The 57,671-nt window shown below is 39.8% G+C and carries 56 protein-coding genes (1 of these 56 only partly in view); 33 read left to right on the forward strand and 23 right to left on the reverse strand.

Features of this window, described 5'->3' with window-relative positions:
• Window positions 1-17 precede the first annotated feature (17 nt).
• The 6 genes from LCL91_RS00720 (at window position 18) to LCL91_RS00745 (ending at window position 7,336) form a co-directional block, all read left to right on the forward strand.
• Window positions 18-1,571, forward strand: a complete 1,554-nt coding sequence (locus tag LCL91_RS00720; RefSeq protein ID WP_224879105.1) for a fatty acid--CoA ligase — start codon at window positions 18-20, stop codon at window positions 1,569-1,571.
• A 174-nt stretch (window positions 1,572-1,745) separates the two neighbouring features.
• Window positions 1,746-2,990, forward strand: coding sequence for a DHH family phosphoesterase (locus LCL91_RS00725; RefSeq protein ID WP_224879107.1), 1,245 nt, complete (start codon window positions 1,746-1,748; stop codon window positions 2,988-2,990).
• Window positions 2,991-3,657: 667 nt separating this feature from the next.
• Complete coding sequence (locus LCL91_RS00730; protein ID WP_224879110.1) at window positions 3,658-4,338, forward strand: Yip1 family protein; 681 nt, start codon at window positions 3,658-3,660, stop codon at window positions 4,336-4,338.
• A 3-nt stretch (window positions 4,339-4,341) separates the two neighbouring features.
• Window positions 4,342-5,463, forward strand: a complete 1,122-nt coding sequence (locus LCL91_RS00735) for an efflux RND transporter periplasmic adaptor subunit (protein ID WP_224879112.1) — start codon at window positions 4,342-4,344, stop codon at window positions 5,461-5,463.
• Window positions 5,460-6,152 carry an ABC transporter ATP-binding protein gene (locus LCL91_RS00740; RefSeq protein ID WP_224879114.1) on the forward strand — a complete coding sequence of 231 codons (693 nt, stop codon included), beginning with the start codon at window positions 5,460-5,462 and terminating at the stop codon, window positions 6,150-6,152. The genes LCL91_RS00735 and LCL91_RS00740 overlap by 4 nt, the downstream gene beginning before the upstream one ends.
• Complete coding sequence (locus LCL91_RS00745) at window positions 6,149-7,336, forward strand: ABC transporter permease (RefSeq protein ID WP_224879116.1); 1,188 nt, start codon at window positions 6,149-6,151, stop codon at window positions 7,334-7,336. The genes LCL91_RS00740 and LCL91_RS00745 overlap by 4 nt, the downstream gene beginning before the upstream one ends.
• 37 nt (window positions 7,337-7,373) lie before the next feature.
• Here the strand turns inward: LCL91_RS00745 and recQ are convergent, their stop codons facing one another.
• Complete coding sequence (gene recQ, locus LCL91_RS00750) at window positions 7,374-9,461, reverse strand: DNA helicase RecQ (protein ID WP_224879118.1); 2,088 nt, start codon at window positions 9,459-9,461, stop codon at window positions 7,374-7,376.
• A gap of 193 nt (window positions 9,462-9,654) precedes the next feature.
• Here recQ and LCL91_RS00755 point away from each other — a divergent pair, with 193 nt between their 5' ends.
• The 3 genes from LCL91_RS00755 to LCL91_RS00765 all read left to right on the forward strand — a co-directional run bounded on the left by LCL91_RS00755 (window position 9,655) and on the right by LCL91_RS00765 (window position 10,930).
• A complete protein-coding gene (locus LCL91_RS00755; RefSeq protein WP_224879120.1) occupies window positions 9,655-10,353 on the forward strand; it encodes a DUF421 domain-containing protein in 699 nt (232 codons plus the stop codon).
• Window positions 10,354-10,370: 17 nt separating this feature from the next.
• Window positions 10,371-10,550 carry a Fur-regulated basic protein FbpA gene (fbpA, locus tag LCL91_RS00760; protein WP_224879122.1) on the forward strand — a complete coding sequence of 60 codons (180 nt, stop codon included), beginning with the start codon at window positions 10,371-10,373 and terminating at the stop codon, window positions 10,548-10,550.
• A 257-nt stretch (window positions 10,551-10,807) separates the two neighbouring features.
• A complete protein-coding gene (locus tag LCL91_RS00765) occupies window positions 10,808-10,930 on the forward strand; it encodes an aspartyl-phosphate phosphatase Spo0E family protein (protein ID WP_098445703.1) in 123 nt (40 codons plus the stop codon).
• On the opposite strand, the gene LCL91_RS00770 is transcribed toward LCL91_RS00765, so the two are convergent.
• Window positions 10,883-11,050: a hypothetical protein gene (locus LCL91_RS00770; protein ID WP_165994974.1), complete on the reverse strand. Its 168-nt coding sequence runs from the start codon at window positions 11,048-11,050 to the stop codon at window positions 10,883-10,885. The two genes, LCL91_RS00765 and LCL91_RS00770, sit on opposite strands and share 48 nt — an antisense overlap.
• A 337-nt stretch (window positions 11,051-11,387) precedes the next feature.
• On the opposite strand from LCL91_RS00770, the gene LCL91_RS00775 reads away from it, so the two are divergent.
• The gene (locus LCL91_RS00775) at window positions 11,388-11,630 is read left to right on the forward strand and encodes a type B 50S ribosomal protein L31 (RefSeq protein ID WP_048310190.1); all 243 of its coding nucleotides are present in this window, start codon (window positions 11,388-11,390) and stop codon (window positions 11,628-11,630) included.
• Window positions 11,631-11,668: 38 nt separating this feature from the next.
• On the opposite strand, the gene LCL91_RS00780 is transcribed toward LCL91_RS00775, so the two are convergent.
• Both LCL91_RS00780 and LCL91_RS00785 read right to left on the reverse strand, forming a co-directional pair.
• Window positions 11,669-12,145, reverse strand: a complete 477-nt coding sequence (locus LCL91_RS00780; protein WP_224879124.1) for a sigma-70 family RNA polymerase sigma factor — start codon at window positions 12,143-12,145, stop codon at window positions 11,669-11,671.
• A 392-nt stretch (window positions 12,146-12,537) separates the two neighbouring features.
• Window positions 12,538-13,422: a TetR/AcrR family transcriptional regulator gene (locus LCL91_RS00785; protein WP_224879126.1), complete on the reverse strand. Its 885-nt coding sequence runs from the start codon at window positions 13,420-13,422 to the stop codon at window positions 12,538-12,540.
• 220 nt (window positions 13,423-13,642) lie between these two features.
• On the opposite strand from LCL91_RS00785, the gene LCL91_RS00790 reads away from it, so the two are divergent.
• Window positions 13,643-16,801 carry an efflux RND transporter permease subunit gene (locus LCL91_RS00790; protein ID WP_224879127.1) on the forward strand — a complete coding sequence of 1,053 codons (3,159 nt, stop codon included), beginning with the start codon at window positions 13,643-13,645 and terminating at the stop codon, window positions 16,799-16,801.
• Between the two features lie 140 nt (window positions 16,802-16,941).
• The gene (locus LCL91_RS00795; RefSeq protein ID WP_224879129.1) at window positions 16,942-17,784 is read left to right on the forward strand and encodes an STAS domain-containing protein; all 843 of its coding nucleotides are present in this window, start codon (window positions 16,942-16,944) and stop codon (window positions 17,782-17,784) included.
• Window positions 17,785-17,821: 37 nt separating this feature from the next.
• Here the strand turns inward: LCL91_RS00795 and LCL91_RS00800 are convergent, their stop codons facing one another.
• Both LCL91_RS00800 and LCL91_RS00805 read right to left on the reverse strand, forming a co-directional pair.
• Window positions 17,822-18,157 (reverse strand): hypothetical protein, encoded by a 336-nt coding sequence (locus LCL91_RS00800; RefSeq protein WP_224879131.1) that lies wholly within the window; start codon window positions 18,155-18,157, stop codon window positions 17,822-17,824.
• Window positions 18,158-18,402: 245 nt separating this feature from the next.
• The gene (locus LCL91_RS00805; protein WP_425589645.1) at window positions 18,403-19,080 is read right to left on the reverse strand and encodes a haloacid dehalogenase type II; all 678 of its coding nucleotides are present in this window, start codon (window positions 19,078-19,080) and stop codon (window positions 18,403-18,405) included.
• Between the two features lie 203 nt (window positions 19,081-19,283).
• Here LCL91_RS00805 and lepB point away from each other — a divergent pair, with 203 nt between their 5' ends.
• Both lepB and LCL91_RS00815 read left to right on the forward strand, forming a co-directional pair.
• Complete coding sequence (gene lepB, locus LCL91_RS00810; RefSeq protein WP_224879135.1) at window positions 19,284-19,838, forward strand: signal peptidase I; 555 nt, start codon at window positions 19,284-19,286, stop codon at window positions 19,836-19,838.
• A gap of 306 nt (window positions 19,839-20,144) precedes the next feature.
• Window positions 20,145-20,972: a CAP domain-containing protein gene (locus tag LCL91_RS00815; protein WP_224879137.1), complete on the forward strand. Its 828-nt coding sequence runs from the start codon at window positions 20,145-20,147 to the stop codon at window positions 20,970-20,972.
• A gap of 38 nt (window positions 20,973-21,010) precedes the next feature.
• On the opposite strand, the gene LCL91_RS00820 is transcribed toward LCL91_RS00815, so the two are convergent.
• The 4 genes from LCL91_RS00820 to LCL91_RS00835 form a co-directional block, all read right to left on the reverse strand.
• On the reverse strand, window positions 21,011-21,697 hold the full coding sequence (locus LCL91_RS00820; RefSeq protein ID WP_224879139.1) for a DNA alkylation repair protein: 687 nt from the start codon (window positions 21,695-21,697) through the stop codon (window positions 21,011-21,013).
• A gap of 296 nt (window positions 21,698-21,993) precedes the next feature.
• On the reverse strand, window positions 21,994-22,839 hold the full coding sequence (locus tag LCL91_RS22145; RefSeq protein ID WP_224879141.1) for an STAS domain-containing protein: 846 nt from the start codon (window positions 22,837-22,839) through the stop codon (window positions 21,994-21,996).
• A 171-nt stretch (window positions 22,840-23,010) separates the two neighbouring features.
• A complete protein-coding gene (locus tag LCL91_RS00830; RefSeq protein WP_224879143.1) occupies window positions 23,011-24,039 on the reverse strand; it encodes an SEC-C metal-binding domain-containing protein in 1,029 nt (342 codons plus the stop codon).
• A 128-nt stretch (window positions 24,040-24,167) separates the two neighbouring features.
• On the reverse strand, window positions 24,168-25,823 hold the full coding sequence (locus LCL91_RS00835; RefSeq protein WP_224879145.1) for a PAS domain S-box protein: 1,656 nt from the start codon (window positions 25,821-25,823) through the stop codon (window positions 24,168-24,170).
• Window positions 25,824-26,075: 252 nt separating this feature from the next.
• On the opposite strand from LCL91_RS00835, the gene LCL91_RS00840 reads away from it, so the two are divergent.
• On the forward strand, window positions 26,076-27,110 hold the full coding sequence (locus LCL91_RS00840) for an LCP family protein (RefSeq protein ID WP_224879147.1): 1,035 nt from the start codon (window positions 26,076-26,078) through the stop codon (window positions 27,108-27,110).
• 121 nt (window positions 27,111-27,231) lie between these two features.
• Complete coding sequence (locus tag LCL91_RS00845) at window positions 27,232-28,083, forward strand: YihY/virulence factor BrkB family protein (protein ID WP_224880150.1); 852 nt, start codon at window positions 27,232-27,234, stop codon at window positions 28,081-28,083.
• Here the strand turns inward: LCL91_RS00845 and LCL91_RS00850 are convergent.
• The 5 genes from LCL91_RS00850 to LCL91_RS00870 all read right to left on the reverse strand — a co-directional run bounded on the left by LCL91_RS00850 (window position 28,080) and on the right by LCL91_RS00870 (window position 31,709).
• Window positions 28,080-28,871, reverse strand: a complete 792-nt coding sequence (locus tag LCL91_RS00850; RefSeq protein ID WP_224879149.1) for a two-component system sensor histidine kinase NtrB — start codon at window positions 28,869-28,871, stop codon at window positions 28,080-28,082. The genes LCL91_RS00845 and LCL91_RS00850 overlap by 4 nt on opposite strands.
• Window positions 28,872-29,035: 164 nt before the next feature.
• Window positions 29,036-29,242: a heavy-metal-associated domain-containing protein gene (locus LCL91_RS00855; protein WP_224879151.1), complete on the reverse strand. Its 207-nt coding sequence runs from the start codon at window positions 29,240-29,242 to the stop codon at window positions 29,036-29,038.
• A 70-nt stretch (window positions 29,243-29,312) separates the two neighbouring features.
• Window positions 29,313-29,432, reverse strand: coding sequence for a DUF6254 family protein (locus LCL91_RS00860; RefSeq protein WP_224879153.1), 120 nt, complete (start codon window positions 29,430-29,432; stop codon window positions 29,313-29,315).
• Window positions 29,433-29,492: 60 nt separating this feature from the next.
• Window positions 29,493-30,335 carry a polysaccharide deacetylase family protein gene (locus LCL91_RS00865; RefSeq protein ID WP_224879155.1) on the reverse strand — a complete coding sequence of 281 codons (843 nt, stop codon included), beginning with the start codon at window positions 30,333-30,335 and terminating at the stop codon, window positions 29,493-29,495.
• Between the two features lie 99 nt (window positions 30,336-30,434).
• Window positions 30,435-31,709, reverse strand: a complete 1,275-nt coding sequence (locus tag LCL91_RS00870) for an NCS2 family permease (protein WP_224879157.1) — start codon at window positions 31,707-31,709, stop codon at window positions 30,435-30,437.
• 185 nt (window positions 31,710-31,894) lie between these two features.
• On the opposite strand from LCL91_RS00870, the gene LCL91_RS00875 reads away from it, so the two are divergent.
• Window positions 31,895-33,169, forward strand: coding sequence for a purine/pyrimidine permease (locus LCL91_RS00875; protein ID WP_224879159.1), 1,275 nt, complete (start codon window positions 31,895-31,897; stop codon window positions 33,167-33,169).
• 83 nt (window positions 33,170-33,252) lie between these two features.
• Window positions 33,253-33,687, forward strand: a complete 435-nt coding sequence (locus tag LCL91_RS00880; RefSeq protein WP_224879161.1) for a universal stress protein — start codon at window positions 33,253-33,255, stop codon at window positions 33,685-33,687.
• 34 nt (window positions 33,688-33,721) lie between these two features.
• On the opposite strand, the gene rpiA is transcribed toward LCL91_RS00880, so the two are convergent.
• Window positions 33,722-34,387, reverse strand: a complete 666-nt coding sequence (gene rpiA / locus LCL91_RS00885; protein ID WP_224879163.1) for a ribose-5-phosphate isomerase RpiA — start codon at window positions 34,385-34,387, stop codon at window positions 33,722-33,724.
• Window positions 34,388-34,727: 340 nt separating this feature from the next.
• Here rpiA and gndA point away from each other — a divergent pair, with 340 nt between their 5' ends.
• Window positions 34,728-36,137, forward strand: coding sequence for an NADP-dependent phosphogluconate dehydrogenase (gene gndA, locus LCL91_RS00890; RefSeq protein ID WP_224879165.1), 1,410 nt, complete (start codon window positions 34,728-34,730; stop codon window positions 36,135-36,137).
• A gap of 235 nt (window positions 36,138-36,372) precedes the next feature.
• Here the strand turns inward: gndA and LCL91_RS00895 are convergent, their stop codons facing one another.
• The 3 genes from LCL91_RS00895 to zwf all read right to left on the reverse strand — a co-directional run bounded on the left by LCL91_RS00895 (window position 36,373) and on the right by zwf (window position 39,364).
• The gene (locus tag LCL91_RS00895) at window positions 36,373-36,945 is read right to left on the reverse strand and encodes a hypothetical protein (RefSeq protein WP_224879167.1); all 573 of its coding nucleotides are present in this window, start codon (window positions 36,943-36,945) and stop codon (window positions 36,373-36,375) included.
• A 77-nt stretch (window positions 36,946-37,022) separates the two neighbouring features.
• The gene (locus LCL91_RS00900; RefSeq protein ID WP_224879169.1) at window positions 37,023-37,646 is read right to left on the reverse strand and encodes a cyclase family protein; all 624 of its coding nucleotides are present in this window, start codon (window positions 37,644-37,646) and stop codon (window positions 37,023-37,025) included.
• Window positions 37,647-37,870: 224 nt separating this feature from the next.
• Complete coding sequence (gene zwf / locus LCL91_RS00905; RefSeq protein ID WP_224879171.1) at window positions 37,871-39,364, reverse strand: glucose-6-phosphate dehydrogenase; 1,494 nt, start codon at window positions 39,362-39,364, stop codon at window positions 37,871-37,873.
• A 390-nt stretch (window positions 39,365-39,754) separates the two neighbouring features.
• On the opposite strand from zwf, the gene LCL91_RS00910 reads away from it, so the two are divergent.
• From LCL91_RS00910 to LCL91_RS00935, 6 genes are all read left to right on the forward strand, one after another.
• On the forward strand, window positions 39,755-40,369 hold the full coding sequence (locus tag LCL91_RS00910; protein WP_224879173.1) for a hypothetical protein: 615 nt from the start codon (window positions 39,755-39,757) through the stop codon (window positions 40,367-40,369).
• 121 nt (window positions 40,370-40,490) lie between these two features.
• Window positions 40,491-41,021, forward strand: coding sequence for a DUF420 domain-containing protein (locus tag LCL91_RS00915; protein ID WP_224879175.1), 531 nt, complete (start codon window positions 40,491-40,493; stop codon window positions 41,019-41,021).
• A gap of 162 nt (window positions 41,022-41,183) precedes the next feature.
• The gene (gene deoD, locus LCL91_RS00920) at window positions 41,184-41,894 is read left to right on the forward strand and encodes a purine-nucleoside phosphorylase (protein WP_098443007.1); all 711 of its coding nucleotides are present in this window, start codon (window positions 41,184-41,186) and stop codon (window positions 41,892-41,894) included.
• Window positions 41,895-42,013: 119 nt separating this feature from the next.
• Window positions 42,014-43,480 (forward strand): spore germination protein, encoded by a 1,467-nt coding sequence (locus LCL91_RS00925; protein WP_224879176.1) that lies wholly within the window; start codon window positions 42,014-42,016, stop codon window positions 43,478-43,480.
• Between the two features lie 27 nt (window positions 43,481-43,507).
• The gene (locus LCL91_RS00930; protein WP_224879178.1) at window positions 43,508-44,584 is read left to right on the forward strand and encodes a GerAB/ArcD/ProY family transporter; all 1,077 of its coding nucleotides are present in this window, start codon (window positions 43,508-43,510) and stop codon (window positions 44,582-44,584) included.
• On the forward strand, window positions 44,577-45,674 hold the full coding sequence (locus tag LCL91_RS00935; RefSeq protein ID WP_224879180.1) for a Ger(x)C family spore germination protein: 1,098 nt from the start codon (window positions 44,577-44,579) through the stop codon (window positions 45,672-45,674). The genes LCL91_RS00930 and LCL91_RS00935 overlap by 8 nt, the downstream gene beginning before the upstream one ends.
• Here LCL91_RS00935 and LCL91_RS00940 read toward each other — a convergent pair whose 3' ends face one another.
• Window positions 45,675-46,292: an NAD(P)-dependent oxidoreductase gene (locus LCL91_RS00940; protein ID WP_224879182.1), complete on the reverse strand. Its 618-nt coding sequence runs from the start codon at window positions 46,290-46,292 to the stop codon at window positions 45,675-45,677.
• A gap of 235 nt (window positions 46,293-46,527) precedes the next feature.
• On the opposite strand from LCL91_RS00940, the gene LCL91_RS00945 reads away from it, so the two are divergent.
• Both LCL91_RS00945 and LCL91_RS00950 read left to right on the forward strand, forming a co-directional pair.
• Window positions 46,528-47,733 (forward strand): M20 family metallopeptidase, encoded by a 1,206-nt coding sequence (locus tag LCL91_RS00945; RefSeq protein ID WP_224879184.1) that lies wholly within the window; start codon window positions 46,528-46,530, stop codon window positions 47,731-47,733.
• 21 nt (window positions 47,734-47,754) lie between these two features.
• A complete protein-coding gene (locus tag LCL91_RS00950; protein ID WP_224879186.1) occupies window positions 47,755-49,593 on the forward strand; it encodes a helix-turn-helix domain-containing protein in 1,839 nt (612 codons plus the stop codon).
• Between the two features lies 1 nt (window position 49,594).
• Here the strand turns inward: LCL91_RS00950 and LCL91_RS00955 are convergent, their stop codons facing one another.
• Complete coding sequence (locus tag LCL91_RS00955; protein WP_224879188.1) at window positions 49,595-49,879, reverse strand: hypothetical protein; 285 nt, start codon at window positions 49,877-49,879, stop codon at window positions 49,595-49,597.
• 159 nt (window positions 49,880-50,038) lie between these two features.
• Here LCL91_RS00955 and LCL91_RS00960 point away from each other — a divergent pair, with 159 nt between their 5' ends.
• Complete coding sequence (locus LCL91_RS00960) at window positions 50,039-51,889, forward strand: ATP-binding protein (RefSeq protein WP_224879190.1); 1,851 nt, start codon at window positions 50,039-50,041, stop codon at window positions 51,887-51,889.
• A gap of 42 nt (window positions 51,890-51,931) precedes the next feature.
• On the opposite strand, the gene LCL91_RS00965 is transcribed toward LCL91_RS00960, so the two are convergent.
• Window positions 51,932-52,165 carry a helix-turn-helix domain-containing protein gene (locus tag LCL91_RS00965; RefSeq protein WP_224879192.1) on the reverse strand — a complete coding sequence of 78 codons (234 nt, stop codon included), beginning with the start codon at window positions 52,163-52,165 and terminating at the stop codon, window positions 51,932-51,934.
• Window positions 52,140-52,628, reverse strand: coding sequence for a universal stress protein (locus LCL91_RS00970; protein WP_224879194.1), 489 nt, complete (start codon window positions 52,626-52,628; stop codon window positions 52,140-52,142). The genes LCL91_RS00965 and LCL91_RS00970 overlap by 26 nt, the downstream gene beginning before the upstream one ends.
• A gap of 394 nt (window positions 52,629-53,022) precedes the next feature.
• On the opposite strand from LCL91_RS00970, the gene LCL91_RS00975 reads away from it, so the two are divergent.
• From LCL91_RS00975 to LCL91_RS00995, 5 genes are all read left to right on the forward strand, one after another.
• Complete coding sequence (locus LCL91_RS00975; protein WP_224879196.1) at window positions 53,023-53,949, forward strand: metal ABC transporter solute-binding protein, Zn/Mn family; 927 nt, start codon at window positions 53,023-53,025, stop codon at window positions 53,947-53,949.
• Window positions 53,950-53,969: 20 nt separating this feature from the next.
• Entirely contained in the window at window positions 53,970-54,725 is a 756-nt protein-coding gene (locus LCL91_RS00980) for a metal ABC transporter ATP-binding protein (protein ID WP_224879198.1), read from the forward strand.
• 12 nt (window positions 54,726-54,737) lie between these two features.
• Entirely contained in the window at window positions 54,738-56,102 is a 1,365-nt protein-coding gene (locus LCL91_RS00985; protein WP_224879200.1) for a metal ABC transporter permease, read from the forward strand.
• Entirely contained in the window at window positions 56,099-56,977 is an 879-nt protein-coding gene (locus tag LCL91_RS00990; protein WP_224879201.1) for a metal ABC transporter permease, read from the forward strand. The genes LCL91_RS00985 and LCL91_RS00990 overlap by 4 nt, the downstream gene beginning before the upstream one ends.
• A gap of 293 nt (window positions 56,978-57,270) precedes the next feature.
• Window positions 57,271-57,671, forward strand: partial view of a DUF1206 domain-containing protein gene (locus LCL91_RS00995; protein WP_224879202.1) — the beginning only. 439 nt of this gene lie beyond the right edge of the window; 401 of the gene's 840 nt are visible here — the first part of the coding sequence; it begins with the start codon at window positions 57,271-57,273; its stop codon lies beyond the right edge, outside the window.

The raw sequence follows: 57,671 nt of genomic DNA on the forward strand, positions 1-57,671 counted from the left end.
AAAATGGAGGGTTTTACATGTATAGTACGATCGGTTCTTTATTTCTTCAAACGGTAAAAAAGTATGGAAAAGAAGAAGCGCTTGTGGATGTCGACCGGGACATCAGATGGTCTTATGATGAATGGAACGTAGAAGTAAACCGGCTTTCAAACGCCCTCATCGATGCTGGAGTAAAAAAGGGCGATCGCGTATCCACTTTTTTATTTAATACGATCGAATTAGCGACCTTATTTTTCTCATGTGCAAAAATAGGGGCCGTATTAAATCCAATTAATTTCCGCTTAAAGTCAAATGAAATCGCTTACATTATTGAAGATGCTAAACCGAGTATTTTCGTATTTGAGCCTGCTCTTGCACCGGTCGTTGCAGAAGTTCAAGAACGATATCCCGATGTATCGTTCTGGTCAACAGAGGCGGCACCGGACTTTGCAGATAGCTACAGTGAACACGTTCGTCTTTCACATAGTGGTGAACCTACGATTGAAGTAGATGAAAATGATACGTATGCGATCATGTACACAAGTGGTACCACTGGGCGACCTAAAGGAGTGCTGCATCGCCATCGAAACATGCTTGAACAGAGTATTCTTTGTGGCGCTTCTCTTAACTTGAAACAAGTGGATCGAGGACTTGTCGCTGCACCGATGTTTCATTGTGCAGAGCTTCATTGCAACTTTTTACCGAGGGTACATTTTGGAGCTACGAATGTTATTATTCATCATTTTGAACCAAGGAAAGTGCTTCAGGTTATTGAACGAGAAAAAATATCGGTGTTGTTTGCTGCACCTACAATGTGGAATATGATTTTACAAGAAGATTATGCAGCATTTGATCGAAGCAGCTTACGAGTAGGTCTGTATGGTGCTGCACCTATGGCTCCATCACTTGTTGTTGCGGTCAAAGAAAAGCTGGGTATTAATCTCATTCAGGCATATGGGATGACGGAAATGGGACCTGCCGTGACATTTCTTGATGAGCATGAGCAATTAACTAAAGTGGGATCTGCAGGAAGAGCGGCGCTGAACCATGAGGTCAGAATCGTTAGACCGAATGAAAATGGACCGTCTGAGCCTGATGATGAGCTACCAGCTGGCGAAGTTGGTGAAATTATTGTGAAAGGACCATGTATGATGATCGGTTATTTTAATCGACCAGAAGCAACAAAGGACGCGATGTATAAAGGTTGGTACCATTCAGGTGATCTTGGTTATATGGATGAAGACCGCTATGTCTATGTTTCTGATCGTGTCGATGATATGATCATTTCTGGTGGAGAAAACGTTTATCCAAGAGAAGTAGAAGATGTTCTCCATGCACATGCAGGGGTGCTTGACGTCGCGGTACTTGGCGAACCTGATGAAAAGTGGGGAGAAATCGTTACAGCCATTATAGTGAAGAAACAAGATTCACTAACTGAAGCTGACTTAGATCGTTACTGCAAAGAGAGTCCAAACCTTGCTACTTATAAACGACCGCGAAAGTATTTGTTCGTAGAAGAGCTACCTCGGAATGCCAGTGGTAAAATCCAAAAGTTTCGACTTCGTGAACAATTTCAGGTTAAGTCAAACTAACAGTAGGTGAGGTCTAGGAATGAACATTTGGATACAGTAGACATGAACGGGTTTTGGACGGTATAATTAAAAATTGCAAGAAAAAGCGGGCGTTCGCTCGCTTTTTTTCAGTAGTATGATTTTCATGAATTTTAAATTGACGTACATACTACTAGTGAAAAGGAGGAATGCCGAATGATTAAATTATTTACTGATAGCGATCTTGATGGAACGGCCTGCGCGATCATAGCAGAACTTGCTTTTGACAAAGAAGCGGACGTGACCCATTGTACATATCGGAATTTAGATGACCGCGTCGAAGGATTTCTACAACAAAATAATGAAGATCCAATCTTCATTACTGATTTATCTGTGAACCAACACGTAGAAAAACTTTTGGATGAACGTTTTCGTGAAGGATCTCACGTTCAAATGATTGATCACCACGCAACAGCCATGCACTTTAATGAGTATAAATGGGGATTTGTTGATCCCGGTGAGAATCAAAAAACCTGTGCTGCAACTCTTTTTTATGATTTTCTATTGGAGAAAGAAAAAATTGAACGCTTAGAAAGTCTTGAGACGTTTCTTGAACTTGTTCGAAAATATGATACGTGGGAATGGGAAGAAGAAAATGAAGTGGATGCGAAACGATTAAATGATCTCTTCTCAATAATGGGGAGAGAAACGTTCAAATCTGAGATGATCAGGCGTTTAACGCGGGAAACTGATTCTTTTAAGTTTAATGATTCTGAGGAAATGATTCTTGATCTGGAAGAACGAAAGATTGAACGGTACATTCATCAGAAGAATCGTCAGCTTGTACAAATGTTTGTTGATGAGTATTGTATCGGCCTTGTTCATGCAGAATCGTATCATTCTGAACTTGGTAACGAGTTGAATAAGCGAAATCCTCATCTAGATTTCATTACAATTATTAATGCGGGTAGCAAGCGCCTAGGGTTTCGTACAATTCATGACGAAGCGGATGTTTCAGAGTTTGCCTCCCGTTTTGGTGGGGGAGGGCATCCAAAAGCGGCAGGTTGTGAACTAAACGAAGATACGTTCCGAATTTTTGTGGAACCTTCTTTTGCGCTTAAACCAGTTCGAAAAGATCCCGAACGAAATAAGCTGAATGAGCGTAACAGTGAAAGCGGCTCTTTCTATGAAAACCATGAGGAGAAGATCATCTATATTCGTCCTCGTCGAGAAGGTGAGTGGGAAGTGATGTGTCGAGGGAAAGTGGAAAGTAGTGTGTTTCACGAGTTTGAAGAGGCGGAACGCCATGTGAAACGAACTTACCATGCGTGGCTTCGTTCGGATAAAGCGGTTGTCGAAGATTTTGTGAGAGTTCTCCCGTTAACAAAAGAGCAGATCATGGATCGGTACCATACGATGATTAAAGCGATGCTTTATCAAGAAGAAGACGTTCTTAGTTGAACGTCTTCTTCTTGCATTTCTTTGTTTTATTCGTTCGGTATGCTTGAAGCCAAGAGAGGGCGGACCTGATCGTGTGTCTAAAGGTAAGATGGATGGAAAAAAGAATCGTGGTTGTTTGCTAAGCTGTTTCCTTTTTCAATTACATGGGTATAGTCTTATACATGCCCATGGCACTCAACCATAGCGTTGCGAGCATGCATTATGGGTGTGAAAGGAGAAAACAGTGAAGCGAATCATGTTTAACAATCGCTACTCGCAAGTCCTTTACCAGACACAGAAAGCCAGGGCACGATGCATAAAGTTAGAGAAGAGACCGTACATCAGGACGATCGCGACTGCAACTGGATTCTCGGAGGAAGAGATCTTAGAATCTCTCGAATTTGGTGATGTCGATTACATCATGAAGCTGCGTTTGCACTATAGCTAGACGCGACGTTATGCGTTGTAGCGCCATTAGGGCATGCCTCCTCTTTGTTGAATCATATTCAAAAAGAGAGCAGCTACTCATCAATAAAGTTGGAAGCTGATTATTTAGATAATCGGCTTTTTTTAATGAATAAAAAGTGAATGCTATCAAAATATATTAACTTTTTTTCAAAAACATGGAACTTTCGATTTACGAGAGTCGTAGAAAGAGGTGACATTATTTTGAAAGGTTGTGTACATAATGAACGAAACGTTTGAAGAAACAGGTAAAGCAGAGAAACCATCGATATTTGGGATGATTTGGAGTCCGGGAGAACAGTTTGCCACCATACGCTCCAATCCGAAAATATGGGTACCCCTTATCATTGTAACTTTACTTTCATTAATTGGAGGCTGGCTAATGGTGATTGGTCCAGGCTTTGAAGAGCAATTTGCGAGAGCGGAGTTAGAGGGAGAAAACATGGACGGAATTATCTTATTTTCAAAGATTTCAACCGTTGTTTTTTCTGCGCTCGGTCCGATTTTTGGTATTCTCTTTTCAAGCTTTATTTTTTGGTTAATTAATAAAGCAACAAGCTCTGAGACTACATTTAAACAATTTTTTTCTATGAATACGTATATCAGCTTTATTAGTGCGATTGGCCTAGTGTTAAATGGTCTTCTTCTTGCGCTATTAGGAGGATCACCGGGTGAGCTTTATACGAGTCTTGGCGCGCTCGCTGGTTCAGAAGGATCAGTTGGTGCTTTTCTTAACGGGATTGAAATCTTCGGTATCTGGACGATTGTTTTAACAGGGATTGGACTTCGCATAACGGCTAAGTGGCCTAAGGGACTTGCCTGGACGATCGCCATTATCTTTCTTGTCTTTACAGTTGGTGCTGCAGCGGTTGGTGGTATGATGAATACCATGTCAGGAATGTAAGGTATGAAGAAAAAGATTTGGATTACCATTGTGGTAGTGATTATACTCACTCTCGTTGTAGGGGTAAATATTTATCGAACCTATGCCGATAGTACAGCTGATGTAAAGACAGAAACAGCTAAATTCGAAGAGATTAACTCCACTGTTATGACGCCTGGAACATTGGCGATGGCTAATGAAAGCACACTTTATCAGGATTCTAGCAAAGGTGAGCTGAAAGAAATTCTTGTTAATGAAGGAGACTCTGTAAAAAAAGGAGATCCAGTGGTTCGCTATGAGAACAAGGATTTAGAAATGGAGAAAGAACAAAACGAGATCAACATTGAGTCGCTTTATCTTCGGATCAATTCACTTGATAAACAAGAGAAGCGTCTGAGAGAGAAGAAAAACGATTTAGCAGATGATGTTGGAGTAGATGAAGCAGAGGAAACAATGGAAGCTGAAATCGAACAGGTGAAAATGGATAAGCGAATGGCAAATCTTGATTTGCGTCAGGCATTATTACAGCGAGATCGATTAAAGCAGAAGTTAAGTGACCTTGAAGAAAAAAGTGATATCAGCGGAGTTGTACTAGAAGCAAATGATTCAAGTGCCCCTCAGTCAACTCAGATGGAGAAACCGATCTTGCGGATTGGAAGCATGGAAAATCTCATCATAGAAGGAACGCTTTCCGAATACGACACGCTGAATATTGAAGCAGGTCAACAAGTAACGATTACAACAGATGTGCTCCCTGACGAAAAGTGGGAAGCAGAAGTAATGGAAGTAGGCTATTTACCCCAAGCCTCTTCACCTGAGGCTAATACGTCGGCCGTGCAATATCCCGTTTCTGTTAAATTTAACAACCCAGAAGACGTTCCATTAAAACCTGGATTTCAAATGATTATTGAGATTGAAACAGAGTCACATGAAGCTTTAACCGTACCTTTAGAAGCGGTGCAACAGGATGGAGAAGAATCCTTTGTATTTGTCGTAGAAGATGGGAAGGCAGTTAAACGTCAAATTGAAACAGCTTCTTCCACTACAAAACGAATTGAAGTAACAAAGGGTTTATCTGAGAAAGCTCAAGTTGTGGTGGAAGCTCCGGATCATTTGAAGGATAAGATGGAAGTGACCATGCAATGATCCAACTTGAGGAGATAACAAAAAGCTATACACTAGGTAAGGAAGCAGTCAACGTGCTGAGAGGAATAAGTCTTCAAATTAAAAGCGGCGAATTTGTAGCGATTATGGGTCCGTCAGGGTCGGGGAAATCAACCTTAATGAATATTATTGGTTGTCTTGATCGGCCGACTACAGGTTCCTACTTTTTAAATGAAGAAGATGTTTCTCAACATAAAGATCATGAATTAGCTAAAGTTCGAAATCAATCGATTGGATTTGTGTTTCAACAGTTTCAACTGTTACCAAGGTTAACTGCGCTTAAGAATGTGGAGCTTCCTATGGTTTATGCTGGGGCCTCTAAACAAGAGCGTGAAGAACGTGCGCGCGATGCTTTAGCAAAAGTTGGCTTACAGGATCGAGTGGGACACCTTCCAAATGAGCTTTCAGGTGGTCAAAAGCAACGAGTTGCGATTGCGAGGGCCCTTGTGAATGATCCATCGCTTATTCTTGCTGACGAGCCCACTGGTGCCCTAGATACCGCAACAAGCGTAGCGATTATGGATTTATTTGTTCAACTTAATCAGGAGGGGACAACAATCGTTGTGGTCACGCACGAGCCGGAAGTTGCGGAATATGCGAGTCGGGTCATATATGTGCGAGATGGATTATTAGGACAAAACCCTCTTGAGAAAGGGGGGCAAACGAGTTGAGTCTTTGGGAAAATATCAAAATGGCTCTCATGTCAGTGAAAGCCCACAAGATGCGATCGATTCTAACGATGCTTGGGATTATCATTGGTGTCGCAGCTGTCATCGTTGTTGTTGCGATCGGTCAAGGTGGAGAAGCGATGCTGAAATCCCAAATTGCTGGAGATGGCAATACGATCGAAGTCTTTTACCAGCCATCTGAAGAAGAAATGCAGCAGGGGAAATGGGAGGAGAATCCATTCACCCAAGAAGACATTCGACAGTTAGAGGGAATCGAAAAAGTTTCAAATGTGGTTGCCTCTTCCTCGGAATTTTCAACAGCCAGACTCCGTGAAGAAGAAACAGAAACGTCTATTACAGGGATTAATGAAGCGTATTTGGACGTGAATCAACTTAAAGTAGAGAAAGGTCGCTCCTTTACGAGCGCTGATTTTCTAGGCGGTCGTAGGGTAGCAATTGTCAGCGCAGCGATGCAGGAAGAGTTATTTGAAGGGAAGTCACCGATTGGAGAAATTATCCGCATTGGTGTTCAGCCTGTGGAAGTGATCGGTGTTCTAGAGAAGCCAACAGGTCTCTTCGCATTTGGTTCCGTGGAAACATATATTCCGTGGACGGCAATGCGAAACATGCTTGGTACGAGTAACTACAGTCAGGTTACGCTTCAAGTGGAAAATGCAGATGACATTCAGCCAATAGGAGAGCGTGCAACGACGGTCTTAAATCAACTTCACGACACAGACGATTCTTATCAGGTCATTAATATGGAAGAAATCGCTCAAGGAATTGGGCAGGTAACCACAATCATGACAACGATTATCGGCAGCATTGCTGGTATTTCACTGCTAGTTGGGGGCATAGGTGTGATGAACATTATGCTCGTCTCTGTTACAGAACGAACGCGTGAAATTGGGATCCGAAAGTCACTAGGGGCGACGAGACAGCAAATACTTCTTCAGTTTCTTGTTGAATCGATCATACTTACCTTAATTGGTGGGATTATCGGTATTATACTTGGAGCAGGGACGGCGTATCTTGTGTCGTTCTTTGCGGACTGGCCATCTTTGATTTCGTGGCAGGTAGTTCTTGGCGCCGTTTTATTTTCAATGCTTATCGGGGTTGCCTTTGGACTCTTACCAGCGAATAAAGCTTCAAGACTGGATCCAATTGATTCGCTTCGCTATGAATAAACAAAAAAAGAGGATGACCCATCCTCTTTTTTTGTTGTTATTTTTTTGTAGCTGAACGATTTTTTGTTAAAGCGACTTTTATTTGAAAGTAAGTGAATGATTCAGGCAGAGCTTCTTTTATTGGTTTTAATTTATCAAATCCAACTGATTTCGCTTTTTCCAAAATCACATTTTCAGTTTCTTCATCAAGCAGTCGAGATGTGTCTTGAAACAATCCTTCCTCCAAGCCTTTCAGCAAGTGGCTTTCTACTGTAGTAGGGCTTAACGATCGAGCAGCAGCAACGTTTAAAATGTCTTTGCCTTCCTCAAATAACTTAAGTGAAGCTCTATGACTGGCATCTTCAGAGGAAGCTTGCGTAGTTTTAGCGGAAAGCAAAAGTTCTAAAAAGGCCTCGCCGTATTTATCAAACTTCATCTCTCCCACACCTTTAATTTGAAGCATTTCTTCACGGGAAGAGGGCATGTTCGCACTCATTTCTCGCAATGTGCTGTCGGCAAACACAACGTATGGCGGAACGTTATCTCGATCCGCAATCTGCTTTCGCAAAGTTCTTAGCTGTGTAAAGAGCTGATCATCTTCCTCGATTGAAACAGGCTTACGGGCCACTTTCTTGAAGATCGTTTCTTGTCCTTTTAAAACAGGTAGCGTTTTTTCTTGGAGAATTAACGTTGGGTATTTGCTTTCTGTTAAAAGGAGGTACTGTTCTGCTGTTAGAAAGTCAATCATATCAACTATTTCTTGTTGTGTAAGGTGCTTTAATAAACCAAACGTGGAAACGCTGTTTAGGTTGAGCTCATTTATTCGCTTAGACTTTGATCCTTTTAGGATTTGGGCGATCATCGTTTTGCCAAATCGTTCGTTCACTCGTTTAATGGTAGAAAAAATCATTTGTGCTTCACGTGTAATTTCGACAGCTTCTCGATCATCAATACAATTGCTACATTTGCCACATCTGTAGCCTGGCCGGTCATCACCAAAATAATGAAGAATCGTTCCTTGAAGGCATTTTTCAGTATGACAATAATCAACCATAGCTTTTAATTTGGAGAGATCAGCTGATTTTCTTTCTGGTTCATGCTGATTTTGCTCAATTAGAAATTTCTGAACATGAATATCGCCAGGTGAAAAGAGAACAAAACAATCACTTTCTTCTCCATCACGACCGGCACGGCCAGCTTCCTGATAGTAAGATTCCATATTCTTAGGGAGATTATGATGAATCACAAATCGAACGTTGGATTTATCAATTCCCATTCCAAATGCATTGGTCGCTACCATAACCGATAGATTATCGAACAAAAACGCTTCCTGAGCGGCTTTGCGCTCGTTCTCTGTCATCCCCGCATGATACTTACCTACTTTAATTCCTTGTTTTAGAAGCGAATTGTATAGCTGGTCCGCTTCTTTTCGGGTCGCCGTGTAGATAATTCCGGACTCCGCACTGTTTTGACTAAGGTATTTGTCGATAAAAGACTTTTTCTTTTCCCCTTTAATAACGGAGAAATGTAAGTTTTCTCGTGCAAAACCAGAAATAAACGTTTGTTCTGGAGCGATCGTTAGAAGTCTCTGAATATCTTGAATGACTTCAGGTGTCGCTGTAGCCGTTAAAGCAATAACTGGCGGCTGATCTTCAAATCGATGGATCATTTGACTTATTTTCATATAGCTAGGTCTGAAATCATGTCCCCATTGAGAGATACAGTGTGCCTCATCGACTGCTATGAGAGAAATGGTTGTTCGCTGTAATAAACGTTGAAAAGTAGGTGCTTCTAGACGTTCCGGAGCAACATAAAGTAACGTTAATTCTCCATTTTCTGCTTCCACCATTCGTTCTCTTATTTCGGTTTCTGTTAGAGAGCTGTTAATATAAGCGGCTTCGATACCGTAACTTGCAAGTGCATCCACCTGATCTTTCATTAATGAAATAAGCGGAGAGATAACGATCGTTAGTCCCTCTGATAGAAGAGCCGGAAGCTGATAGCAGATTGATTTACCACCGCCAGTAGGCATAATACCTAGCGTGTTATTTTGAGATAGAACACTCGAAATGATCTCTTCCTGACCACCTCGAAATTCATCGTAGCCAAAATGGTGTTTCAGCTGTTCTTTTGCTTTAACAAGCATCGTATCTTCCTTTCTAATTCGCCAGTTCGTTTGCTTTTTTCATCTTACCGTATCTATGGAATTGTGTATAGATCACGAGTTTACGAATGAAGTTGCAAGCGTAATAAAAAGGATAAACATTTAGAAAACGGGCAAACTACTACAATATGGAAAAAATAAGTGGTTTTACGTCAAGTAAAAGGGGAATACGAATATGGTGGACTGGATAGAAGTTATTCTTAGATCGCTGTTCATATTAATTGGGCTATTTATCATTACAAAACTTCTTGGAAAAAAACAATTATCAAAGCTATCTTATTTTGAATATATTGTAGGCATTATTATTGGTGATATAGCAGGCAGTTTATCAATGGATGTGGAAGTGAGCTTACTTCACGGTGTAACAAGCATTCTCATTTGGACACTTATTTCTGTATTCTTAAGCTATATTTCAATGAAAAATAAAAAAGTGAGAGATTTTGTAGAGGGAAAAGCGAGAGTATTTATTAAGGATGGGAAGATCCTTGAGGAGAACTTGAAAAAAGAGAGATTTACAACAGATGAATTGCTAGAAATGCTTCGTAAAAAAAGTGTTTTTAAGGCAAGTGAAGTCGAATTTGCGCTACTTGAAGCAGATGGAGAGCTTAGCGTTTTACTAAAACGTGACTACCGAGCGATTAAGCCTGCTGAACTTTGGCTACACCTCCCTCGTGATAAAGAACCAAAAACGATTATCATGGATGGCGAATTAATAAAAGAAGTACTAACAGAAGTAGGCCATAATGAAGCGTGGCTAAAAAAAATTCTAGCAGATAAGCACGTAAACATAGATGATGTATTTCTTGCACAGCTACACTCTGATGGCAAGTTAACGCTAGATTATTACGAAGATGGCATGTCAGAAGTTGAATAGAGTCATGGAGGAAAATCATGAAAAAAGAAATTTTTTATCGATCCAAGGATGAACTCATTGTTCTTCTTTTAGATCGAGGGATATACAAAGTAAAGAGTAAACAGTTATATGAATGTTCGCAAACGGAATTGTTTTATTATTACCTTTCCATTACAAGGGAATCGTTGCAGCAGGTAAAAACGAAGGTTAGTTCTTAACAGCTTCTTACAAGAAGCTGTTATTTTTTTAGGTGAATGGACTTATAATAAGGGAATGTTCGAATACTGTAAAGAACGCTTTAAGAAAGATAAGCAATGATTTTGTCTAGTTTTGCCGAAAGCCTTCACAAGGCACAGAATAGTTTGGATAATAGAGCTTGTACTTATAAGTAGGGGAGGGGTGGCGAGCCTTGTTATATGTAAAACAGGATGCAAAAGAAGAATTGCTCCATTGGATTAAGCGTAAGCAAGAGGAAATGATCGAGATTGGCACTGCAAAAGGCATTTCACATAAAGAAACATTACAGTGTAGTCAAGAGTTAGATGATTTACTAACTTCTTATCAACGTTTGACCTCCGTCAACCAGTTGAGAAGTTAGCGTCTGAATCGAATGGAAAAGGGCTTCCTTGACGACTGGTGGATAATCGTTTTGGAATTCAGAAATACAATCACGGATCTGTTGAATTAGTAGGATCTCCTCATGACTCGCATCGTTCATCTCAACATCCTCCTCAAAATTCGATTTATACACCAATCATGACAAATTATACTCGTTTTCGTCAATGCTTTTTCCTAAAAATCGTTCAAATGTTGTTTAAAATTTCTTTATTTTCTGTAAAATAAGGACTTTTCACCTACTATCTGTGCATGTTATACATAATGAGCATTAAATTTCTAAAAAAACTTTCATACAATGTTTGAACAAATGGCACAAAAATTATATACTAGAAAGGACGGGTTTTGGTGCCCAAAGATTTGTGGGTCCAAACCTCTGTTTATTTCTATACCATTCATTTAACGTAAATGATGATTTGATTGATAAAGGAGGTCTAGCAATGAAGGAAGGAATCCATCCAAAATACCAGCAAGTTGTATTTTTAGACGTTAGTACTGGTTTTAAGTTTCTAACTGGTTCTACAATGGGATCTAACGAAACAATTGAGTGGGAAGACGGTAGCGAATATCCACTAATCAAAGTTGATATTAGTTCTGAATCTCATCCATTCTACACTGGTCAGCAGCGCTTTAACGATGCTGGTGGTCGTGTTGAAAAGTTCAAAAAGAAATACAACCGCTAATAAAAGTAGAAAACACTCTGAGGAGTGTTTTCTTTTTTTTAGGTATTCAATTGTTTCCGTAATTTCGTTATGGCACTTTTTCTCCACGATTTCACTGCTTCTACACTGACACCTTCAGTAGTTGCAACACTTTTAATTGATTTTCCCTCTATGATAACCTGTTCAACCCATTTTCTTTGTTTCGTTGTAAGGCTACTTAAGTCAATATTAAGCGTTACGCTACGCTGAGGCGTAAAGAACGTTTCTTCATAGTCACTCCAATTAGCATTCGATGCTAGGTTAGACGCGCGTAATTCTTTTCTTCTTTCATCAAGTAATTTACCGCGCACTTTTAAATAAGCATATGCGGAAAAGCTTCCTTTTGAATCCTGATAATTCTGAACGCATTCCCATAGCGCAATCATTGCCGCTTGTTCATAGATGGGATTGTGCATTGGAAGATTTAATTTATAGATTTGACTCTTCACAAGTGGTGAGTAATCTTCAACTATTTTTTCGAATGAGATATCTTGCACAAAACGAGTCTCCCAAGAGAGGGTGCACCCTCGTATATTCCGTCGGTAAAGATGACGATACGGGAAAGGAAGGAAAGTGTCATATTCGTGATTTGCAAGTATGGCAATACGGACGGATAGGATACGTGTTACACCATTCAAGGAGATTATAAGTTTAGTAGGGTTAAATGACGCTTAACTGTTGATAGGGTTCCAATTATTATCCCGCTCTGAATCAGAACAAAATAAAAAACGATCTAAAGTAAGATCGTTTTTGCGGAAGAAGACTTATGCTTTTCGGTAGCAAAGCTGTGCATTAATTCCTTTTAATTGAAGTTCGCGTACAATGCGTCTTAACTCTTCTTTTGTCAGGAGCGGCTCTTTCACAATCTTCCACCTCCACTAGTTTCTAATTACTGATCAAGGTTCAGTGAGTTAACGAGGGCAGTCTTATATGAATTAAGTTCTGTGAATCCTTCAAATTGATGTAGCATTCCTTTAAAAATAAAGCGCCGTGGATTTGGTTCATTCACTTCTTTCATGAGAAACTGAACTGTTTCAAGGAGCTCTTTCCTTTTGTTTTCTTCTATCCTCATTGTCTTAATAGTTGAAAACATATTCGTTAAGATAGAGGATGGCGACTGCTTTTGGCAGTTTTCCGTTTGACTGCTTTTTTCAAAAATGACGGAAGCTTGCTTCAAGGTTAGAAAAGGCTCAGCATTGCCTTCGATCATGCCATTTACCATGTCATTTAACCGTTTTAGAATGAATCGAGGAAGCTCTTCTAAGTCAAAATCCGCATTCTGCAGGACAATTAACTTGATATAAGAGGAGAACATACCATCTAGAAGCAAGACGCAATCTGGCAAAATAGGGGTAATGCGCTCACCATATAAGTCCTGGATACTACTTGCAAGCGTCTGAAGGGACTCCATTCTAATCTTCAAAATCAGTTCATCGATTTCTTTGTTCATCGAAATAGCTTGTTCCCTGAATTGCATAATAATAAACTCTTTATGCTGCACGATTTCTCGCGCTTGCACATACAGCAACTTTTCAAGACGTTCTTCTGGGGTAAAAGAATCTAGTTTTGCATCGGATATTTTCTTTTTTAATATCTCATAATAATAAGAAAAGATGGAGTATAGTACGTCATCTTTTGATTGAAAATGAAGGTAAACGGCTCCTTTAGAAATTCCACTTTCATTGGCGATTTCCTGTATCGATGTTGAATGGAATCCTTTTCGAGCAAAAAGTTGCATGGCCGTTTCAAGGATGTGTTTCTTTTTTTCGTTCATCTTCCACCTCTGTTCGTCAGAAATAAACTGACCGGCTTTTACTGACCGATTGGTCATGAACATTATATCATGTTCAAAGTTTTTTTCCTAATCCTACTTTAATTAAGTAATAATCTTTATATGGTAAACAATATATCTTGAATTATATTGGTTTATTCAGTATAGTGATCATGTAATGACCAGTCAGTCATAAAAGTGGAGAAAAAGGAGTGGAAGTTGCTTGAGAAAGCTGATTCAATTTTCGTTAAATAATAAGTTTGCAGTTTGGCTGTTAACTATTATTATCACAGTTGCAGGATTGTACTCAGGTTTTAATATGAAAATGGAGACAATCCCAAATATTAATACCCCATTAGTATCAGTAACAACTGTTTACCCGGGAGCAACACCTGAAGAAGTGTCTAAGAAAGTATCAGAACCGATTGAAAATAAAGTAGAAAGTCTTTCGGGTGTAAATGTCGTAAGTTCATCTTCATTCGAAAATGCATCGAATGTTCAAATTGAATATAACTTTAGTAAAAACATGGATGAGGCTGAGGATGAAGTACGAGAAACTTTGCAGTCACTTACATTACCTGATGAAGTACAGGATCCAAATGTATCACGATTAAGTTTTAATGCATTTCCGGTCATGTCGCTAAGTGTTTCTGAAGATGATCGTTCACTGACAGAATTAACCCAGCGTGTCGAAGAAGATGTCCTTCCTGCCATTGAAGGGGTCGAAGGAGTCTCATCTGTTTCGATTGCCGGCCAGGAAGTGGAAGAAATTTCTTTTTCATTTAAAGAAGACAAGATGAAAGAGTTGGGGCTAGATGAAGAAACCGTTAAGAATCTAATTAAAGGTTCTTCTGTCAATATCCCTCTTGGTTTATATAACTTTGAGGATAACCAAAAAGCTGTTGTTGTTGATGGTAATGTTTCTTCATTAGAAGATTTAAAAGAGTTAGAGATACCCGCTATGCCACAGCAAAGTCAAGCTGCCCAAGCACCTCAAGCAGGAGCAACTCAAGCACCTTCCGCAAGCGCGGCCCAAGATCCTTCTGCATCTCAAGCAGGAGCTAGTGAAGGGCAGCCGAAAATACCGACCGTTCAGCTTCAAGAAATCGCAGATATTGAATTAGTTGGTGAAGCGGAATCGATTTCTCGAACGAATGGGAAGGAATCAATTGGGATTCAAGTAACAAAGAGTGCAGATGCAAACACGGTTGATGTAGTGAACGGTGTGAAAGACGAAATTGCATCACTTGAGGATGAGAACAATGAGATGAGTATTGTCACGATATTCGATCAGGGTGAGCCGATCGAAGAATCAGTTAGCACAATGCTGAACAAGGCGATCATCGGTGCTATTTTTGCCGTTCTCATTATTTTATTATTCTTACGTAACATACGATCTACGTTAATTTCCGTTATTTCTATACCATTGAGCTTGCTAATTGCTTTATTGGTGTTGAACCAGTTAGACATTACGTTAAATATCATGACGTTAGGCGCGATGACTGTTGCGATTGGTCGTGTGGTTGATGACTCGATTGTCGTTATTGAAAACATTTATCGACGGATGGCGATCAAAGGCGAACAGTTGAAAGGGAAAGAACTCATTACGGAAGCGACAAAAGAAATGTTCCTTCCAATCATGTCTTCGACAATTGTAACAATCGCCGTCTTTTTACCACTAGGTCTCGTTCAAGGCCCAGTTGGCGAACTATTCTTACCTTTCGCCTTAACCATTGTATTTGCGTTATTAGCTTCTTTACTTGTTGCGATTACAATCGTGCCTGCGATGGCTCACTCTCTCTTTAAGAAAGGGCTAGTGAAAAAAGGGAAGGAACCTGAGCACAAAGAAGAGGGCAACGGCCGTCTTGCTCATCAATACAAAAAAATATTAAATTGGACGTTAAATCACAAACTGATCACGTTCGGTGCGAGTATTCTTGTTTTAGTAGGAAGTTTATTCCTTGCTCCGATCGTAGGCGTCAGCTTCTTGCCATCTGATCAAGAGAAGATGATCGTAGCAACATATAACCCGGAGCCTGGTGAAACAACGGAAAATATTAATAACCTTGCTCTTGATGCAGAAGACTACTTCTTAGATAAAGAAGATGTGGACACCATTCAATACTCCGTTGGTGGAGAAAATCCAATGAATCCAGGAGCTAGTAATCAAGTTCTCTTCTTTGTTAGTTATGATGAAGAGACAGAAGGATTCGAAGATGAACGTAAGTCAGTTCTCGAAGATTTGAAGCAACTGAGTGAAAAAGGTGAATGGGGTTATCAGGATATTTCAGCTTCTGGTGGAAGCAACCAAATTACCCTTGTAGTAAATGAAGAAAATATGAGTGATCTAGGTCCGGTTGTAGAAGATGTGACAGCTGTGCTTGAGAAAGAAGACAACCTTTCGAATATTAGTTCAAGTATTTCAGAGTCCTATGATCAATTCACAATCGTAGCGAACGCTGAAAAGCTAAGTGAATTTGGTTTAACAGCTGGTCAAATCGGAATGGAGCTTCGTAATACTGGGGAAGCGCCTGTTCTTACAACTGTTGAAAAAGATGGAGAAGCATTGAATGTTGTTCTTCAAGTAAATGAAAAGACGTTTGAAGATAAAAGTGATTTAGAAGAAGCGACGATTCAGTCACCATTAGGTATAGAAGTACCTCTTAGTGAAGTCACTACAATTGAAGAAGGTCAATCATCAAATACGATCACACGTCGCGATGGCAAAGTGTACGCGAACGTAACAGCTGAAGTACTCGATGATAATATTGGACAGGTTTCGGCAGATGTACAGGAAGCCATTGATGAAATGGATTTACCTGATTCTTCAGAGGTCACTCTTGGTGGTGTCACTCAAGATATCAATGAATCATTCACGCAGCTTGGTTTAGCCATGCTAGCCGCGATTGCCATTGTTTATCTTGTCCTTGTTATTACATTCGGAGGCGGTCTTGCTCCGCTCGCCATTTTGTTCTCACTACCATTTACCGTTATTGGCGGACTCGTTGGATTACTAATTGCTGGTGAAACGATAAGTATTTCATCGCTAATAGGGATGTTAATGCTAATTGGTATTGTTGTAACAAATGCGATTGTGTTAATTGACCGTGTTATTCATAAAGAAAAAGAAGGGTTCACGACGAGAGAAGCTTTAATAGAAGCCGCTGGTACGCGTCTTCGTCCGATCTTAATGACGGCTCTTGCAACGATTGGTGCTCTAGCGCCGCTTGCGTTTGGTCTAGAAGGTGGAGCGCTTATTTCTAAAGGACTTGGTGTAACTGTTATTGGAGGACTAACAAGCTCAACTCTCTTAACGCTTATCATCGTCCCTGTTGTTTATGAATTCTTCATGAAATTTAGAAGGAAACCGAAAAGTGAATAGAGAATAAAAAACGGAGGTCTCTCGAGATAGAGACCTCCGTTTTTATATTTAAATGATTATTAGCGCCTATGAAATGTGTACAATTTGCCATTTTCGGGAAACAATGAGTTATCAATGATTATTATAGGAGAGACATAACAATGGATAAAGTTGAATCAATGTATGTCGAGTACTTTCATGAGCGACTTGAAGAAATAGGAGAAAAGTGGACAAACAGGCTTCAACTTTTAGTTGACGAAAAGGAAGCAACGGATACTGCCGTACTTAAAGTACCGGAACTAAAAAATGAAATTAAACTGTTTTGTTCTGATTTTGTTAAGCAAATGATATTTCAAGAATCAAATAATCGAGATGTACAAGAATGGGCAGGTCGAATAGTTGAAATCTTTTCGAGTCATACATTTTCTTTGCAACAATCGGTAGCGAGCCTTACTAATTTAAGACAAATCCTCTGGGATGTCATGGTGGAGTTCAGTTCAGAGCAGGAGCATCCAATTGAAGCGAGCCGACTAGCAGGGTGGGGCAGTTATATGAACAAATCGTTTGATTTGCTATTGCATAAAGTAACTGTCTATACGAATCAACTCAATGAAGAGCAACTTGCGGCACAGCAGACAAAAATTACTGAACTTAGCGTTCCTATTATTCCGATCTCAGAAGATATCGGCGTATTGCCTCTTATCGGAACAATTGATACTTACCGTGCATCACTTATTCAACGAAAGGGGATCGAACGAAGCTCAGAACTTCAATTATCCTATCTTGTAATTGATCTATCCGGCGTTCCAATTATGGACACGATGGTAGCGAACGAAATTTTTCAACTCATTAAAATGCTTGATCTATCCGGCGTGGAATCCATTTTAACTGGCATTCGACCTGAAATTGCTCAAACAGCGGTACAGCTTGGGATTGATTTTACAAACGTAAATACTTATGCTCATCTTCATCAAGCGTTAAGAGCCATCTTACCATCTTCTTAAAACGGTTAAAGCCTCAGAGGAATATTCTTCTGAGGCTTTAATCGAGGCACGTAAGGTGAGTATGAAGACATTGATAATCACCGTGTTTAAGAAGAAAGAGAGCTAAAATATACTGACTATGCTGTTTGAGGATCTCTATGTTGAAGAAAAACTGTTTAGAAAGTTCGCGATAAGGTAATTTCTTTGATTTGAATATTTTTACAACAAGCGCTTCGGTTGCTGCAATTTTCCAGGCTGCTTCTTTACACAAGTTCCGAACTTTGTCCTCACTAGGCATTTTAGCAGGGAGCTTTAGAAGAGAAATACGAAAGTGACGAAGTTGTTCCTGATAGCGAATGATTTCATGTTGAAGCAAATAATCGACCTTTATCATAATTCAAACACCTGGCTACTTTCCATTAGTATTTAATGACCATACGCTGTAATGTGTTGATTATACGACTAAGCTGTGGAGTGGTCAATGGGCCAATATTGGTAAAAAAAGCGATCCAATCTAGGTATATAGTATGGTTCTTCAATAAGAACGTCATGTACGATACTTAAGTTCAAAAACGTGTTGTTCTTAAACAAAACCTGAACGATCGTCCAGGTTTTGTTTAAGAACGTTTTTATATTGTGCTACTTAACCCAATTTGTAAGATGACTTAAGTTCTCATAGATGGAATCAGGAACAAGGTTAAGCTGTTCAACGGGCAAGTTGTTACGATTAATCCACGCAGTATGGAATCCAAAATTCTTGGCACCTGAAATATCCCATCCATTTGAAGACATAAAGAGAATATTTTCTCGACTTAATTCAAGAAAGTTCAGCGCATGGGTATAAGAGGCAGGTGTGGGTTTATACTGTTTAATATCATCCGCACTAATAACATAATCCAGGTATTCAGCAAGAGGTGACTGCTTAACAAGAGGGTCAAGCATATCGTGAGACCCGTTCGAGAATATGGCAAGCGTGATGCCTTCGGCTTTCAGGTCCTTTAATACTTGTGGTACTTCTTCATACACTGAAAGTTGCTGGTAAGCTTGAAGTAGCGCTTCTTCGTTTTGTTGAGTAAGCTTTTCGCCTACTTCCTCTACAGCATATCGGAGGGCATCGCGCGTCACCTGTGAAAATGGTTGATAGTTTCCCATCATTTGACGTAAGTAGCTGTATTCAAGCTGTTTCTTGCGCCATGTTTGGCTGATTTGATCGCCATTATTGGGATAAAGTTCTTCACATTTTTTAGTCACAGAAAAAACATCAAATAAAGTTCCATATGCATCAAATACAAAAGCTTTTAATTGACTCATATCCATCCTCCTTTTGTCCAATTCTGTTAGTTCCCTCATTATGGTTTCGTAAAACCTCTTGAAATAATGAATGTAAAGATGATCAGACTGATTGCAACATCTCCATCTTTTTTAAATAAAAATAGTTAAATGGACCGTGGCGTTAGGATGGAACATTGTAGGAAAATTATGCTAGACTAAACGTAGAAAGTTCTTTTATGGAGGGGCATATGAAGAGTGATGGAGAACCAAATTGGTTGAAAGATTGGGGAGCACCGCTATTATTCGCTATTATTCTGGCATTTGTCGTTAAAATGTTTGTAATGGCGCCGTACATTGTAGAAGGGGCTTCCATGGACCCTACGCTACATGATGGCGATCGCCTCCTTGTTAATAAGTTTATTTCATATGTTCAGGAGAGTCCTGAACGAGGAGACATCATTATTATTAAGGATGAAGATGCAAAGAAGCATTATGTTAAGCGCGTAATTGGGTTACCTGGAGATATCGTTGAAATGAAGCAAGATAAGCTTTACGTAAATGAAACCGAGTTGAAAGAGCCCTACCTGGATGCGAACCGAGATGATGCGAAGACGATGGGAATGAGGTTAACAGAAGATTTTGGGCCTGTTGAAGTTCCTGATGGTCAGCTATTTGTCATGGGAGATAATCGGTTAAGAAGCATGGATAGTCGGAATGGACTTGGCAAAATAGAACTTGAAGAAGTTGTCGGAAAGGCCGAAGTTGTCTGGTATCCGTTTCAAGATGTAAGACCGACAAAGTAAGAAAAGAGGAAGGGCATCATGCTCTTCCTCTTTTTGTTACGGTTTTGAAATACTTGAAACAAAACGTTAATGGTTCTTCTTTCCCTAAAATGTGGATTGATTACCATTCAGAAAAAATGGGTTTGCTTTAAAGTAGTGGCTTCTAAGTCTTGATATGAAAGGTTTTATAAGCCAGATTCCATCTTTTAATCCAAAAGTGCCTCTGGTATGGATTACCGGTAAAGGAAGTTATTACGGTCTTTTAGACTAGTAATCTTGTGATATTCTCATCATGTAAGAAATTTCACCAATCAGGGAGGAATCACATTGAAAAAATCAATTATTCTAGGTGTCACAGCGGCAGCAGCCCTGCTGGCAGCAAATCCATCAGCAAGTTCTGCAAGCGAAGGAAATCAATTCGCAAATGCGGAGGTAAAAGCTCAAACTTTCCAGGTCAACAACATAAATGAACTTCAATCCATTCTTGACCGTTTTGAAAAACAATATAATATCTCAATTAACGACTCAATTAATTTAGATCAGCTTCTTCAACAGGCAACTGAGCAAGCCGACCAAGCGCCTAAAGCAGAAGCCCCAGTAGAAGAAAAGGCAGAAGCACCTAAAGCGAAAGCCCCGGTAGAAAAGGCAGAAGCGCCTGAAGCGAAAGCACCGGTAGAAGAAAAGGCAGAAGCGCCTGCAGAAACTGAGCCAGTCCCTTCAGAGTCAAATCAAGCTGAACAAGCCGAACCTACAAAAGAAACAGAAGCTGAGACAGGCCTATCAGAATTTGAACAGCAAGTTGTGAACCTTACAAATGAAGAACGCGCAAAAGCTGGTCTATCTGCACTTGAAGTAGATACTGAGCTTAGTAAAGTAGCACAGGCGAAATCTGAAGATATGAGAGACAATAACTACTTTGCTCACAACAGCCCGACTTACGGATCACCATTTGATATGATGAATCAATTTGGTGTAGATTATCAATCAGCGGGTGAAAACATCGCAAAAGGGCAACAAACACCTGAAGAAGTAGTCAATGCATGGATGAACAGTGAAGGTCACCGTAAAAACATTATGAATGGTAGCTTTACTCACATTGGTGTTGGCTATGTAGAAGAAGGCAACATTTGGACGCAGCAATTCATTGGGAAATAAATAGAGTGAACCCATCCTTACGGATGGGTTTTTTTGTATTACTTTGATACCTCCGTTTTGTTCTTTTTAAGTATTTTGCTACCCTCTCTTTTACTGAGTGGAGCTAAAGGATGTGCATTCATAAAGGTCGCAACTGTTTCCGGTGCTGTCTTTGAGTATTCACGAAGAGCCCATCCGATAGCTTTTTGGATAAAAAATTCTTTTGAATCGGAATGCAATAAAATCACTTGTTTTAAAAGCGGCCAGTCTGTCGTTTCTTTATAAGAAAGTTGGAAGAGAATTGCGCTTCGGTTTAGCCACATGTTCTCGCTTTTTATCCATTTATCAATAACGGGCTTAATTTCTTCTGGATGTTGTTTGAAATAATTTCCTGCACTGTTCCCGGAAAGGCTATCAACTGTATCCCACCATGACTTTGTCACGATCAGCTGTTCAATAAGAGCGATGGACTCTTTTGGGAAATGCTTAACGTGGCCGAGTAAGTCCAGCGCTACGTTTTGATATTCGCGCTCTGATAACAACCATAGTTCCTGAAGTAAAGGACGAATTTCCTGAAAATCAAGGATACGTTCCTGTTTTAAAACCGTTTTAACTGCTTTTCTTCTTTCAGGCGTTTTAACTCCGAGAAAGGGAAAGTGATTTCGCATATACTTTTCCATCTTTTTAGCTTCTTCTTTGTTTTGTACAGCTTCAAGCTCTTCTTGTATTCGATCTAATTTAATCACATTAAAGCTCCTCTCTATAATAAGATTCCTTCGCTTAATATGGCTGGTCTCCTGTTTCAATTGTAAAGAAATAGAAAAAGCAGCGGCCTTTGCCGCTGCTCTTTCAAACTAAAATAAGGAGGTTTCCCGGGGGAGGGAAGGGATGCATTTATTTACTATACGTTGGATTCCAGGAAAGCTTTCCGGGTTGAGGAGAAAGCTTTTCTGGATTGACTTTAGTATAGCAGGCCTTATTTAAAAAATGATTATTATGGGATAGTTTTGATAAGAATGACAGAATTGTGAACGAATGTGTATTAAGTTGCTGGATTTGAGAGAACAGCAAGGTCTGTTAATGCATTATGAAGACTTGATTTAATGGTTAGCTTATGAAGATCGATTCCTAACTGAACGGCTGAAATGGAGATCGATGGACTGATCCCTGTTAAGGTAACCTGAACGCCCATAAGACTGAGTGCTTCTGTAATATCAAACAAGTGCTTGGCAACCATCGTATCCATTGTCACAACCCCTGATAAATCAATGATCATGTGATTAAGCTGTAATTTGCGCGAGTGCTCGAGCGTTTTCTCCATGATAAGCGTTGCACGGTACGTATCAATATTTCCAACAAGCGGAAGAATAGCCAGGTTTTTTATAATTGGAATAATAGGAGTTGATAGTTCTTCAAGGGTTGAGTCGTACTTGGTTTTAAGCTGTTGATTGCTTGTAATATAAGTACTACCATAGCTATAAACAAATTGATCAAGGAGTGGATCGATTTTTCCAGGAAGTTTAATAACGTCCCGTGGCTTCATGTTTAGCTCTTCAACAACGGGCTCAATGGCTTCCCAAATTGCCTCGCGAATGAGCGGTACCGTAACGATTAGCGAGATGATCATCTCATTTTCATCTTGTACGAGTTCACCAGATTCTTCTCCAAACTCTTCAATTGCAGTCATCGCATTCGTGGTGTTTTGCTGCAGGCTTTTACCAATCAATTTCACTAAATAAGTCGTATTCGTTAAAGATAATTTGGTTTCATTTATAAAATCAGTTTCGTCAAAATCATGACGCTGTCTTTCGTATGTACTCTGTGCAATCTCAGATGCCTGATCAAGAATGTAGCTTCCTACTTTTTGAGTGGGTGTCTCAGCAGTCACTTTATTGCCTCCCTTAAGATAGCTCTACAAACAAAACGTGTTAACGTCAATATAACTTGAAATTGAACAGTTAACACGTGTAAGTCAAAGAGTTCTGTCATATTTAAATCATACCATTTAAGTAGATTGTTTGTTGATTAAACGTCTATTCTGCTTTAAGAAAAGTGCATTCTAGTTCAAAACAGGGGTAAATCGCTCGTGAAATGCTTTGTATTTACTAGAAATACTAGATGCAGATGTTCCGTATTTTTTAGCAAGGGCGCTTTGACTAATCGGTAAATCAAAGACTTTGGAGGCAAGGTACTCAAGAGAAGCTGCAAAAATAGCAGGTTTTCTAACAGATGGCTGTTCTTCTTGAATATATACCTTCCAGAAGTGAAGGATTTCTTGAACCTGCTCTTTTGAAAATTCATCACTAACGTGCTCAGTAAAGAGAGAAGCCACTTCAGCATCTTCTTTTCTAGACCAAATCATGTCAATTGAATCATCTGTTTCTTCTGATCCGTTACCATGCTTCACGATTTCACTAAGAATTTCTGGGAAGTCGCTTTGCATCATAGAGCGTACGTTGTTAGCGGCATCCTTAGTTGCTAATTTCTGTTCTACCAATTGCATCGCGTCAGGGGCAATTTTAAGAAGTTCGATAAATGGCATCGCACCGTTTTTAACCGGAAGAAGAATACCAGCTAGGCTTTCTCCTTTTGCGATAATCACTTCTTCATGCAATAAGATGCTGATTGGTTGATTTGAGCTAAGTTCTGTCACAACAGCTGTATTGCCCGATACTTCTTCCACTGTGTAAATGGACATATAAGCCTCGCGCCAGTTATTCACCGTTTCTTTCACTTTCTCAGTAGAGAATGTGTGTGAATAGAGTTGTATGTACTCTTTCACGATGGTTTTATTCCACTGATTAACGGCCTGATGGAAAATCGCCCACGGGAAAACACCATGCATATAAGCTTCTTCAAGGTTTTTAGGGATATCAAATCTAGTAAATAACTCATTTGCTAGAGAAACCATTTTCTGATCATGTTGGCTCATCGCGTATTCAACGAGCTGAGCTTGAACCGTGTAAAGCTCTTGTGTGTATAGTTGTTCTTCTAATTGATCCTGTGCACTTTCAGATGTCATACAGCATTTTTTATATTTTTTGCCGCTGCCACAAGGACAGGGATCGTTTCGTTTCGTATTTTGCAATGTTGCTTCCTCCTTCAGGTCAAACTTATTCAAGAATAAGAGACGAATGATATTTTAGCATACATAGGGTTACAAGCACAAAAAATAGATAAAAAGACCTACTTTTATTTAAGGTTTATGAAAGACCATCACTCTGATCCATTACTATTTTTAGGAAAACGTATGGTTACTTTCGTTCCAATTCCAACATCACTTATAAAATCGATGGTTCCATGATGATTCTCGATAATTTTAAAGCTAGATAAAAGGCCAAGACCGGTGCCTTCTTCTTTGGTTGTATAGAAAGGTTCACCGAGCGTTTTAAGTTTATGTGCAGGTATTCCAACACCTTCATCCGTTAAAGTGACTTCGATCTCGGCATCTTTTACGGCTGATTTTAAGCAGACACGACCACCTTCGGGCATCGCTTCAATAGCATTTTTAATTAAATTGATGAAAACTTGTTTAAGCTGGTTCTCCTCACCGTAAAGCGTGTCGTCTTCATCGGTGAAATCTTTCATAAACGTAATGTTGTATAGACTTGCCTGCGTACTTAATAACTGCAGTACGTAGGAAAGTAGCTCGTTCACCTTGAAATAAGTAAAATGAGAAGCTTGTGGTTTTGCTAACACGAGCAGGTCTTTAATAATGGCGTCCATTCGATCGATTTCTGACAGCATAATTGAAAGAAACGGCGTTTTCTCTGCGAATGGTTTATCGTCGTTTAGCAACTGAATAAATCCTTTAACGGACGTTAGCGGATTTCGTATTTCATGCGCTACGCTGGCAGCTAACTGACCAACTGCCGATAATTTTTCTGTTTTGAGAAGAGCTTCTTCTGTTTTCTTCTTATCCGTAATATCCATGAAAGCGGCCATAATCCCATTAATTTGACCTTCTTCATCTTGAATAGGAGCTGTAGAGAGAGCGGTGTGAACGATAGTGCCATCCTTTCTCATGCGCTGCACTTCCTTATTTACAATATGACCATGCTCAATGATTTCAGGTATCGTAATATCTTTTTCTCCTTGAGGAACAATTGGACTCTTCTTTCCAATTACTTCATCACTATGCCAGCCAAATATTTTTTCTGCTGCTGGGTTCCAAAGACGAATGTTTGCGTTCATATCCAGCGCTAGTGTTGCAATTGGCGAGGCACTTATAATAGCCTGTATCAATTGTTTTGCTTCCCATAGTTCTTTTACCGCTTGCTTTCGTTCAGTAATGTCGCGTGTTTGAATAATGGTCATTACTTTTTTATCAAAAGTGATCGGAATAAGGGTTGATTCAACGTCGATTATTTCGTTATTCGAGCGCATTAGCTGATATTCAACCGTTTCAGGGAGTTCACTTTCATTGGTATGGATGCTGTGCAAGATTTCTTTGATTTTCTTTTGGTCGTGATGGTTTACCACTAAGGATTCGCGAGTTTGGTAAAGGTCACTGAGTGATTGAACACCTGCCATTTCAAGACCAGTTTGATTTGTATAAGTAATCTCCCCATCTCGAAGTAAGCAAATCGCATAGGGTGATGACTCAACAAGACGTCTGTATCGTTCTTCACTTTCTAAAAGTTGGCTTTCCATCTCCTTGTTTTTTTGAAGGAGGTGCTTTAAAAGGAAATAGAGAAAGATACACGTTAATAAGATGAAAAACCAGCCTTTATAAATTCCCATTTCTTTGTTAGTAATAAAATCAGTAGAAAAGCGATAAAGAATGGTATCTGAAAGCAAGATCCACATTGAACCAAACAAAAAATAGCTGCCAATAATAATCCACGGAATTGATTTTGTTTTTATATGCAAGAGTTTTTTTCCTTTCTCTATATCATCTTGTATTTTACAAAGTTAATGGAGGAATGCCAATAAAACCCGAACACTGGAAAAATATTTAGGTAGAAAGTAATAAGAAAGAATGGTACATTTATAGCTAGGGTTAACGCAAAGTGACATGTTTAGCCATTTTTCAGCAATGATTGACCGTCGATCTTTATGATGATGATGCGAAAGGTCTATAAATAAAGAATCAAGATTTATATTGAAGGAGATAAAATTTCTATGAATGAAGACCAAATGGAACCTCGAAGTCGATATAAACCTAAGAAAAAACGCCGTGGATTGCGCATTACACTCTTGCTTTTATTATTTATGATAATTGGTATTGGTGGCTATGCAGGATATCTTTATTATAAAGTATCTAGCGTATCTGACCAATCCCTGATGGAACCAAATCGAGGAAATCAGTCCGATCTAAGAAACAGTGCAGTCGATATAGGTAAAGATCATTTCTCAGTATTATTATTAGGTGTAGACGATGAAGAAAATACATCGAATGGTCGAAGTGACTCGATGATGGTTGCTACATTTAATCAAGACGATAAATCTATGAAGCTTCTTAGTATCCCTCGTGACTCATACGTTGAAATTCCAGGTAGAGGTATGGACAAAATTACTCACGCTCATGCCTATGGGGGGATTGATTTAACGATTGATACAGTCGAAGGTTTACTTGGAATTCCGATTGATGAGGTTGTCCGAGTGAATTTTGATGCTTTTAAAACCGTCATAGATGAGCTTGGCGGTATTGATGTAACAATTGATTCACAGCTTGTTGCTGATCAACTTTACAAAGAATCGAAAGGAAAAATCGATTTAGAAGTTGGGGAGCAGACACTTAATGGTAAAGAGGCACTTGCCTTTGCTAGAACACGTAAAGCCGACTCTGATTTAAAACGCGGTCAACGTCAAATGGAAGTGATTACTGCTGCAATGGACAAGGTTAGCTCACTTTCTTCTATACCGAAGTATGGTGATGTAGTCGATCGTATCGGAGAGAACCTTACGATGAGCTTTACTTTTAATGAAGCAATTAGCATGTATCCGTTTATCTCAAAGATCGATACAGTGGAAAAACTCCAGCTAACAGGTACGGATTTCCAACCAGCTGGAACCTACTATTTTAAGCTTGATGATCAGTCTTTAGCAACTGCTAAAACAGAGCTTAAATCTCACTTAAACCTTGAGGATCAAAATAATGATCCAAATGGAAATATGAATGCATTAGACGGTGAACAGGATGAGACGACGCCTTAACCTTCGATGCATGATACGAAAAGGAGCAGACACAATGTCTGCTCCTTTTCATCATGAAGGACGATTACAGCGGAAGATTATAGGGAAAGGGTCTAAAGAATGTAAGAAAGGGGTTAACGAAATGGGTGGATTATCGTTTGTTAAAAAACTTGGAAAAGAAATCGGAGAGGATCGAGTTACGAGCCTTGCAGCTGAATTGGCCTATTACTTTATGTTATCGATCTTTCCATTACTGATTCTCATTCTCTCGATTCTTCCTTACTTGTCAATTGATAAACAGGAAGCGGTGAATTTCCTTACCAAATATGCTCCTGGAGAGACAGGGAGCATCCTCCAGGATAATGTTCTCTCCATCATTAGTGAGCCTCAGGGCGGCTTATTAACCTTAGGTATACTTGGGACGATCTGGTCAGCTTCAAACGGTATGATGGCGATGATGAGAGCGTTGAATCTTGCTTACGATGTGGAAGAAACAAGATCTTTTATTAAAGCAAGGCTTCTTTCGATTTTGTTGACAATTGGGCTTGTTCTTGTGTTCATTGTCACGCTTGTATTACCAGTTTTTGGAGACGTAATCATTGACGCAGTATCCTCATCATTAAATTTGCCGAGCTCGACCGAATTTTTGTTTCGTATTCTTCGTTGGGTAGTAGCTGTGGCAATCATGGCGTGCATCCTTGCAGCGTTATATCGGTTTGCACCAAATAAACATTTCCCATTTAAAGAGGTGATCATTGGGGCCCTTGTCGCAACATTAGGCTGGCAGGTCATTTCGCTTGCATTTGCATTTTACGTTAGTAATTTCGGTAACTATTCTGCTACTTATGGAAGTCTTGGCGGTGTGATTATTTTAATGCTTTGGTTTTATTTAACCGGCATTATACTTCTTGTAGGGGGAGAGGTTAATGCACTACTTCACAAAAACAAGCGAAAAACACAGGTTTCAAGTGAGAAAGAGCAAATTGGTTTTTAAACTGGATGGAGCAAAGGCAATTGAATCGAAAAGGTTGTTCCAAACGAGGGAGAACTTTTTACTTTTATCGTACCTTTGTGGTTTTGAATAATTTGTTTACTAAGGAACAGGCCGAGGCCCGTTCCTTTTTCTTTTGTTGTATAAAATGGTTTAAAAAGACGACTCTGAGTCAGTGCATCCATTCCAACGCCATTGTCACGTATAGAGATTGTCACCTCATTAAAATACTGTGCGACTGTTAGTGAGATTACCCCATTGCTACGGTTCGTCATGCGAATGGCTTCGATGCTGTTTTTCATTACATTAAGAAAAACTTGCTTGAACTGGCCAGGGTTAATCATCACTTCGATAGGAAGTTTGAACTGTTGTAGATTTGTGGTCAGGTCACACTTGCTTAACTTTGCCTGGCTATGAAAAAGAAGGAGAATATTTTTTAGGAAGGGGATAAGATCAATTCGTTCAGATGTAAGCTCTGCAGGGCGAGCAAGTTGAAGAAACTCTTCAATTAGATCGGTCGTTCGCTGGATTTCTGTTAGCAATAGGTCAGCAATGTCGCTTTTTTGTAGTTTATCAAGGTCAGGTTTAATTAGCTGAAGGAAGCCTTTCATAATCGTAAGAGGATTTTTAATTTCATGAGCAACGCCCGCAACAAGCGTGTTTACGTTGCTTAGTGCTTGATTTTCATAAGTTAACGCCTCTAATTGTTCAAGCAAGTGAGAATAGTCCTCTACTGATGGCAATGCAGTCTGTTTAGGTATTTCCTTAGCATTAGAATTAGACTGTTCCAAGTCCCTTACCCCTTTCATTAACATATCCTTAAGGCATAGTTATAGAGTAACACCCAAGAATTGCGAAGATTGAATGTTTGTAGGAAAGAATTAGAGTGTTTTTGAAGAATATTGTTTAAATTTGGTATAAAAAAAGAATCTGCGCTAGGCAGATTCTTTTTGAATTAGGCAGGTTGATAGCCCGCTTCTTCAATTGTTTGCATGATTGTTGCTTCGTCTAAGGCTTCTTCATCAAACATAATCGTGACCGTTTCTTTTTTCAGATCAGCTAAAGCCCGTTCAATGCCGTTTAAAGAAAGGAGGGCAGCTTCGATTTTCTGGATGCATTCTTCGCCCTTCATTCCTTTTACGGATACAGTCATTTCATTCATGGCGCTAAACTCCTTTCATCTTCTAAAAGCCTTTACCCGAATTAGGAGGAGTTTAATCTGTCATAATACGCTAAGGTTTATTCGGAGTTTCGTTCGAAAGCTGCTCCAATGATTTAATTTTACCATGTGGATTTTGTGCTTCTTTTCTTTTACGGAATTGTCTTTCGCGTTGTCCTTTAGACTGACTCATCAGTTTTTCACCCCTTATCATCGTGTTCATTAATAAGGTGGCCTGCAGACCAAAATGTACTCACTGTAAATGTTGGGAGTGAAGGTGAACAAATGTATACCCGTTTTTTTGTAAGGCGGGTATCGCTTTTTCAACTCCTTCTGCCGTGCCGCTAGTCGGTTGATTCATATGAAGAAGAGCAATGTCCCCGGGTTGTGCCTGTAACAGAGCATCGTACACCTGTTGGACGTTATAAGTTGCACCAGCATCCCCAAGTATCGTGTAATTTACAATTTGAACACCAAGATCTTGAGCGATTTGAACAGCTACGTCATCATAGTAAGCTGTGCCTGAACGGAAAAGTGTCGGTTTCTTACCAGTTAGTTCTTCAATTTTGTTTTGATTCTCTTTCATTTCTTCAATCACTTCTTTTACCGATGCTGTCCCTGAGATCCCCCAGGCTGACTGCCCGTTTACAGAAAGAGGTTTGTGATGCGTGCCGTGATTTTCGATTTGAAAGAGCGGGTCACGAGCAAGTTCTTGGAATAAAGCAGTGTTTTGATCAATCCATCTACTGTTAATAAATAGGGTGGAAGGAAGCTTGTTTTCTTTTAAAAATGAGATTAATGTCTCATCAACATCATTCCCATGTGACCCTCCACATGCATCAAATGTTAAGGCGATTTCCTTTTTGGATGAACGAAAATGAGTGTATACCCCTGATACATTTTCACCAAATTCAGTTGGGATTTTGTTTTCGTATTTTGTAATTAGCTGTTCCTTTCGATGATCAACTAAAAAAGAAGGAACAGGTCTTTTCACATTCGATTCATCAAGAGGAGGGAGGCTATCAGCTTGATGGGATTGACATCCGATCAGGAGGAAGAAAATAAGGATTAGACCAGTTTGTTTTACGCTTATCATGTTTATCACCAGAATTTAGCATATCATAAAAAGATTAGATGAAATAGAAAAAACCTCCTTTAATGAAGATCAAGGAGGTTTAGAGAACTTTCTTACCCTCTAGATGGTGTGTAAGAAAAAATTTATAAAAAAGAGGCTTGCGATAATGTACATCGGTACAGGTACTTCTTTTCCTTTCCCTAAAGCGATTTTTAGAAATGGGTATGCAATAAAGCCAAATGCAATACCGTCAACAATGCTGTAGGTGAGCGGAATCATGACGATAATTAAAAAGGCAGGAAACCCTTCAGAAAAATCTTGTAGGGAAATGTTTTGAATGGATGTAATCATCAGACCACCAATGATGATCAAAACTGGCGCAATCGCCGATTCTGGTATGATTTTGAAAATAGGGATAAAGAATAGTGACGTTAAGAACAATAACCCTGTTGTAATAGCAGTGAGTCCTGTTCGACCACCAGCTGAAATTCCTGAAGCACTTTCAACAGTCGATACGGTTGGACTCGTACCGAAAAGGCCAGATGATATCGCTGAGATCGCATTTGCTTGATAAGACTTAGTAAACTTCCGCTGATCTGGCAGTAAACCGGTTAACAAACCCATATTCTCAAAGACAAGAATCATCGCCATAGAGAACGTGGCGATCCAGAAAGGTAGCATCAGAATGTCATCGAAAGACATCGCAGCAAATACCGATCCGTAGGATGAGAATGAAAAGCTACTTTGTTGCCCTGTCTCAATTAGTCCGAGTGACCAGGCAAGTGCAGTCCCGGCTAACATACTGATAAGAAAATGGCCTTTCACATTTCGAATGAAGAGAATGGCAGCTAAAGCTAGCGTGACAAGAGTTGCAATCACATGAGCGGACCCAAGGTTTCCAAGTGCCACAAATGTGGAGTCGCTTGAAACGACAATCCCGCCTTTTTGTAAACCGATGAATGTAAGAAATAAGCCAATTCCGACAGTAATCGCTTCTTTTAATGAACGCGGGATTGCTTTTGAAAGCACACCGGAGAGCGGTGTAAATGCTGTTATCGCAAATAATATCCCTGCAACAAAGACAGAAGCGAGTGCCACCTCCCAGCTTAATCCCATTGATTCAACCATTGTATACGTAAAGAACGCATTGACACCCATTCCTGGAACGAGGATAATCGGTGCATTTGCATAAAATCCAATTAACAGGCAGCCGAACACTGACGTCAGGACTGTTGCAATCATTCCTGCTTCGAAAGGAATTCCTGCATCAGCAAGGATTGACGCGTTAACCGCTGCAATATAAACAATCGTAAAAAATGATGTAATGCCTGCAAGAATTTCTTTCTTCAGTGAAGTATCGTGAGCCTGAAAATCAAAATGAATTTTCGTTTTCACTTTATTCCCTTCTTACTTGTGTTTCCCTCTCCCACCCGTGTATTTGAAAAATCAAATCACCAATAAACTAGTATAGCAGAGCAAGGGAGGTTTTTATAGTGGAAAAATACGTAATGACCTTCATGGATCGCTTTGATAAGATGAATACGAGTACATAAATTGTTTAGAAGAAAGAAGGCTTTTACATGCGTAATACGTTATCTGCCCTTCAGTGGGCGATCTTTATGATTGCAGGTTCCATCGTGGCTCCGGTAGCCATTGCAAGCTTATTTCATTTAGATCCTGCTATGGCCGCAGGATTTGTTCAAAGAACGATGTTTGTTCTAGGGATCGCTGGGATTTTACAGGCGACGCTTGGTCACCGTTTGCCGATTAATGAGGGGCCAGCGGGATTATGGTGGGGGGTTTTTGTTCTTTATGCAGGGTTAAGCTCCACATTGTTTGGTTCTGAAATAGAGACACTGCAAGCACTTGAGCTAGCGATGATCGCAAGTGGAATTATTTTTATTCTCCTTAGCGCATTTGGTTTAGTGGAGAAACTATCCCGTCTGTTCACCCCGGTTGTGACAGGAATTTATCTTCTTCTTCTTGTCGCGCAACTAAGCGGATCCTTTCTTAATGGAATGATGGGAGTTGGGTATCTAAAAGAAGGAATCGACCTTCGAATTGCCGGTTTGTCGTTGCTTCTTGTCGCTGTGTCCATCTGGTTTTCGAGATCAATGCCAGCAATGATTCAACAATATAGCATCCTTATTATTTTAATTTTTGGATGGGGTGTCTTTGCGGTTCTGGGGTTAGCGAAGCCCGTTGTTCTTCCTGAAGGAGGAGTGATCCAGCTTCCTGAGATCTTTGCATTTGGTTATCCAGCCTGGGATTCTGGCATGATTATGACCGCAGTACTTGTGACGCTGCTTCTTCTTACGAATATGATTGCAAGTATTCGGGTCGTAGAAGAAGTATTATATAAGTTATCAAACACAAAGCCTATGGGCCGATACAGGCAGGCAGGGTTCATTTCTGGAATCAATCAATTATTAGGAGGGATCTTTTCAGCCGTAGGAAGTGTACCAATCTCAGGTGCTGCAGGTTTTATTTTAACGACAGGATTGAAACGAAAGCTTCCATTCATTCTAGGAAGTGGATTCATTATCGTCATCAGCTTATTTCCAGCGTTAATGGCGTTTTTTGCAGCTTTACCTGAACCGGTTGGCTATGCTGTTATTTTCATTGTTTTCGTGAACATGGTCGGTATTGCGTTTAACGAGTTTAAAAAGGATGAATCTGAGGGAAAACCATTTATAATAGGCATTTCCTTTATGGTTGGGATTGGTACGATGTTTATCCCGCCGGAAGCTTTTCAACAAGCTCCGCCTATTGCCGCTTCGATTTTGAATAACGGACTCATTCTTGGTTCAATTACCGCCATTTTGACAGAGCAGATTCTTTACAAAAAGCACTAAAACGACGATTTGTGAGGAAAGTCACAGGACTCGTTCAATTTGAGTGGTAGTATGAAAGTAGATCAGGAGAGGAGAATGTTGGGATGAAAAAATATCATAAAATCCTTGTCGCATTTGACGGATCTGACTTAAGTGTGAAGGCTTTAAATGAAGCAATTGCTATGGCAAAAGAAAATGAGGCTTTGGAAATCGATGTTGTAACTGCACTCAATCCTACTGCGCAAATTAGCTCAGCTGTCGTTTATGCCAGTATTTTAAATGAACTTAGAAAAGAAGCCGTTGATATGCTTAAAGGCATCCGTGAAAAACTCGACGTTCAGCTACCGAATCATAAAGTGAAAACAATGGTACTTGAAGGGAACCCCGGAAACGAAATTGTGAAATACGCTGATGAACACAATCGTGATCTTATTATTATGGGAAGCAGAGGATTAAATGGCTTAAGAGAATGGTTTCTTGGAAGCGTGAGTCATGCCGTGCTTCAGAGGTCTCATTGTCCCGTCCTTATTATTAAATAATGAAAGCGCCCGGCTTAATTAGCCGGGCACTTTTTTAGTTTTCAACATATGTAATGGTATTTTCTTGGCCGATGATCGCTTTCGTTGCATAACCAATAAATAGTCCATTTTCAACGACTCCAGGAATTTGATTAAGGTGATCATGCAGGGTGGTAGGAAAGCAGATTTCATCAAATGAACAATCAACAATATAGTTTCCGTTGTCTGTGATGAAAAGGGAGTCATTTTCTTTGCGAAGGGAAGCCGTACATCCCATGTTTTTAATCGCATTTAACGTTTTTAAGTAACCAAATTTCGTGATTTCAACAGGAAGGGGGAAGGTTCCCAATTTCTTCACATACTTACTGGAATCAGCAACGACAATCATGTGCGTTGAATGATAAGCGATGATTTTTTCTCGAAGCAGTGCGCCGCCTCCTCCTTTGATGAGGGTTAAGTCTTCCGTTAGTTCATCTGCCCCATCAATCGTTAAATCAATGGTAGAAACGTTTTCAAGTGATGAGAGGGGGATGCCTTGTTCCTGTGCAAGCTTTTCTGTACTTTTAGATGTGGCAACTCCTGTAATGCTCATACCTTCTTTCACCATTCTGGCAATTTCAAGAATCGTCCAATAAACGGTACTTCCTGTTCCAAGACCAACGATCATACCGTCTTGAATATAGGATGCTGCTTTTTTACCGGCAAGTTGTTTTTCATTCACAATCCATTCACTCCTCCATTATTTCAATTGTCTCATTAAGTATAATCGTTATAAGGAGTGTTTCCCAATGATGAATTTTGAAAACGCCTTCTTTCCCATAAACAAAGGAGAAGCATAAAAAAAGAATGAATAAAATGAGCACGAAATCGCTTCTTTTCATTCTTATTCCTAGTTGCTAATCTTTGCACGGTTTCACGGAAAGACGTATAATGCATACTGTCAGGCTGTACGCGTGACTAGCTTAATGACAGGTGCACATACTAAAACGTGTTAATCCTGTAATCAAATGAGTTCGCGTCAGTGGGTTCATGAAAATAAGAAATGAGCTGGAGGGAATAAGATGTCAAAACAACAAATTGGTGTAATTGGGTTAGCCGTTATGGGGAAGAACCTTGCGATGAATATCGAAAGCCGCGGCTATTCCGTTTCAGTGTACAATCGCTCGGAAGAAAAAACGAAAGAGATGATGTCTGAAGTTGAAGGAAGAAACTTTCAGGATACATACAGCATTGAAGAGTTCGTTCAATCACTTGAAACTCCTAGAAAAATCTTGCTAATGGTTAAAGCAGGTATGCCAACAGATGCAACGATTGATCAGCTTCTTCCACATCTTGATAAAGACGATATTATCATTGACGGCGGGAATGCGTTCTTTAAAGACACGCAGAAGCGTAGCGAAGATTTGAAAGAAAAAGGTATTCGCTTTATTGGTACTGGCGTATCTGGTGGAGAAGAAGGCGCATTGAACGGTCCTTCAATCATGCCTGGTGGCCAACCGGATGCGTTTAGTGAAGTTGAAGATATCTTTAAAGCAATCGCTGCAAACGTTGATGGTGATCCTTGTACAACTTACATCGGTCCAGACGGAGCTGGTCACTATGTGAAAATGGTGCATAACGGCATTGAATATGGTGACATGCAGTTAATCGGTGAAGCTTATTACATGATGAAAAACGTGCTTGGTCTTTCGACTGATGAGCTTCACGAAGTATTTAAAGAATGGAATAAAGGTGAACTTGATAGCTACCTTATTGAAATCACAGCAGATATCTTTACGAAGAAAGATCCTGAAACAGGCAAAGCGCTTGTTGATGTGATTCTTGATACAGCTGGCCAGAAAGGTACTGGTAAATGGACAAGTCAGAGTGCGCTAGACCTTGGTGTACCGCTTTCCATCATTACGGAATCTGTATTCTCACGCTTTATTTCAGCAATGAAAGAAGAGCGCGTGAAAGCAAGCAAGCTTCTTTCAGGACCAAATGTCCCAGCGTTTGATGGTAATAAAGAAGAGCTAATCGAGAAGATTCGTAAAGCCCTCTATATGAGTAAGATCTGTTCGTATGCCCAAGGATTTGCTCAAATGCGCTACGCTTCTGATGAGTATGATTGGGATCTAGACTACGGCTCAATTGCGATGATCTTCCGCGGTGGTTGTATTATCCGTGCAGGTTTCCTACAAAACATTAAAGAAGCATATGATCGTGAGCCTAGCTTAACAAACCTACTTCTCGATCCTTACTTCAAAGAGATCGTTGAATCTTACCAGGGCGCTACTCGTGATATCGTATCACTTGCTGTACAGCGCGGAATTCCGGTTCCTGGTCTTGCAAGTGCAATTGCTTATTATGATAGCTATCGTAGCGAAACTCTTCCAGCAAACCTTCTACAAGCACAACGCGACTACTTTGGTGCTCATACGTATCAGCGCATCGACCGCGAAGGCGTATTCCACACAGAATGGCTTGATTAAAAGAAAAGCGGAAGTGGGCGTTTAGACACGGCAGGCACTGGAACCCTATAACATGAACACGTTCTTTGTGTTCGAGTTATAGGGTGAAGTGACCGAGTGTCTGCCCACTGCAGCTAGATCAAGAAAAGCGGAAGTGGGCGTATAGTAGTCCAGGTCTTTGAATCTTTAGTTCGCTAAATAAAAAAAACGCTACTCACTTCTGTTATGATAGGGAAGTGAGTAGCGTTTTTTATAACTAAGCTTTATGGGTAAAATCATAATAAACTTTTTTTCCGAACTGAACGACTTGAAGGAAACAACCAATCACAATCACAAAAAAGCTCACGTAAATTAATGACCATTTGATTGATGTAAAGAACGGAGCACACCAGCCGATAAATGAGAGCGTCTGAGGATAGAAATACATGATGAGAGAAGTTGCAATGTTCTCTAAATAGTCGAAAATAACACCCAATGAAGGAAGCAGACTTATAAACAACCATTTCCCATTCGTTACAGAGCGATATAATATCGTTAAGGTTGCTATTAAAAAGAACCAGTATACAATAGGCCAGATGAGATCGAAGGTAAAGCGCTCTTTAATATAATAGCTTCTCCCAGCTTCTCCATAAGCTTCTGCAACCTCATAGAGCTTCTCAGGAGTGTAGAAGAATGAGCCATCAGGGGATTGAGTCGTTTGGGTAACCTCATAAGATTTGTTTGAGACTTGAGGGAGGACGAAGGTAAGGAAGAGCGCAAAAATAACGACAGAAATGAACCAGATTGTTAGCGTTAGACGAGAACGAAGCTTTAGAAATAGGGATTTCATCTTTACCTCCACTCGTTTTTTGGGATGATCATCTCGAGATAGAATGAAAGCCAGGGAAAACCCTGGCTTATGAAATCTTACACTTCTTTTAATCCTTCAAACAATAACACGCGAGCGGGCGATGCATCTGTCCCCTGAAGCTTTAAAGGTGCAGCCACCATGAAGTATTCTCCAGCTGCCACGTCTTTTAGACGTAAGCCTTCCATGATAATCACATCTTTTTCGAATAAAGAGCGGTGTGTAGGATGTTCTGGTTGGCTACGCTCAATGCCAAGACCATCTACACCAACGCCTCGAATGTTTCGCTCGGCAAGGTAGCGTGCTGCATCTTCACCTACGAAGACGAAGTCAAAATTAAATTCTTCCTCGAAAGAGTTTTGAGATTTGAAAAGGATGAAGTCGCCTTCTTGAATGTCTTCAGATTCAATATCCTTATCAGAAATTGCCCCTTTAACATTTGTAACGTCAATTACTTTCGCTTTTCCAACAAGATCTTCTTGATTAATTGATTCAAACGTTGCTCCATCATTCATCATATGAAGCGGTGCATCTACGTGAGTCCCCGTATGTACATCGAGAGAAAGGCGAGACTCTGTGACGTGTCCATTTGTCGTCGTGTTGATTTCAGGTTGTTTTTCCTCTTTGTTCTTATAAACGGCCATACCATTAAAAATTGGTGCACTTACATCATACATTTTCATAAAAAACACTTCCTTTCAACTAGTAGTGTATATGATAAAGAAAGATACGTGAAGCACGTATCTTTCTTTTGTCATGATTATTTAGAATAAACGCTCGTCTTCGCTTTACTGTGCTAGCTGCAGTGGCCAGGGTCTCGATCGCTTCACCACATCAAATGAACACAAAGGGCGTGTTCTTTTGATGCGGCTCCAGCGCTTGTCGACCCTAAGCGGCCACTTCCGCTTTACTCTTTTGGTAATGGCCACCAGTGGAGGTTGTCTTTTTCTAGAAGCTCATCTGCCGCTTTTGGTCCCATTGAACCTGCTGGGTAGTTCGGGAAGTCTTTTTCTTTCTCGTTTGCCCATGTAACGGAAATTGGGTCAATGAACTGCCATGAGAGAGCAACTTCATCCCAGCGTGCAAAGTTTGTAGCATCACCGCGCATAACGTCGTGAAGGAGACGTTCATATGCTTCTGGTGAGTTCATATTGTTTTCTTGATTATTGTTAAAGCTTAACTGGATTGGCGTTGTTTTTCGCATATCTCCTGAATCCTTCGCATTCAAGTGAAGCGTAATGCCTTCTTCAGGTTGAATATGAATCACAAGAATGTTCGGTCCTAGTTTACCACTTTCATTTTTATAAAGATTCATTGGTAAGTCTTTAAACTCAATGAGAATCTTAGTAGATTTATTCGTCATGCGTTTACCAGTTCGAATATAGAATGGCACGCCAGCCCAGCGGAAGTTATCAATCATAAGTTTCGCCGCAACAAAGGTTTCCGTATTGGATTCTTCGTCAACGTTGTCTTCTTCGCGATATCCTGGCAGCGTTTCGCCATCAACCTCTCCTTCTTTGTATTGACCACGAACGAAGTAATCATTTACTTCTTCTGGTTTAACCGCTCGAAGGGAGCGAAGCACTTTCACCTTTTCACTACGAATTTCTTCTGTGGAAAGGCTAACAGGTGGTTCCATCGCAAGGAGAGAAACCATTTGTAGAATGTGGTTTTGAACCATATCGCGTAGGGCACCGGACTTTTCATAGTATCCTCCGCGTGTTTCAACACCAACCGTTTCACTAGATGTGATTTGGATATTGGAAATATGGCGACTGTTCCATAGCGGTTCGAACATAGAGTTGGCGAAACGAATGGCTTCTATGTTTTGGACCATTTCTTTTCCTAAGTAATGATCAATTCGATAGACTTCATCTTCAGAGAAAACTTGGCGTATTTCATCATTCAGCTTTTGAGCTGATGGGAAGTTGTGTCCAAAAGGTTTTTCGATAACAAGACGGTTAAAGCCGTCTCCGTCAGTTAACCCTTCAGAATCCAAATTCAATGCAATTGTTCCAAAGAATTCTGGCGCCATCGCCATATAAAAGATGCGATTTCCTGGAATGTTGAATTTTTCATCAAGTGATTTAGCTAACTCATTTAATTCTTGATACGATTCTTTCTTTGTTACATCAAAAGGTTGATAGAAGAAGTGGCTGCTAAATTCTTCATGTTTGTCATCTTTATCCATGCATGCTGTATGTATAACAGAATCATGAACATTTGCACGAAATTCTTCATTAGATAGCTGTCTTCTTGCTACTCCTACTACAGCGAAATCCTCAGCAAGTACACCTTTGCAATAAAGGTTGTAGAGTGATGGGAATAGCTTGCGTTTAGCAAGATCTCCTGTTGCACCGAATATAACGATAACAGAAGCCTGTTTTGATGGTTGATTCATCTTTGTGACCTCACTTTTTCATTATTGCTGTTCCAGAGGGAACGTATGGACGGAACAGTGAATTCCCTACTTCGTTAGTAAAGATAAGACTAATCAAATGTTGATCAGATGATATCGATCCCGTAACAGAACAAGTTACTGGGTTCCCAAGTAAAAATTTTATAGCTTTTTCGCGCTAAAATCAAATCGTGTGATTGGGTATCAGCCTGAATTTTTAATATTAAATCGACTAATTGAAAACTGTAAGCGATGCCATGATTAGTACCTTGGGAAAAGGTTCTTAGTGACATACAAACGGAAAATGATAAACTTTTTCCTAAGAGATAGAATGGTTGCATTCAATTGTGGCGAATATAATAGATATGAGCGTTAATAGGGAGGATGAATAAGATGATTCGAGTACTGACAATCTTCTTCCTGTTTTTTGGCATTATTCTAGGATGTGCAATTGAAAAGCCACAAAATTTAGGCGAGGTAGAAGCCGATCGTCCAGCATCTGTACAAAGCATTGTTATGAAGAAAGCGTATCTCGTTTTAAATGCATTAAGTAAACAAGAGATGGACAAAGTCTCTCGTCATGTTCATCCACAAAAAGGAGTACTGCTTTCTCCATTTGGAACAGTTGATAAAAATCGTGCCCAGGTATTGATGCCTTCTCAAGTGAAAGAGTTATTCCAGGTACCCAATCAAAAGCAGCTTGAATGGGGGACGGATGACGTTAAAGGAGATCCTATTCGACTAACACCTCAAGCATATTTTGAGAAATATGTTTATGATGTCGAATTTACTGAGACTGAGTTAGTTACGTACGATGGGATATATAAAGAGACAAATCGCGTTAATAATATAGATGAAGCTTTGCCGAATAGCCATTATGTTGAGTTCTTTGTACCCGGATCAGAAGAACATGGAGGAATGGATTGGAAGAGTCTTAAATTGGTGTTTTCTGAACATAATAATGATCACTATTTAATAGGGATTGTTCATGACCAGTGGTCGCCTTAATGTGAACAAAACGTGTCACGAATTGGAATTTTACGTGTGAGATGTGTCACATAGGTTGCTCATTTAGAGAAACTTTCTTATCCTTAAAAGGTAGATTAATGTGATAAGGAGAAGAATTCGTATGAGTGATGTAAAACAACGGAATTATACACCATGGATCGTCGGGCTTTCCATTGCAGTTAACGTGCTCGTTGTTATTCTGTTTTTCTTACCCGAATATAGCGGTGAGGTAGGATTCGATATTACACTTTTGCCTTTGCTTAACGCAGTTTTTAATAGCTTTACTTTTGTTTTCTTAGTAGCTGCGCTGATTTTTATTAAGCAAAAGAATATTAAGTTGCACAAACGTTTTATTTTTGCTGCTTTTTCAACGACAGCATTATTTTTAGTGTCTTACGTAACGTATCACGGGTTGTCTGAATCAACTTCTTTTGGAGGAGAAGGGTTCATTCGCTCCGTCTATTTCTTTATATTGATTTCACATATTATCCTTGCGGCTGCGATTGTTCCTCTTGCTTTAATCACAGTGACACGAGGTCTTAATATGCAAGTTGCCAAACATAGAAAAATTGCAAGATGGACGATGCCGATCTGGTTGTATGTGAGCCTGACAGGTGTTGTCGTTTATTTGATGATTTCTCCGTACTATTGATAGGTTAAAAAAACAGGCGTTTGCCTGTTTTTTTATTTGCATGAGTGGCTGCATCCGCTGGAGAAGTTGTGGAGAGACTACCGATATGTGAATGGCTGTGGCATATCCTCTCATCTTATGCTACTTTTGATAGTGAACGTATTTATTCAAGGAGGTACGATTATGAGTGTTCATATTGGTGCGAAACAAGGAGATATTGCGGAAACAATTTTATTACCCGGAGATCCGCTTCGTGCGAAGTACATTGCAGAAACGTTCTTAGAAGACGTTGTCTGCTATAACGAAGTAAGAGGAATGCTTGGATACACTGGTACATATAAAGGGGAACGAATTTCTGTTCAGGGAACCGGCATGGGCGTGCCGTCGATTTCCATCTACGTGAATGAGCTTATTCAAAGCTATGGCGTAAAGAATTTGATTCGAGTTGGCACATGTGGCGCATTGAAGAAAGAAGTGAAAGTAAGAGACGTTATTCTTGCGATGAGTGCCACTTCTGATTCTGGAGTAAACCGTCTTCAATTTAATGGCATGGACTTTGCCCCAACAGCTGATTTTAACCTTCTAAAAAATGCTTATGATGCTGCAGCCGAAAAAGAAATGAGTGTTCATGTCGGGAATGTGTTTACAAGTGATTCTTTCTATCGTGACAACCCGGAAATCTTCCAACAGCTTGCTGACTATCAAGTGCTAGGTGTCGAAATGGAAACTTCCGCTCTTTATACGATCGCAGCAAAATACGGCGTGAATGCATTGACCGTACTGACTGTTAGTGATCACATTGTAACGGGTGAAGAAACGACTTCTGAAGAGCGTCAAACAACGTTTAAAGAAATGATGATTATTGCTCTAGAAGCGGCTTTAAAACAAAAGTAAAACATGGAGAAGACGAGCGTAAAGCTGGTCTTCTTTTTTTGTTATTCTGAAGAGCCGATGCATATTTCTATTCACATCTCCAAAAGCTAGAACAAGAGGGTGCATGGGGGGTGAATAGGATGAAAAGGAGAACGACAAAGTTACTTCATAAGTTAAAAGAATTAAAGCAGGAAGCGGTAGAAAAAGATCATTCAGCTTCACTTCAGAAACAAGTTATCGAAAACTTTAGCGGCTGTGATGATCTCGTACAACGCACGTTTCCTGAATTAGATATAACAATTATTTATTTCTTACATATGGTTAACGAAAATTTACTTGAAATGGATTTGCTTGTTCCCATTTATCATGCATCAGATGAAACCAAGCTTCCATTCTTAAAAAGGTCTAACTTTCATAAAACCGATGATGAAAAGAAAGTAATCAATGGAATATTAAATGGAGAAGCGGCAGTTTTTCACCAGGACCATGCTTACCTGATTAACATTTCTGGACCTAAGCAGCGAGAAATCCAACCTTCGGAAACGGAAACAACGATTACAGGACCACATGAAGGATTTGTTGAAAGTAGCGAAATTAATCTTTCTATGATTCGAAGACGGGTGAAAAGCGCGCACTTGAAAATTAACGAAATTCCTGTCGGAGAAGTTTCGAAAGGGAGCGTCTTTGTTCTTCATATAAAAGGAATTGCTAATGATGAAGTTGTGGGTGACATGATTAATCGAATCGAGAAAATCGAGATTGACGCGGTGTACGATGCACATATGCTAACACAGCTAATTGAAGATCAGCCAAATGCGCTCTTTCCACAGTTTATGCTTCGAGAGCGACCCGATGCAATTGCTGCTGCGCTTGTTGAAGGGAAAATTGTGGTCGTAGTTGACGGTAGTCCCGCAGTCATCATCAGTCCTTCAAGTTTTTTTGACTTTTTTCAAACGGGTGATGACTATTATCAAAGATGGATTACTGGGACGGCAACAAGGTTGCTTCGATTTGGAGCTTTTATCATCACGATTGGGTTTACTGCTCTCTACGTTTCCGTTACAACTTTTCAATATGAAATGATTCCGCAATCGCTGTTAACAACGTTGGCAGGTTCAAGAAGTAAGGTGCCATTTAATCCTTTATACGAAGCGCTAATCATGGAAATTACCCTTGAGTTTTTACGTGAAGCAGGGGCCAGATTGCCAACGAAAGTTGGACAAACGATCGGTATCGTTGGGGGTATTGTTATCGGACAAGCGGCAGTGCAAGCTGGAATTACTAGCAATGTTCTAATTATTGTTGTTGCCAGTTCTGCCATTACTTCATTTGTCGTCCCTAGTTATGTGATGAGTGCGAGTATTCGATTAGCGCGTTTTGGTTTAATTCTTTTAGCGGGACTCCTTGGTAATCTCGGAATCGTCATAGGAGTCATCCTTTTGGTAATCCACTTAAGTAGTTTAACGAGTGCGGGTGCACCTTACTTAGCTCCTCTATCTCCGTTCTTCCGCAAAGATTGGGTCGATTTTTTATTGCGAGCTCCCTATTCTTTAATGAAAACAAGGCCAGCTTTACCTAGAAGTTCTAATAAGAAAAGAAAGCAATAAGCAGCTAGAAGAAATTGAGGGATACTAATGTCGGAAAAAATCGCGCCATTTCACCTCGCCATTCTTATTTATATGATCCAGTCTGGTGTAACCCTATACAAGTTACCTCGCATGCTAGCCGTTAATTTTGGTACGAACGGATGGATTATGGTACTCATTGTATCTTTTGTAGCTGGAATAAATATTTTTCTCATTTCTCTCGTGAACCGTTTTAGAAAAGGAGAGAGCGTATTTGAGATTATGGAAGGACTTATCCCTCGTGTAGTATTGGCGCCTTTTTACATCCTCCTAGCATTGATCTGGTCAATCTTAGCGCTACTTGTTGGAAAAGACTATATCCTTATCACCCAGGTGTTAGCTTTCCAAAATTCAAGTTTACTTTTGCTGTACAGCATTGTTTTAATTCTCGCCTTCTACCTTGTAATAAAGGACATGTATACGATATCTAAGACAACGACCATTTTCTTTTTTTTAACCATTTGGATGACCTTTTTGTTAATTTATCATATCCCGTATTCTTCCGTTATGAGATTAACGCCATTTATATTTAAAGATGGAACGCATTCAATTCGTGGATGGATTGAGGTATACACGGCATTTCTAGGTTTTGAACTTGTTTTATTTTTGTTTCCTTATATTGATGAGAAAAAGCCAAAATGGTTTCTAAGCGTATATGTAGGACATGTCATTACGACGATTGTGTATACACTCATATGCCTCGTATCCTTTATGTACTATTCATTTGAGCAACTCAAGCTTATTAGTTTTCCTGTATTGAATTTAATTGCGTACGTTGAAATTGAATTAATAGAGCGAATTGAAAGCCTCGTTTTTAACTTATTTCTAATGAAGATTCTTGTTACAGTCGTAATGTATTTATGGGCTGCCAAATTACTCCTTCATCGTGGAATGCCGAGTGTGAATGAAAAGTGGTTAGCGCCGATTTTAATTTTAGTTGCTTTTTTTATTACATTTCGAGTAGACGTGGTTTATGAGTTAGCACCATGGTTATTGATTTTTGGATTCGCTGCTGCAGGAATAGCCATTGGATTACCCATTCTGTTGTTATTCATTCTGTGGATTAGGAGGATGCGCAATGGATAGAAAAACTGTCATATGGGGCATTTTCGCATGCTTATTGCTAGCAGGTTGTAACGATCAAAAAGTAATTGAAGATCTTGCCATTATTAGTATGATGAGTTTTGATCAAACGGATGATCCGACTGGTGATCTAAAAGTTACCGCCTCTTTTCCAAATTTAACGAGTGAAACGTCTAATGAAGAGCAAATCATCGAAACAATTGCAAATTCTAAAAAGGAGGCAGAGGATCTCCTCTCATCCAAAACAAAACAACAAGTAGTAAATGGTCAAATACATTCTATTATTCTTGGCGAAAGGTTTGCAAGAAACGGAGTGAAAAGCGTGATCAGCTCGATGGAAAGAGACCAAGAAATAGGATCACAGGTGAAAGTAGTAGTTGCAGATCAAGAAGGCACTGAAATTATTAGAACCGAAGTCGTTCCGGATATCGGGAGTTACATTGATAAAATGTTAAAAACTGAATCTGAAAAATTCACAATTCCAGAAACGGATATTCACCATTTTTCTCGTGATTATTATGATGACGGGATTGATCCGATCGCGCCTCTTTTTAGGAAGCAAGATGGGAGAATTGTATTGGTGGGTACCGCGCTTTTCCGCAATGATCGCTATGTTGATCACCTTGATTTGATTCAATCAAAAATATTAATGCTATTGCTTAGCAAAGTAGAGAGAAGTGAATTAACGATTAAAATGGCTCAAGAGGAAAAAATTCGTAATGTTCATTTTGACTATGTGACAAGCCACCGGAATATAAACGTATATAAGAAGGGGAGAGAGGTTGATCATATCAAGATTGTCGTAAAGATGAGAGGATCGGTTTTAGAAGATACGGGAGAAGAAAGTATTTCCTCTACGAAAGAGATTCACGAATTAGAGCGATTGGTTGCACGTCATATTGAACATAAAGCCGAGGACATCATTGAGATTTTAAAGGAAAATCAAACGGATAGTCTTGGATTAGGTCAGTATATTCGCCAGTCACTATCTTATGAAGAATGGAGGACGTTGGATAAAGAACGTCTCATTGAAACCACACCTGTATCTGTTGAAGTGGATGTGACGATCAAAGATACAGGTATGTCTCAGTAGTTAGTAGGCGATCCCGACCCGCTTTAAGAGGTGTTTTTTTTCAAGGAGCTCTTGATACACAAAATTAGCCGTGTCTCCAGTTGAGATTTCTTTGCCATCTTCAGGAAGGTAATCATCTTCTACTCTGTAACTACCGCGAGCGTCTCCCTCTGGTAAGTAAGTAGGGCAAATAATGGTCCATTCCACTTGGCTTCTATTCAGCATCTCGTAAACAGCGAGGTGCTCTTTTGCTGCTCGGGTTGTTTTACGTTTTGATTCAGATGACTCAAAACGATAAACGCCAGGATCGGTACGACTGTTTAGTATACCTGCTGTACCAACTGTAATGATGCGCTTTATTCCCTGCTTCTTCATGACGCTTAGCAGAATCGGTGTGCTATCGGAGAGAGTAGTTGTTTTGTCTGTTCCAAGCGCACTGATTATCACGTCGGCCCCTTCGCTTGCTTTCATTACGTCATCTTCATTTAACACATCGCCTTCAACAATTGTTATCCCTTCTTTTATTGAAAGCTTTTCTGGTGATCGTACAAGAACAGATACGTTATGGTGATCTCTAACAGCTTGTAATAATACTTTACTACCAACCCGGCCTGTAGCCCCTAAAATAAATACATTCATAATACATCCTCCTCATTAGCGGTATTCACTTCATTTTAGAAAACGTAGATATCCATTGCAAATTAGAGGGTTCTTTTTTTTATTCCGAATGAACGGCTCTTAGTAGGTGGATGTCTTTCATAATATTTCTCAATAGATTTGCAAGTTTTCCTTATAAAGTTCAGAATTTTTGTTAAAATACTCATAACGTATGATACGTGATTGCTTTAGATAGAGGAGAGGGGAAGATCTTACAATGAGAACTGCGCTGTTTAAAAGATTAGAAGAGCTTTATCCACAAATGGTTGAACTAAGGAGAGAGCTTCATCGGCATCCAGAGCTTTCTTTCCATGAAGTTCACACGCCAAAACGAATTGCTGAATTTTATGAAAATCTTCACATGCCTATTCGTACTGAAGTTGGTGGAAGAGGGGTTGTAGCTGTTCTAGAAGGAGCATTACCTGGTAAAACAGTAGCCTTACGAGCGGATTTCGATGCTCTTCCAATAAATGATGAAAAAGACGTTCCATATAAATCGACAGTACCTGGCGTGATGCATGCTTGCGGACACGACGGGCATACGTCTACGCTTTTACATCTTGCCAAAGCGTTAAACGAACAACGTGATCAGTTAGCTGGACGAGTTGTGTTTATTCATCAATTTGCAGAAGAAATCACGCCTGGTGGTGCAAAGCCGATGATTGAAGATGGTTGTCTTGATGGGGTAGACGTCCTTTTTGGAACACATCTCTGGTCAGGGTTTCCTACTGGGACTGTCGCCTACAAAACAGGGCGCATTATGGCAGCTGCCGACTCGTTTGAAATTGTCGTAAAAGGGAGAGGTGGCCATGGAGGTATTCCGCACGAAGCGGTAGATTCAATTGTCATTGCTAGTCAGCTTGTTACTCAGTTGCAGCAAATCGTTAGTCGATTTGTTGATCCTGGTCATACAGCCGTCTTATCAATTGGCTCCTTTCATGCAGGGTCGGCGTTTAATGTTATTTCTGAAACGGCTACGCTGAAAGGCACTGTGCGCACTTTTGATCGAGATGTTCGTGAGAAAATCATTGCATTAATGGAACGAATGATTAAAGGGACGTGTGAAAGTAGCGGGGCAGACTATCGGTTTACCTATAATCGAGGATACCCTCCTGTTGTGAACCACGAGAAGGAAACGATGATGCTGAAGGAGGCGGCCCAAAGAGTAGGAAATGTAAAAAATGTGGTCGAAACAGAAGCATTAATGATTGGAGAAGATGTTGCTTATTATCTTGAAAAAGTACCCGGAACGTTCTTTTTAACTGGTTCAGGAAATAAGGAGCTATTATCGACTTACCCTCATCATCATCCGATGTTTGATCTTGATGAGACTGCGATGTTGATTGCTGCTCAAACGCTAGGAGAAGCCACTTTATCTTATTTAGAACAACATCGTTATGAAGCGGAAGAGATAAAGAGTTAAGTGAATAGGAGGAGGAAATGAATGGCGAGAGGGTTGCTTGAAAATGAAGCAGAATTAAGTAAAAGACAGCTACATTTATTGATGCAAGTATCAACCATCTTTAACTCATCACTTGATTTCTATGCGGTGATTCAGTCCGTCATTGAAGAGACCGTCTCTGTCATTGATGCTGCAGACGGCGGCGTGCTCTTTTTATACGATGATGAGCGAAAGAGATTGAAAGTTGCGGGATCGACTGGCTTTCGAAAGAAAACGGTAAATGAGGTATTGCTTCAATCTGGAGAATCGATGACAGGCCTGGCATTTGAGAAAAAAGAAACGCTCCACTTTAAAACAAACCTTGAAGTAGAAGAAGCGATGAAAACGATGACGCCTCAGAATGCAACGCTCTATCACCAGTCTGCAGACGATTTACCTATGAGCACCATTTGTATTCCAATAATTAAAGAAGACGATTGTACAGGGGTTATTGTATTAGATCAATTTAATCTAGAAAAAGAGTTTACGAAGGACGATATTCGATTAGTTGAAGCCATCTCCTCTCAGGCGGCGATTGCTCTCATGAATGCGAATTTATATCGCAACAAGGAAGCTTCTCTTCAAAAATTAAAGCAATTTAACAAGACAATGATAAATCAAAATGAAAGTTTATCAAAATCTGTGGAAACTCACCATGCCTTATCTGATATCGGAATGAATGAAGGGTCTTTTCAAGAAATTTGTTCATATCTTACTAATTCCATCGGTAAAACCGTCATGATTTTTGATCCATTTGGTGAAGTGAAGGCGTCGAGCCACTCTGAATGGCCATCAACTGAAAACTTGCAACAGATGATTCTGAAGCACCTCAATACGATTAAGCAAAAAAAACATGAGGTTGAAGTTTTCCACGCTAAAGAAGATTTCTTGTTATTCCCACTTGGTAGACTTTCCTTTCCACTAGGCTATCTAGCGATTATTTCTGAATCGCTACCGCTTACAAGGTTTGAACATTCTGCTGTTTTTCATGCATGCACAGTGGCGGGCTTACAATTAATGAAACAAGAAGCGGAGCATAAAGAACGGCAGCGACTTACCGGTGAACTAATCATCAATCTTCTATCTGCTCAGGAAGAGGAAGCGGATTTAAGCTACCTTGCCGATCGACTTCAAGCTGATTGGGATGCTTTTTTTACCGTGGCGGTTCTCGATGTACCGCAAGAACTTGAGCAGGGGCACGAAGAGTGGTTGCGAAGTTGCATTCATGCCTCAATTAGTCATTTGCTACAAAAAGGTAATACGAGATTGCTTGTGACAGAGTGGGGGAGACAGATTGTTATCCTCTTCCATGATGCTCATGGGGTAGAATCGTCAATTGTATCAGTTAATCGCTTTATCCGTGATTTCAAAGCACTTACTTCATCTATTACGTCAGAAAAAATGTGTAGAATCGGAATTGGAAAATCTGTTAAGGGAATACGCGCACTAGACAAGTCCTTCAATGAAGCTAAGAAAACTATTAAATTTTTAGAACGATTTACCTTTGCTGGGTATTCCTCGTGGTATGGAGAAATTGGAGCGCTTCGTTTGTTGTTAAATAACAACGAGGAGGAGCTGGCTAATTATGCGCTTGAGTATCTCTCTCCCCTACTTGCTTATGAGAAGCGACGCAAAGGAGAGCTTTTTCAAACATTGTTTGTATACTTATCGACAGGACAGGATATTAAAAATGCTTCAGAACAACTTCACGTTCATGTGAACACAATGAATTACCGCATTCAACGTATCCAAGAGATATTAACGATTAATTTTAACGATCCATCTGATCTTTTGAACATTCAAGTTGCTTGTAGTATTTACCGCTATTTATTTGAAGCGTAAATCAGTCATCATCTGGCTGAAGATAAGGACGAAGCTTTCGAACATATCGTCGAATATCAAATAAAAGTTTCGCTTGTAACTTCTTGTTTTCTTCAAACGTTTGAATGTGGGAAATGGAAGGGAAGGACCCATGCTCATTAAATTGAACTGGAATTAGCCCTGTTTTTACTAGTTCGCCATTTTCACGATTAATGATTTCAACTTCGACAGATGCTTCAAATGTATCCGGGATATGATGGTCGACGAGTCGTTTCACATTTTGCACTTTGAATAATATTTGAGCCATTGTAAATCCTCCTTCATCTACCATTACCCATTCTTATTAAAAAATAGCCTTCAAAACATGTAAAAGCAGCCTGTTTCATAGAGGCTGTTTTTATTCGTTTAGAAAGTCGTAAAAGAAAGTAATCGCTATTTTTTTAATGTGGAAGGATTTTGAAGAAATTTGTCAAATTGGTACATAGAAAAACAGGACGTCGATATCAAAAATGGAGTGGAGTACGCAATGGAAGGATTCACTTACGAGTTTCATTTTTTTCTCATTGTTATTTCGATATTAATGATTGTAAGCTACGCTTATGTAGCATTTGATTTTCATGAAAAAGCTCACATCATCACGCTTCCATATCGGAAATTTTGGGTATTTGGAAGTTCACTTGCAATGGGAGCGGGAATATGGATTCTGCAATACCTAGTTTTATTAGGTCTATCAACAGCAGATGCTTCTTTTTATGCGCCCTGGTTTGTATGCTTATCTCTAGCAGTTCCAGTCATTGGATCTCTCTTAGCGTTTATGACCCTTTCACCGAGAGGGCAGTTTAAGCAAATCATTAAAGCAAGTCTTTGGATTTCGCTATCGTTATTGTTATTACAAATGATTAGTTCTCATTATTTATTGGGGTTAACTTATTCAATCGATGACTGGTGGAGAGTCGTTCTTCCTTTGTTGATGGTTTTTTTCTCTACCGTTAGTAGTTTGTGGCTTGTTTATGGAATTTCGAATGAAAGAAGTCATTCCTTTAGAAGAGTGTCAGGAGCGCTTGTTTTTGGTCTTGGAACGCTTGCGATTCATTACTTTACAATGATCACATCTTCTGTTGCAACTAAATTTGAAGTAGAGAGCTACAGTGAAAACCACCTCGTGCAATACATGGCTTTAACAGGCATCTTTATTATTTCTGTTTTAATGCTCATTCGTATGATGCGGAATCGAGAGCTTGAAAGTCAGGAATCGATGCTCCGAGAAAGCGAAAGAAAATACCATTCTCTTGTAGAAAATTGTCCCGATGGCATTATGGTGTTAGATATTCAAGGTCATATTCTAAATATTAATCCTGCCTTAGAACGTATGAGTGGGTATACACTAGAAGATGTGAGCCATAAATTAAGCTTTCATTTTGTGGAAGAGCGATACATCGAGCAAACAACGTACTGTTTTGAAAGAACAAAAGAAGGTGTTCCTCAAAAATGTGAATCAGCGATTAGCCATCATAATGGTCATTCCATTCATGTGAAACTAATTTCTATTCCACATATGATCGAAAACAAGATGCAAGGTATTATTGTTATCGTAGAGGATATTACGGAGTTTAAAGAAACGGAGGAACTTTTAAGACGCTCTGAAAAACTAACGGCTGTCGGTGAGCTTGCGGCAGGAGTGGCGCATGAGATCCGGAACCCTCTAACGTCGTTAAAAGGGTTTGCGAGCCTTGTTTATAGCTCCTCTCACGATGAGAAATCAAAAGAGTTTTTGCAAATTATGCTTTCGGAAATCGATCGGATTAATTTTATTGTTAGTGAATTTATGCTTCTAGCAAGGCCGCATGAAAAAGAATTCGCCAGGAGTGATCTGGTTTCTTTGCTCAGGCATGTGATTTCTTTATTAAAATCTCAGGCAATTTTAAAGAATATTGAGATCCGAACCCAGTATGATTGTGAAGAGTTTCCAATTTTGGGTGAAGAAAATCAGCTGAAGCAAGTATTTGTCAACGTGCTAAAAAATGCTATTGAAGCAATGGAAGATGGAGGGATTATTTACGTTAAAGTCACTAAATGCGAGACGGGTGTGACTGTTCGTATAAAAGACCAAGGAGTGGGGATTCCTGAGCATCAAATATCAAGAATAGGGGAACCTTTCTATACATTAAAGGAAAACGGAACGGGACTTGGTCTGATGGTAAGTTTCGGCATTATTGATAATCATAATGGAAAAATGAGGTTATCAAGTGTGGAAGGGGAGGGGACGACAGTTGAAGTTTCTTTACCATTATATGAAAGAAGGTTAGTGAAAGCATAAGAAAAAAGCGCTGATTCAGCGCTTTTTCTTATGCTTTGATGTTTAGATACCAGTGTCCGCCTTTTTCAACGCCTCAATCGTATCTTTTTCAAGAAATTCAGAGGCTGGAATATCTAGCGCAGTCGAGATTTTTAACAATGTTTGGACGTCTGGATGATATCGATTTTCTTCAATTTTTTGCATAAGACCGGCTCCGATACGAACTTTTACAGCCAATTCTTGAATGGTCATATTTGCTTCTAAACGATGTTTACGTATTTTGTCTGCTATGTTCATCCTGTTGCCCCTCCTTACTTGAAACTTTCACACCTCGTACAACCATCACATCGCAAGTGGCATTACGGGTAATATGTTCTGAAACGCTGCCCATAAGCAATCTCTCAACACGATTCATACCAGTGGCGCCACATACGATTAAATCAATTTTGTTTTGTGGAGCAATGGTTTTTGCGATTTTCACTTTCGGTGATCCATACTCAATTACAGTTTTTACATTCGTTACTCCGGCGATCATTGCTTTTTCTTCATATTCTTTTAATAGCCGCTTCCCGAAATCTTCAGCTCTCTCTGTTGCGATATCATATAGCTCAAATGTGGAGAAATTTCTTGTGTCGATAACGTGCGCAATGATTAGGGATGCTTGATCTTGAATAGAAAGTTCAACCGCTCTTGAGAAAGCGACCTCAGCAGATTCAGAACCATCAACAGCAACAAGTATGTTTGTGTGTTTAACACTCATTTGCAATCCCTCCATTAATAATTCTTGTACTTCATATGTTTATTGTAGAGGATATTTTTGTAAGAAACTGTGATTTTTCTCACACCTTTTCAGAAAAACTTCTACTTTTTCACTTTTTTGAATAAACTAATGTTGACAAATGTGCATTCGAGCGATAGTTTTGTATTAAGGAAACAATTGTGCGGATGGGCACGTGAGAGGTATGAACTGATTGCTTATTTTTTTATCTTAAAGTTGCCTTTAGGAAAAAAATGTTCATAGGGTGAAGAATAGAGCTGTTAAGCAAATGTTTTTCGCGAAAGAGACTTGGAAAAGCACATCAAAAGCAGAAAGCCCATACGTTAGGTTAAAGCAATGTATAGCGGATTAAATGAATGAAGGAGAGGTTATTTAAATGAAAAAATGGATTGGGTATCTTTTAGGGGCATCATTGTTTTTACTTATACTGGCAGGATGTAGCAGTGAGTCAGATAAACAAAGTGAAGGCAAGATTAAAGTAACAGCAACGATCGGTCAAATTGGTGATATTGCCAAAAGTGTGGGGAAAGAGCATGTTGCAGTTGATTCGCTTATGGGACCGGGAATTGATCCTCATTTATACAAAGCTTCTCAAGGAGATATTAATAAGCTATCGCAAGCAGATATCATTTTTTACAATGGTCTTCATCTTGAAGGGAAAATGGGAGATATCTTTGCAAAGATGAAGGAAGACAAACCGACCTATCCCGTTGCTGAAGCAATTCCGGAAGATAAGCTATTGGTTGATCAAGCGAATGCAACAGCAATTGATCCACACGTATGGTTCGATATTGAATTATGGCAATATGCTGTAATGGAAGTTCGCGATGCATTAATTGAGTATGATCCTGATCATAAAGCGGACTATGAGAAAAATGCAGAAGCCTATTTAAATGAGTTAAAGAAATTACAAGAAGAAGCACAGGCAAAGATAAATGAAATACCAGAAGAGAGCCGTGTGCTTGTAACTGCCCATGATGCTTTCCAATACTTCGGTCAGGCGTATGGGATGGAAGTAAAGGGACTGCAGGGCTTGAGTACAGATTCAGAATATGGTCTAAGAGATGTACAGAATCTTGTTAATACTCTCGCTGATCGCAATATTAAAGCTGTCTTTATAGAAAGCAGTATTTCAGAAAGATCGATCAATGCTGTTGTCGAAGGTGCAAGAGAAAAAGGGCATGAAGTGAAAATCGGTGGCGAACTCTATTCAGATGCAATGGGTGAAAAAGGTTCACCTGAGGGCACGTATATAGGCATGTATCGCCATAACATTGAGACGATTGCCAAAGCTTTGAAATAGAAGGGGAAGGGAGCTTAAAAATGAATCCAATTCAAGTATCAAATTTAACAGTGGCATATGACCGGAAACCAGTTCTTCAAGAAGTAACGTTTCAAATGCCAGAGGGAAAATTAATTGGTGTTGTGGGACCAAATGGTGCCGGGAAATCAACGTTAATTAAAGCCATTTTGGGGTTAGTTCCTAAAGCTTCTGGATCTGTTGAGATATATGGTAAGTCTTATCGTACCCAGCGAAAATTAGTTGGGTATGTACCGCAACGAGGTTCAGTCGACTGGGACTTTCCTACAAATGCTCTTGATGTTGTTCTCATGGGAAGGTACGGTCATGTTGGATGGTTTCGCCGACCAGGGAAGAAGGATACGGCGATTGCGATGCAGGCCCTTGATAAAGTAGGAATGAAAGAATATGCCGATCGTCAAATTAGTCAGCTTTCAGGTGGCCAGCAGCAACGAGTCTTTCTTGCCAGGGCTCTTGCTCAGGATGCCACAGTCTATTTCATGGATGAACCGTTTGTAGGTGTGGATGCAGCAACAGAGAAAGCGATCATTTCTTTATTAAACGAACTCAAAGCACAAGGAAAAACGGTGCTTGTTGTGCACCATGATTTACAGACCGTGAAAGAGTATTTTGATTGGACGCTGTTATTAAATAAACAAAAAATTGCGCTTGGACCTACAGAAGAAGTATTTACAGTGGAAAATTTACAAAAAACATATGGAGGTCGTCTAGCCTTTCTCGATTCTCAGGTTAGTCCTTCCTATGTGGTGCAGCCATAAGGGGGACCAAGTATGTTTAATGACTTAATCTTAACGTTACAAGATGCAAACACACAGTGGGTCCTTTTTGGAACCATTCTTCTCGGGGTTGCAAGTGGCGTTCTAGGTAGTTTTGCTCTTTTGCGTAAGCAAAGCTTGATCGGAGATGCAATGGCGCATGCAGCCCTTCCAGGTATTTGCCTTGCCTTCTTACTTTATGGGACGAAATCAATAGGATGGTTTTTAGTTGGTGCTGCTTTATCTGGTTTGCTTGCCACATACTTTATTCAGGTCATTATTAATCATTCGCGTATTAAGGAAGATACGGCGATTGGACTTGTCTTATCTGTATTCTTCGGATTTGGTATTGTTCTTCTTACCAAGATAGCTCAATCCGAGAATGGAAATCAAAGCGGGCTAGATGACTTTATTTTCGGTCAGGCAGCATCGCTTGTAGGGAATGATGTACGCGTCATTTCTGGTGTAGCGGTTGTCCTTCTTATTGTGACCTGGTTATTGTTTAAGGAACTGAAGTTGTTTACATTTGACCGTCAATTTGCGCAAGGTATTGGGTTGCCTACAGGTCTGCTTAATGGGCTATTGATGGCTTTAATCGTAAGTGCTGTCGTTATTGGGCTTCAGGCAGTTGGTGTCATTCTTATGGCGGCAATGCTCATTACGCCTGCTATTTCAGCAAGATATTGGACCGATCGACTTGATCGTATGGTCATCGTAGCTGGGACGATTGGAGCTTTATCAGGCATGCTTGGAACGTTGTTAAGTTCAATGGCAAATCGCCTTCCAACAGGTCCGGTCATTGTACTTTCGGCAACGGTTATCTTTCTAATTTCACTGATCTTTGCTCCAAACCGTGGATTAGTTTCAAAAGGATTAAAACTCTATCGAATTCGAAAAATCGTTGCAAGAGAAACTGTACTACAAACGATGTATGATCTTTCAGAAGAAGCAAGCATAACGAATAAGAAACTTCTTTTTTCTAAGGAAGAGCTTCTCACTAGAAGAAAAATGGCGGTCCGTAAGCTTGATTCGAATCTAAAGCGACTTGAAAAAGAAGGGTATGTTCAGAGAAAAGAAGACTTGTGGTATTTAACAGAGTCGGGCGGATATGAAGCACATGAAATTGTATTAAATAATCGCCTTTTCGAAATATATACGATGTATGAGATGAAATTTGCTTCACTTCAATTTGCTACGAATGATGTTTGGGATTATAAACATATTGGTTCCTCCACTCTTCACGAGCTTGAACAACTAATGGCCGTTCATGAGCGGACCCCAAAACTTGAGCCTAAATATTTTGGTGAAGGAGAAACGTTACGAAAGAAAAAGTCATCTCAACGTGCGGAAAAACGTAAGAAAGAGGTGAAGTCATTATGAGTTATGGAACATGGATTATGCTTACTGGATCTCTTGTAGGTGTATCATGTGGCATCATTGGCTGTTTTCTTATTTTAAGGAAAATGGCGATGCTTGCTGATGCCATCAGCCATACCGTCTTGCTTGGCATCGTACTTGCTTACCTTGTTAGCCATTCATTAGAAGGGATTTATATGCTAGTTGGTGCTGGTATCATTGGGTTGTTAACGGCATTCCTAGTGCAGGTACTACATTCTAGTGGCGTACAATCAGATGCGGCAATCGGAGTGGTTTTCACTTCTTTGTTTGCCTTTGGAGTGATCTTGTTATCTGCTTTTGCAGGTAAAGTCCATCTAGATGTGAACCATGCTTTAATGGGAGAAATTACATTCATTCCATGGAACACATTAACAATCGGTGGCATGGATCTTGGTCCATCTGCTGTGTGGATGCTTGGTACTGTTCTAATTATTAACCTGATTCTTATTTTTCTCTTTTATAAAGAGATTAAAATTAGTTCGTTTGATCCAGCGATGGCCACGGCCATTGGCATTCCTGTCATGTTCATTCACTATTTATTGATGTCAATGGTATCCATTACAACGGTTGCTTCATTCGATAGCGTTGGTGCAATTCTTGTCGTGGCCATGTTAATAGTGCCGGGAGCTACCGCCTATCTATTAACAGATAAACTTCTTGCCATGCTTATCATTAGTGCAGTCATCGGCGTCATTTCAGCGATAGGTGGTTATTATGCTGCGCTCGTTTGGAATATTTCCATCTCAGGTTCGATGGCTTCTATTGCTGGGCTTATCTTCGCCGCAACGTTTATTTTGTCACCTCGATATGGTTTATTATCAAAGCTACTCGCAAGGAAAAGTCTTATTACTGAATGAACTTAACTGTTTAACGCGATGAATCGGAAAAGAAATGATTCGAAACTATATGAAAATTTCGTGATCTGTAGTATAGTAAAGAAACGCGATAGCTTGTGCCCACAAGTCTATCTCCTCAATTAACAGCTCTGTAAGCGAATGCTGGATTCGCTTACAGAGCTATTTTTTTTTTATAAAAGAGTAAGTTTCCTAATAATGGTTTGAAAAAAATGACCCTTTTAGATTGAAAGTAATCATTTTTGGGAATAGAGAGAGTGGATAAATGATCTGAGATGAATGGAAGGAGAATGGTGATGGATACTGGGACAGCAGCAAAACACAAAGCAAAACAAGCGTCAAATGATGTAAAGCCCTGGATTAGAGGCCTTGCAAGAATGGGGTATGCAGCAAAAGGCGTTGTCTATTTAATTATAGGAATTCTAGCATTTCAGGCAGCGTTTGGTCCTGGAGGAAAAACAACGGACTCTAAAGGGGCTTTCGCAACGATTGCAGGAAAACCTTTTGGTGAAGCCCTTTTGTGGATTCTTATTGTAGGATTAATCGGTTACTCCGTTTGGAAAGGAATCCAGGCGATTAAAGATCCTGATAGTTATGGCAATGATACGAAAGGTATTTTAATACGAACAGGATTCTTTGGCGCTGGTGTCATTCATTTATTCCTTGCGTATAACGCCGTTTCAATTATTACGAGAGC

This window comes from Guptibacillus hwajinpoensis (assembly GCF_020171785.1).
Classification (GTDB): Bacteria; Bacillota; Bacilli; order Bacillales; family Guptibacillaceae; genus Guptibacillus; species Guptibacillus sedimenti.

Bases quoted from the DNA above. Each gene is read 5' to 3' on its own strand.
- LCL91_RS00720 (WP_224879105.1), top strand. From the start codon at position 18: ATGTATAGTACGATCGGTTCTTTATTTCTTCAAACGGTAAAAAAGTAT.
- LCL91_RS00725 (WP_224879107.1), top strand. From the start codon at position 1,746: ATGATTAAATTATTTACTGATAGCGATCTTGATGGAACGGCCTGCGCG.
- LCL91_RS00730 (WP_224879110.1), top strand. From the start codon at position 3,658: ATGAACGAAACGTTTGAAGAAACAGGTAAAGCAGAGAAACCATCGATA.
- LCL91_RS00735 (WP_224879112.1), top strand. From the start codon at position 4,342: ATGAAGAAAAAGATTTGGATTACCATTGTGGTAGTGATTATACTCACT.
- LCL91_RS00740 (WP_224879114.1), top strand. From the start codon at position 5,460: ATGATCCAACTTGAGGAGATAACAAAAAGCTATACACTAGGTAAGGAA.
- recQ (WP_224879118.1), bottom strand. From the start codon at position 9,461: ATGCTTGTTAAAGCAAAAGAACAGCTGAAACACCATTTTGGCTACGAT.
- LCL91_RS00755 (WP_224879120.1), top strand. From the start codon at position 9,655: ATGGTGGACTGGATAGAAGTTATTCTTAGATCGCTGTTCATATTAATT.
- fbpA (WP_224879122.1), top strand. From the start codon at position 10,371: ATGAAAAAAGAAATTTTTTATCGATCCAAGGATGAACTCATTGTTCTT.
- LCL91_RS00765 (WP_098445703.1), top strand. From the start codon at position 10,808: ATGATCGAGATTGGCACTGCAAAAGGCATTTCACATAAAGAAACATTA.
- LCL91_RS00770 (WP_165994974.1), bottom strand. From the start codon at position 11,050: ATGAACGATGCGAGTCATGAGGAGATCCTACTAATTCAACAGATCCGT.
- LCL91_RS00775 (WP_048310190.1), top strand. From the start codon at position 11,388: ATGAAGGAAGGAATCCATCCAAAATACCAGCAAGTTGTATTTTTAGAC.
- LCL91_RS00785 (WP_224879126.1), bottom strand. From the start codon at position 13,422: ATGAACGAAAAAAAGAAACACATCCTTGAAACGGCCATGCAACTTTTT.
- LCL91_RS00795 (WP_224879129.1), top strand. From the start codon at position 16,942: ATGGATAAAGTTGAATCAATGTATGTCGAGTACTTTCATGAGCGACTT.
- LCL91_RS00800 (WP_224879131.1), bottom strand. From the start codon at position 18,157: ATGATAAAGGTCGATTATTTGCTTCAACATGAAATCATTCGCTATCAG.
- LCL91_RS00805 (WP_425589645.1), bottom strand. From the start codon at position 19,080: ATGGATATGAGTCAATTAAAAGCTTTTGTATTTGATGCATATGGAACT.
- lepB (WP_224879135.1), top strand. From the start codon at position 19,284: ATGAAGAGTGATGGAGAACCAAATTGGTTGAAAGATTGGGGAGCACCG.
- LCL91_RS00840 (WP_224879147.1), top strand. From the start codon at position 26,076: ATGAATGAAGACCAAATGGAACCTCGAAGTCGATATAAACCTAAGAAA.
- LCL91_RS00845 (WP_224880150.1), top strand. From the start codon at position 27,232: ATGGGTGGATTATCGTTTGTTAAAAAACTTGGAAAAGAAATCGGAGAG.
- LCL91_RS00855 (WP_224879151.1), bottom strand. From the start codon at position 29,242: ATGAATGAAATGACTGTATCCGTAAAAGGAATGAAGGGCGAAGAATGC.
- LCL91_RS00860 (WP_224879153.1), bottom strand. From the start codon at position 29,432: ATGAGTCAGTCTAAAGGACAACGCGAAAGACAATTCCGTAAAAGAAAA.
- LCL91_RS00865 (WP_224879155.1), bottom strand. From the start codon at position 30,335: ATGATAAGCGTAAAACAAACTGGTCTAATCCTTATTTTCTTCCTCCTG.
- LCL91_RS00875 (WP_224879159.1), top strand. From the start codon at position 31,895: ATGCGTAATACGTTATCTGCCCTTCAGTGGGCGATCTTTATGATTGCA.
- LCL91_RS00880 (WP_224879161.1), top strand. From the start codon at position 33,253: ATGAAAAAATATCATAAAATCCTTGTCGCATTTGACGGATCTGACTTA.
- gndA (WP_224879165.1), top strand. From the start codon at position 34,728: ATGTCAAAACAACAAATTGGTGTAATTGGGTTAGCCGTTATGGGGAAG.
- LCL91_RS00895 (WP_224879167.1), bottom strand. From the start codon at position 36,945: ATGAAATCCCTATTTCTAAAGCTTCGTTCTCGTCTAACGCTAACAATC.
- LCL91_RS00900 (WP_224879169.1), bottom strand. From the start codon at position 37,646: ATGAAAATGTATGATGTAAGTGCACCAATTTTTAATGGTATGGCCGTT.
- zwf (WP_224879171.1), bottom strand. From the start codon at position 39,364: ATGAATCAACCATCAAAACAGGCTTCTGTTATCGTTATATTCGGTGCA.
- LCL91_RS00910 (WP_224879173.1), top strand. From the start codon at position 39,755: ATGATTCGAGTACTGACAATCTTCTTCCTGTTTTTTGGCATTATTCTA.
- LCL91_RS00915 (WP_224879175.1), top strand. From the start codon at position 40,491: ATGAGTGATGTAAAACAACGGAATTATACACCATGGATCGTCGGGCTT.
- deoD (WP_098443007.1), top strand. From the start codon at position 41,184: ATGAGTGTTCATATTGGTGCGAAACAAGGAGATATTGCGGAAACAATT.
- LCL91_RS00925 (WP_224879176.1), top strand. From the start codon at position 42,014: ATGAAAAGGAGAACGACAAAGTTACTTCATAAGTTAAAAGAATTAAAG.
- LCL91_RS00930 (WP_224879178.1), top strand. From the start codon at position 43,508: ATGTCGGAAAAAATCGCGCCATTTCACCTCGCCATTCTTATTTATATG.
- LCL91_RS00935 (WP_224879180.1), top strand. From the start codon at position 44,577: ATGGATAGAAAAACTGTCATATGGGGCATTTTCGCATGCTTATTGCTA.
- LCL91_RS00940 (WP_224879182.1), bottom strand. From the start codon at position 46,292: ATGAATGTATTTATTTTAGGGGCTACAGGCCGGGTTGGTAGTAAAGTA.
- LCL91_RS00945 (WP_224879184.1), top strand. From the start codon at position 46,528: ATGAGAACTGCGCTGTTTAAAAGATTAGAAGAGCTTTATCCACAAATG.
- LCL91_RS00950 (WP_224879186.1), top strand. From the start codon at position 47,755: ATGGCGAGAGGGTTGCTTGAAAATGAAGCAGAATTAAGTAAAAGACAG.
- LCL91_RS00955 (WP_224879188.1), bottom strand. From the start codon at position 49,879: ATGGCTCAAATATTATTCAAAGTGCAAAATGTGAAACGACTCGTCGAC.
- LCL91_RS00965 (WP_224879192.1), bottom strand. From the start codon at position 52,165: ATGAACATAGCAGACAAAATACGTAAACATCGTTTAGAAGCAAATATG.
- LCL91_RS00970 (WP_224879194.1), bottom strand. From the start codon at position 52,628: ATGAGTGTTAAACACACAAACATACTTGTTGCTGTTGATGGTTCTGAA.
- LCL91_RS00975 (WP_224879196.1), top strand. From the start codon at position 53,023: ATGAAAAAATGGATTGGGTATCTTTTAGGGGCATCATTGTTTTTACTT.
- LCL91_RS00980 (WP_224879198.1), top strand. From the start codon at position 53,970: ATGAATCCAATTCAAGTATCAAATTTAACAGTGGCATATGACCGGAAA.
- LCL91_RS00985 (WP_224879200.1), top strand. From the start codon at position 54,738: ATGTTTAATGACTTAATCTTAACGTTACAAGATGCAAACACACAGTGG.
- LCL91_RS00990 (WP_224879201.1), top strand. From the start codon at position 56,099: ATGAGTTATGGAACATGGATTATGCTTACTGGATCTCTTGTAGGTGTA.